Here is a 56,930-nt window from a genome sequence, read left to right as displayed (position 1 = left end):
TTCGGGGCACGGTCCGGATGCTTCCGCATCCTCCCTCTTCTCGCTCGCCGACCCACCTTCGCCCGCCCCGTTAAGCTCGACAGATTCTTTTATCCCCTCGACGGAGGCGGGCTCCGGTGGGTGCCCGGCGAGTCGAGACGGCCCCGAGAGGGAGCCCGGCGGCGGAAGGGAGGTAATCCCCGTCCCGCCCCTTCTCCTCGAAGGATCGCGCCGTCCGTCCGAAGAGGAGGCGGAGGGGATGGCGGGAGTCCGCGACGTTCCTTTTCTCCGCTCAACCGCGCGGGATGATGAGGGATGAAGAATGTGCAAAGTATGAACAGCCGAGGACTGAAATCGGGGGAGGGAGATGCCGATACGTAGAGTGGCTCTTTCCAGGGTGGATTCTCTCCATCCGGAGGGGCCGCTTTGTCTTCGCGCCGCATTCCCTTCCTATGTGCCGTCCTTTTCCTGGCCGCGGCGCCGGTGCGTTCCGGCGGGCCGATCTCCGAGCCGGCGGTCTGGAACGAGCGCGGTCTTCGTTCCTATCGGGACGGGAAATTCCATAACGCGATCCTCTGTTTCGAAACCGCCGCGGCGGCGTTGCCCGCGGACGAGACGATCCGTTTCAACCTCGCCTCTTCCCACGCGCGGGAGGCCCTCCGGATCGCCCAAGACGGCGCGTCCGTCGATGGATACGAAACCGCGGTTCGCGAAGCGAAGCAGGCGATCGCGATCGACGACGGGATTCCCTTTTTCTACAAGGTGCTCGGCTTCGTCCATCAGGAGAACGGTGTTTTCATGGAAGCGCATCGGGCCTATCGCGAGGCGGCGAGGCTCGATCCGGAGGACGCGGACGCCTGGGCGCTCTCGGGCGACACCGCTTACCGGCTCGATCTCCAGGAGGAAGCGATTCGATGCTGGGAGAGCGCGGTTCGTCTCGATCCCGAGCGAAGCGAATTGTGCCGGCGTATCGACAAGGCGGGGCGCGAGGGGGAACTGGAGGACGGTTATCGCGAGGCGCGGAGTCCTCACTTCCGAATCACCTACGACGCGGGTTATCCGGACGCGCGGGCCTTGGTCGGCGGGATGCTGGACGCGCTCGAGGAGGCGCGCCGCCGAGTCCATCGGGAGCTGGGGCGCTTCGGGGAGCAGACGGTGAGCGGCGTCGCCTATCCTCCGGGAGACTTCCGCCGGCTCATGGAGGGGCACGGCTGGACTCGGGGGCTCTATGACGGCAAGATTCGCGTGCCTTTCCCGGAGAGTGGGGAGGTGGACCGCGCCTTTCGCGAGACCGCCACGCACGAGTACACGCATGTGGTCGTCTTTGAATGGGTGGGCAATCGTTGCCCCGCCTGGTTGAACGAGGGACTGGCGCAGAACGTCGCCGGGGAGTGGACGGCGGCGCGGTCGCGCGCGGCGGGGCGGATCGCCGCCGTTTCCGGTTTCCTCCCTCTCGAAGGCCTCGAGGACAGTTTTCTCGATCTGCCCGAATCGCTCGTGGAGGTCGCTTACCTGGAATCCTACCTGGTGGTGGCGCACATCCGCACGGCCTACACGGGCCGGCATATGTCCCGGCTTCTGGACCGGATCGGCGACGGAACGCCACCGGAACAAGCGGTCCGGGAGGTGTTGCATCGGGATTACACGCAGCTTCTCGAACAGGCTCTCGCTCCTTACCAAGGGGCCGTGTCCGCTCGCTGATCCCTATACCTTTCCTCTTTACCGGAACGCGATGGTGCAAGAGCGGTGCGTCTCCTCCTTCTCTCTTTTTTCCCCGCCGACGGATTCACGCGGTCGAGTCGGGAACGACAGCATGAGAGAGGGTAACGGATCGCCTGACGGCGGCTCGAAACGGTTGAGAGGTCTCCCGATTGTTCGCCGACCATACCGTGGTCATGGGAACCACCGAAACGACAACGCCGTGGTCACTTCTTCTGAGACTCGGCCGGGGGACGAAAATCGCATTCCCTTTTCTTGCAATGCTTTGCGCTTCCGCCCGCCCCATCTTCGATTCCGGCACGTCTCGTGCTTCTCAATGGGAACGTCCGCGGTTTCCATGTGAGCCGCTGGCGAGAATATACGGAGGTGTTCACGAACGGGAAAGGAGGTGATGCGGGGGAGAGAGAAAACCAGGACGGGGAAAAAAACCACCGTGGGAAACAACCGTGGAGACTGCGGGGGGTGGTCCGAAAAGCTCTAGGATTCCCAGGCGGAGCGAGCCCTCCGCCCCCCGCATCTTTAATTTCCCGTCGGTTCCCGCCACTCTTGTCGATCCGTATCAGGTCGACCGCGACTCTTCGCGCACGGGTAGGCCGCGACTCCCCAATACCCGACTGAAGAGCATTCAACGCGTCCCCGGCCGATTCCCGCGCCTATTCAATTTGCGACGCTGATTCCGGTTCCCGCGAACTCATCCTAGGAACCCAAGTCCGGCGTCCAACCTCTCTCATGAACTCCGGATTCCCGGCTCCCGTCGATCCTTTGTAGTCGCCTCGGATAACGCTCCTCAATTGTATTGTCACTTGTGTGATTCGATAAAACCGGTACTTTTATAGTCGGGTGCCCGGTTCGAGGGAAGGATCGGCCTGAAACGGTCAGACGGCTTGCACGGCAACGTTTCCTGCAGCGGATCGATTCGGGGTCGGAGAGGAAAACGACGATGGAAGGGAAACCGATCTGGGGGGATCCCGAATCGGAAACGGCTCTCGAATACGATCCGCGGGCGGGGGAGTACGTTCCCGTCCGCCCGCGCCGGCCTTTTCCCAGAATTCAGGCGGTTCTCTTTACACTGACCCTCCTGTCCACGGCCTTGGTCGGCGGCGTCGCCTACTCGATCGCCTTGATCGCGATCCTTCTGACGCACGAGATGGGCCACTACCTGACGGCGCGGCGCCATCGCATCCCCGCCACGCTCCCCTTTTTTCTTCCCATGCCCTTTACCATCATCGGCACCTTCGGCGCGGTGATCAAAATGGACGGGAGGCGGGCGACGAGAAAACAGCTCTTCGACGTGGGGGTCGCCGGTCCACTGGCGGGCACCGTGGTCGCCATCCCGATCACGCTGATCGGCATCCGCCTCTCCAGGGTCGTGCCTGATAATTTCGGCGCCGGTGAAATTCTCTCACTCGGGGATTCGCTCCTTTTCCTGCTTCTCAGCCGGGTCGCGAACGGTCCGATTCCCGAAGGACAAACGCTTCTTCTCCATCCCATCGCCTTCGCCGGTTGGGTCGGCCTCTTTGTGACCGCCCTCAACCTGTTGCCGATCGGCCAGCTCGACGGGGGGCATGTCCTGTACGGTCTCCTCGGCAGGCGTGCGGCGCCGATCTCCCTCGCCGTGCTGGGCGCCTTCGCGCTGTTGGCGGTGGTCTACTCACCGGGTTGGCTTCTTTTGGTCTTCCTCCTCCTTTACTTCGGCTATCGCCATCCCCCCACGCTGGGGGAAGAGGTCGGCCTGGACACCCGGCGGAAATGGATCGGCGTCCTCACCCTGATCTTGTTCATCGCCGCGTTCACGCCCATCCCCATCTCGTTTTCCATCCCCTAAACGGTCCCCGGTTCGAATTTCATTCGCGCAAGTCCATGAATCGTTCTGCTCGGGAAAAGGCTCCCGGACGCTCGGGACGGGGAGGGCCGGCCGCAAAAAAAGGCCGCGGTGCGCCCGCGGCCCCGTCGTGTTTCTTTCGTCCGTAAAAGACCGATCAATACCTCCAGCCGATCGGTCCGCAGGAACAGCTCTTCCCATAGGGTGAGGAGGCGCCCAGACTGTACGATTGGGTGTCCGCGAACCCCGGGTCCGCCGTTTTGCGGTTCCCGTCCTCGGGAATGACGGCCCCTTTTTCGCCGGCGATCCATTGCCCTTTGATGTTCCAGAAGGCGTTGCAGTCGAGCGTGATCTCGTTCTTGTCCCCCTTCAGATAGATCGAGGAAAGCCCCTTGTTGCCGGTGAAGAGGTTGTTCTCGACCACGGCGGACGTGCCGTAGAGAGCAATGTCGTCCCCGCCGATCTCGGCGTTGTTCCCCACGAAGGTGTTGTTCCGGATCACCGGCCTGGAAAACTGCGCGTAAATACCGCCGCCGGCCGTCGTGGAAATGTTGTTTCGGAAAAGATTCCCCTCGATGGTCGGTTTCTTCTGTGGCGCAACGTAAACGCCGCCTCCCCACCCGGACTGGCACCCCTCGATGATGTTGTTCCGGATGATCGCGTCGCCGCCGCACCGGATGCCGCCGGAGAAGCGGGGGTCGTACCCGTTTCGGATGGTGAAGCCCTCAAGGACGGTCTTGTCCGTCACGTGGAGGAACCAGGCGACCATTAGGGCCTTGTCCCCGTCCAGAATCGTCTTCTCGGGGCCTTCCACGCTTCGAATCACCAGGTCCTTGCTCGCCGCGTAGATGTACGCGCCCACATAGGTGCCGGGATAAACCAGGATCGTGTCCCCGTCGGCCGAGCCATAAATGGTTTCGTTCAACTCGTAGCCCCGGGCGACGCCATCCTGTCCCACGTGATGCGTGACCGCCGAAGAGGGCGGGGCGGAGCAGAAGAGAGCGAGAACGATAAAGGGGAATATGCGTTTCATCGGCAAACCTCCTTTTGGACAGGACAAACCCGATTAGGAGTCCGGAAGCCCCGTCGGGAAACGCGGCTGTTTGAGTATCGGCCTTCACGCGCCCCGGCGCAAGAGAAGGAGGAACGTTGCGATGCGCTTCCACCGACGATGCAGCCCGCGTCGCTATGCGCGCCTCCGGTCGGAGCGGCGGAGTCGCCCGATTGACGAACTCATAACAACATAAAAAACAACATGATACGGCCTGTGCGTTTCTTGCGCATGCCGCCGTCCTGGCATCCGTGTTGCGTCTTCTCCGTACAGAACGGAGCGGGCCATGCATCTCGGATTCGCACAACGGGCGGCCCGCTGGATGGTGTCGGCAGCGGCGTTTCTGCTTCTACACCCCTCCGGCGTGTTCGGTTCGCCCTATCTGCTCGCGCGCCAGGGAAGCTCCGGCGATTGCGCCGGGGCGGAGCGTCTCGTGCGGTCGGCGGGCGGGGCGGTGCTTCACCGCTTCCCGCCCCGCCGCCTCATTATCGACCTTCCGTCCGGAAGGGAGGCGGCGCTTCGGGAGTCTCTCGGCCCGGAGTGGGATATGCGTTCCGGCGAGGCGGAGGAGACCGCGGGTCCGGCGGAACGGATCTGGAACCGGGTCCGCTCTTCGGATGGCGCGGCGGCGAAGGGGGAGAGCCCCCGGATGGGGAGACCGCTTGTCGGCGATGCTCTTCTTCCCCCCGCCCTCCCCGAGAAGGCCGTCGGCGCGCGCGGGGAATATGGTCCGGCGGGCGCGGGATTCTGGGACGGGAGCGAGTACATGCTCGGGCGGGTCGGCGTCGCCGTGATTTTTGTCGAGTCGGATGGATCCGTGGAGCCCTCCACGGAGGATTGGACCGAATCGGAGGTCGACCGGATCGTCGCCGAGATCGGCCGCGCCACCGACTGGTGGGCGCGATGGGCGCCGTCCGGCCTGCTTTCTTTCACGTATGAATTTCATACCGGTGTTTCCGTCCCCTACGAGCCGATCACCCATCCCCAAAGCGAGGAGGCGCTCTGGATCGGAGGCGCTCTCGAATCGCTCGGATGGGGTGGTGGGGATCGCTTCACGGGCACGCAGAAATTATTGAACGATATGAGAGGGCGTCTGGATCTCGATTGGGCTTTCGCGATTTATGTGATCGATTCCAGCGAAGACCCGGACGGGATGTTCGGCGACGGCGTCTATTTCGCCTACGCCTATCTCGGAGGTCCTTTCCTGGTGCTCACTTTGGACAACGACGGATGGGGACCGGAGAATTTCGCCGCCGTCTGCGCGCACGAGATGGGGCACATCTTCTACGCTCTCGACCAATACGCTTCGGCCAGGATTCCCTGCGACCGGACCTCGGGCTACCTGGAAAGAGAGACGGCCAACAGCGAGTACGGCTCCTGCCCGGAGGAGGAGCCGGAGTGCATCATGCGGAGCCGGCCTCTTTTTCGGGCGACGCTGAGCGCCACCGCGATCGGGCAGATCGGCTGGGCCGACAACGACGGCGACGGGATCCCGGACGTGATCGACACCGATCCGATCGTCACCGAGGCGTACACCGAGGGAGGATCGGGGGGGCGGGTTGCCGGAACCGTTTCGGTGAGCCCTCTTCCGAACCGGAACCCCTATGGCTACGCCCATGCGATCTCGATCAACACCATCGAAGTCGTGGAGGCGCGAATCGACGGCGGCGAATGGACCCCCGCCCTCCCCGAGGACGGCGAATGGGGAGAGGCGGAGGAGGCTTTTTCATTGATCCCGCCGGACCTCGCGGGAACGGGGAGGCACGGTGTGGAGATTCGCGCTCGGAACTCCGCCGGAAATTTCTCTTCCGCGACGGTCCTTTCTTGGGACGGGGACGGCGGCGGGACTACGCCCCAACCGCAATCGGAACCGCCGGCATCGCTTCGTGTTCTCTGTAACCGTCCCAATCCCTTTAATCCGACGACACGCGTCGTGTTCGAGGCGCCGGCCGCGGGGAGAGGGGAAGCGGCGGTTTATAACCTGCGAGGCGCCCTGGTCCGGGTCTTGTTGAACGGCGACGTGGGGCGCGGTGAGAACACTCTCGAGTGGGACGGACGGGACGAACGGGGAAGGGAGGTTCCGAGCGGCCTCTACTTCTGCCGCATCCTGACGGGAAGTGAGAGCGCGGTCCACCCGATGACTCTCCTCCGCTGAGAAGCCGTCGCATCTTTGAATGACCTGAACATCCTGAACACGCTGAACATCCTGAACGACCTGAATGATCTGAACGACCTGAATGATCTGAACGACCTGAATGATCTGAACGACCTGCCCCCCCTATTATGTAAACTCGGCAAGCGGAACCATCCTTTGCTTTTCCCTCCGTCGATGGGGGATGGGAGGGGTGGGCCGCAAACCGTAGCCGGTCGTGAGGCGGAGCGTATTTTCGCGTAAAAGGGGGCGTCCGTCGCCGTGCCGCCGCGTTCTCCCTCTCCCTCTCATTCGTTTGTCCCCCATGGTCTTCAGCCCTTGCGTTTCCCGCCAAACGGGGGGATGGTCGCCGGGTCGTCGCGGAGAACCTCTGCAAGAAGGGCTTGCGGCCTTCTATCGTGGTCCGCCGCGCCGGAACGGTTTTCCGTGGGCGCCGCAAGCGTCTCCAATGCCGTCGTAAAACGGCGCGGACAATCGGGTTGACACCCTTCTCGCGCGGGTGATAGGCTCGCAAGTCGACAATCTATCAACCAGTCACCTCGGGGGACTTAATCATGCGCCTGCGCGCGTACCTGTTGTGGGTTCCGCTGATCGCCCTTTCCCTGGCCTGCGGCCGGGGTGAGAATTATGTCGACGCCACCGCCAACGACGCCATGAGCGGCTCCGTGGAGAGCGCCACGGACACCTACCGAATCGTCGACCCGGACATAGCCGCCGTGAAAGGGAATTTCGCGCTTCTGCGTCAGGGTCGTTCGGTCCACCTGGTGACCGCCGACGACTTCGAGGATCTCTATCCCACTCTCGAAGGGAAGGATTTCAGTCTGCTCGTCCGCAAATGGCCTCGGGAGTATCCCCATTTTCGGCTGCACGGGGTCGAAGTGGGCGGCGAGACGATCGAGACGAACTGGGTGCTGGGCGAGTCGCGGATGCCCCTGCTGATCGACAAGCAACTCTACGACATCTCCCTCTTCGATCCGATCGACATCACACCCTGGGAGGAAACCGCGCCGTCGCTCAGCCTGGTGGACGAGAAGGTGTGGATTCCGGTGACCATCGAGTGGTCCGTGCGTGAGTTGACCGAAGAGGAGAAGATCGCGCGGAAGGAAGCCGAACTCGCGCTGAGCATTCCCGAGGAGACCGCCGAGGAGGGAGAGGAAGCCTTGGCCGACACTCTCGGCGAGCCCTTCTCCGACACACTGGCGGCCGGAGTGGAAGAAGAAGAGGGGAAGGAAAAATTCGACGCCCGTGGTCTTCTTTATCCGCGGGAGAGAAAAATCGAGGAGCCGACGGAGCGCGATGTTTTCGTGATCACGGCCGCCGGTCGCCGTTTCGAGTTGATCGATTTCGACGAGGACGGCGTGAAACTCCTTTTGATCGACATGATGAAACAGGGGAAAACTTTCCCGGTCGGCGGCTACATCGTCGACGTCTATCCGCGCAGGCAGCAGCAGGAAATCGGGATGACCGGCAAGTTCCAACTCGCCGTTTTCGAGTACGCCGGCAAGTACTGCATGATTCGTTAGAAAACCTTGCTCCCGTGTTCCGAGCGTTCGCTTTCGGGCCCGCCTTCCCGGCGGGCCCTTTTCCGTTCGTGTCCGTCGCGGTCTGTTCCGTCACCGCAAAGAGCCCGAAGGGCGCAAAGGCGAACCGCGCGCGTACTCGGAAGCCGAGGCTCCCGGTACGGGTACAAACGCGAAAAGCCCGGAGCGCTCGGCTCCGGGCTCGTGCGGTGTTCGATTCGCCCGACCTGCTAAGGAATCCAGTAGAGACGGAGACCGATGTGGTCCGCGAAGTCTCCCTCCCCCGGCGCGTGGGCGTATTCGATCATCCCCCCTACGTGCTCGTAGACCTCGTTCCCGACCCCGAAGCCGTAGGTCCAATCATCCGGGCGGTAGTCGTCGTCCCAACGATAGCCCGCGCGCACCGCGACCACGCCGTTCATCTTCGCCTCCACGCCGACGCCGCCTCCCCATCGGTCGAAGTCGCTGCCGCTTCCTATGTCCCGGTAGAGCACGTATAGGTCCGCCGCGCCGGTGACCTCCGTTCCCCGCTCCTTCTCCCAGCGTGCGCTGAAGCCGGTGCGGAGGTTGAGCGGCAGGTCCGCCTCTCCTTCGCCCAGGTCGAAGCGGGGGCCGGCGTTCGCCACGGCGAAGCCGCATCGGAGATCGATCGGCGTACGGCCCTTGTGCAGATACTCGGTTCGGTAGAGAACTCCCGCCGTGATGCCGAAGGCGGGATCCCCGTCGATGGCGTCTTTGTCCGCCCTGTGTTGGTACCCGATCGCGCTGAGCCCCACGCCGAGCGAGCCGGTCGCCTTTCTGCCGTAGGAGACCAGGAAGGCGGGTTCATTGATGTCGACCGGAAAGGATCCGCCGTCCTGCAGGAAGGTTTGATCCTTCTGTTGGCGGAGGATAAAGGCGGCGCCCACCGTTCCACCGGCGAACCCGGCGTAGCTCGCCATAAAGATCCGATCGCGGATCTCTTCATCGTAACCGGTCACCTCGTCGTGGGGCGCGGCGTAGAAGAGGATCCCCGTTTGATAGGCGAGTCCCCCGGGGTTCACCCAGAGGTTGGAAGGGTGCGCCGGCAGGGATGCGACGGCGCCCCCCATAGCGGTTCCCGAGGCGGTGTAGGAGGAGGAGGGATGAAGCCCCACCTCGGTGTAGGCGAATGCCGTGTTCAGGGACAGAGCGACGAGAAGCGGCAGAAACAGCGTTTTCTTCATCATAATGAGAAACTGTATCCATGGCGGGGAGGCCTGTCAACGGGGTATGCGGCGCGGCCCGCCCCTCCCGCGATCCGGGGCGTTCTCTCCCCCTGCGCTCTTTCGAGGGAGGTCCGGCGCGCCCTTGCCGATCCCCGGCATCGCGGGTATGCTGAGGAGGAACCCGACAACCCATCCCGGCGGGAGGCGTCCGATGCGGATCTCCTTCACGAAAGTACAGGCCTTAAGGAATGACTTTGTCCTCGTGGACGGACGGACGGCGCCGGTCGCCGATCCGCCCTCCCTCGCCCGGTTCCTCTGCGACCGGAAGGAGGGGGTGGGCGCCGACACGCTTCTCCTTCTCCACCATTCCGACGTGGCGGATCTCCTGGTGCGTATCTTCAACCCCGACGGGAGCGAAGGGGAGATGTCCGGCAACGGCACCCGCTGCGTCGCCGCCTACTCTCTCGCCCGCGAGGGGGAGGGGCAGAACGTGGCGACCGTGGAAACCGTCGCGGGCGTTTCCCGCCACGAGTTGGAGCGCAGGGAGCACGGCCGCTTCTTCATCCGGTCCTCGATCTTGGCGCCGCGCTTTCACCCCACCGAGATTCCCGTGCGCGTCGCGGGGGAGGACGCCCTCGATGTTCCGCTCGACCTCGCCGAAGGGCGGATCCGCGTGAGCGGCGTCTCCATCGGCAATCCGCAGGCGGTGGTGTTTCAGGGGTGGACCGACGAGAACTGGAAGATTCTCGGCCCGCAGATCGAAAATCACCCTCTCTTCCCGGAGAGGACCAATGTCGATTTCGCCCGCGTCGCCGCAGAGGATCGATTGGAAGTGAAACTCTGGGAGCGCGGCGTCGGACCCGTGGAGTCCTCCGGCACCGGCGCTTCGGGCGCTTTCGCCGCGGCGCGGCGCAAGGGGCTCATCGGCCCGCGGGCGGAGTTGGTGATGGAGGGGGGGACCCTCGTGATCGAAGAGGCGGAGGAGGGGCTCATCCTGCGGGGGTGGTGCGAGGAGTGTTTCGAGGGGACCATCGACACCGACAGAAGTCGCGAGGGAGAGGTCCGTTGACGGGCCGCCGAGTCGCGACGCTGTTGCTCGCCTGCGCGCTCTCCGCCGCCGTCCCCGCCGCCGCCGCCGCGGAGGAGGGGAGGGGAGCCCGCTCCGCGGACCTCGCCGAACGCTTCGACTTCTCCTTTCTCGGCGCCGATCCGGACGATCAAATGGGCGTGCAGGTCCGCCTGGGCGACCTGAACGGCGACGGGTTGGATGAACTCGTATTGGGCGCCTGGCTCGGCGACGGTCCGAGGAATAACCGGATCAACTGCGGTGAGATTTACGTTTTCTACGGGCGACCGGTGGGAGATCTGCCGGGTGAGTCATTCGACGTGTCGGTCCTTTACGGCGCGAACCCGGGCGATCGCATCGGTTCCTGCGTCGACACGGGCGATTTCAACGGGGATGCCCTCCCCGACCTGGCTGTGGGCGCGCGTTACTCCGGCGGCCATCCCGACTCGCTCCGCCCACGCTGCGGCGAAGCGTTTCTTCTCCTGGGCGGTTCTTCCGGCTCCCGGATGGAACATGTGGATGCGCGGCGCGACCCGGATCTGGTGATTTACGGCCGCGAGCCCGGGGACCGTCTCGGTCGCCGTATCCTGATCCACGACATGGACGGTGACGGGAAGAAAGACCTCTTGCTCGCCGCGGTCGGCTCTTCCGGACGCCGAGGCGACGAGACCGACGCGGGCGCCGTCTACTTCGTATACGGCGACCGCCGGGAGGACCTGGACGGGATCATCGATCTCGCAATCGACGAGGTCCCGGTGCTGCACGGAGAGGACCAGTCCGACGGGCTCGGCGGCGCGATGGCGGTCGGCGACTGGAACGGCGACGGCGCGCCCGACCTCGTCCTCGGCTGCGGGTTCGCGGACGGACCGGCGAACAGCCGGACCAACGCGGGGGAGACCTTCGTTCTTTTCGGCCGGCCGGGCGTGCGTTTCCGCGGCGAGAAGGTGGTCGAGGAGGGGAAGAACCTCACGATATACGGCGGCGACGCCTACGACGCCACCGGCGTTTCCGTGGCCATGGGGGACATGGACGGCGACGGCGTGGACGATCTCGCCATCGGCGCGAACCTGGCCGACGGCCCCGAGAACGAACGGGACAACTGCGGCGGCGTCTATGTTCTCTTCGGCCACCGCGCCCCCCCCGATTCTCCATCCATCGATCTCGCCGAGGGAGCGGATGTGACGGTTCACGGCGAGGCGCCGGGGGACCAGGCCGGTTCCTTGATCGATCTGTTCGATTGGAGCGGTGACGGCTTCGGCGACCTGATCGTCGTCTCCATGCTCCACGACGGGCCGGCGGCGGGGCGACTCGACGCCGGAATGGTTTACGCGATTCTCGGCGGACGGCAGTCCAATCTCCGGCCCCGATACGATTTCGCCGCCGACGAGGCCGACCTCCGCCTCCTCGGCCCGACGGTGAACGACCGGATCGCGAGCGCCCTCGGCCGAAGCCGCCTCGGAGGCCGGCCGCTCCTGATCCTCTCCACCATGCGCGGAGACGGACCGATGGACGAACGGCGCGACGCGGGCGAGGTGTTTTTCCTCCCCTGGGACCCGCCGCGGAGAACGACACCCCTTGACCCTTGAAGCGATCGACCTCGACGCCCCGGTGCACGCCCTTCCGGGGATCGGCCCGGCCCGCGCGAAAGACCTGGCGCAGCGGGGTGTGGAGAGCGTCGGCGACCTGCTTCGTTTCCCGCCGCGGGAGTACATCCTTCCCTCGGAGCGGCGCCCCGTCGCCGAGGCGGAACCGGACCACCCCGCGGTCTTTCACGTCCGTCTCGAGTCGATCCGTCTCCTCCGGCGGGGGTGGCGGCGCTCCACCGTGGAGGCGATCGTAGCGGATGACACCGGAAGCGCCCGCTCCCTCTGGTTCCGCGCTCCCTACCTCGCCCGATCTCTGAAGCCGGGCGTCCGGATGCTTCTCCGGGGGGCGCCCACCGGAGATCCGCCCGTTTTCCTCCACCCCCGATTCGAGGTCATCCGCGACGGCGAGGAAACCGATTTCGAGAGGATCCTTCCCCGCTATCCGAACGTGCCCGGCCTTCCGCCGCGCACCCTCCGGCGGGCGATCCGCCACGCCCTCGACCGCCTCCCCCCTCTCGACGATCCTCTCCCGACGGGACTCCGCCGGCGCCTCGGTCTTCCCGCTCTCTCCGAGGCGATCCGCTCGATCCATCGCCCCGAGACGCGGGAGGAAGCGGAGAGGGCGAAGCGACGATTCATCTTTGAAGAGTTATATCGTCTCCAGAGCATTTTCGCCCGTGCCCGGCGCGAACGCCTGGACGTCTCGACGCCTCGCCCGGAGCCGGGGGGGGAAGAGGTCCTTCGCCGTTTTCTGGGCGCGCTCCCCTTCCCTCTGACCGAGGACCAGGCGCGTGTGGTGGAGGAATTCCGCGCGGACCTCGCATCGGGCCGCCCCATGGAGCGTCTTCTTGTCGGCGACGTCGGCTGCGGGAAGACCGTCGTCGCCGCCGCGGCCGTCGCCTGGGTCGCCGGCGCGCGGGGGCAATCGGCGGTGTTGGCGCCGACGGAGGTGCTCGCCCGCCAGCACCGCGACACCCTGGCGGAGCGATTCGAGCCGCTCGGCCTTCGGGTGGAGCTGCTCACCGGCGACCTTTCCGCGGCGGAGAAGGAGCGCGTCCGCCGCGCCGCCCGCGACGGCGACGTGGCGATCTTGATCGGCACGCACGCCCTGCTCCAGGAACCGGTCCGCTTCCGGAACCTCGCCCTCGCCGTGGTCGACGAACAGCACCGCTTCGGCGTGCGGCAACGCGCCCTCCTCCCCGCCAAGGGGGAAGCGGTCCACCTTCTCCTTCTCTCGGCGACTCCGATTCCGCGCTCACTCGCCCTCACCCTTTACGGCGACCTGGACATTTCCTTCATCCGGACCATGCCGCCGGGAAGGCGCCCGCCGGAGACGCGCCACATGGAGGACCGCGGCCGCGCCGAGGCGTATCGTCTTCTTCGGGAGCGTCTGGACGCGGGGGAGCAGGGGTTCGTTCTCTTCGCGCTCGTCGAGGAGAGCGATACGGGCGATCGCCGGGCGGCGGTCACCGCGGCGAAACGGCTCGCCGAAGGTCCCTTCCGCGACTATCGCGTCGGCCTCCTCCACGGCCGGCTCCCGGCGGCGGAGAGGGTGGAGACACTGGACCGTTTCCGTGGCGGCGGGCTGGACCTGCTTGTCAGCACCACCGTGATCGAGGTCGGCGTCGACCTTCCCCGCGCGACGGTGATGATCGTCGAGGACGCGGACCGTTTCGGTCTCAGCCAACTCCACCAGATCCGGGGGAGGGTGGGCCGGAGCGATCTCGCGTCCTGGTGCTTTCTTCATACCCGGGGAGAACTCACACCGCAGGCGCGCGAACGCCTCGCCGTGATCGGGCGGGAGACCGATGGATTCCGAATCGCCGAGGCGGACCTCCGGCTGCGCGGGCCGGGCGATCTGCTCGGAGAACGCCAGAGCGGGCGCTTCGGTTTCGGTATCGCCGATCTTCTGCGGGACACGGACCTCTTGGAGGCGGCCCGCCGCGAAGCTTTCGCGCGGGTCGCCCTGGATTTCCCCGAGAACCTCCCCCGTCCCGTCCGTTCCGGCTGAATCCGCCCGGCATCCCTTTCCCCCCGCGCGCCTTGACAGGCGCCGTAAAGAGAGTTTACAATGTGAACTTCCGGGAGGGGGGAGAACCGATGGCGACGGAGAAGATCGTCCGCTGTCTGGTGTCGAGAGAAGACACCTCCCCGACGGAACCCACCACACGCTATGTGCCCCTCGACATCTTCGAACTCTGGAAGTTCCTCATGGAAAACCGTCATGGGTTCTCCGTGGATCGTCGTGTGACCTCTCTTTGGTTCGAGAGGGGCGCCGCCACCCGGTCGAGTTACGCCGGCATCGACTTCGAAGCGGTGACACAGGTGGAGCTCTTCTTCTTCTCCGAAGAGGACGGCATGCTCCACCAGCAGGTCCGTTATTTCCCCTCCGGCGACCCGGACGTCTATCGCCGCATTCGGGACGTCTTCGTTTCCCACTATCGACGGGCGGGCGGGCACGCCGAGGAGATGCCTAAGCTGAGCGAGACTCCCGGCGTCTGGGTGCGGCGGTGAGGGGGGATCGTCCGGGATTCCTACTGCGGATTCGGAGTCCCGAACGATCCCCCCTCACCGCCGCACCGAAGAAGAAGAAAGAAGAAGAAAAGAGAAGTAGGCGGGGAAAATGCAGACCGAAGAAGTGAGAGGATCGCGGGGGCCCGTTTCCGTCGCCGCTCCGCTCACCGTAGCGACGGCTACGCCTCGCGAAGCGGCTCGTCCAACAGACCCTCCGACCCCGCCCTCCGGCGGATCAAAAAATAAGCGGTTCAAGCAATCTCGTCCGGGGATCCGCGCGCGCGGGCGGGAAAGGTCCGCGGGGCGGGACCTAGCGGACGAGGATCAGCTTGGAAGTCTCGACGCGGTCGAGGGCGTGGAGGCGCGCGAAGTAGACGCCGGAGGCGGCGGGGGAGCCGCGGCCGTCGTCGCCGTTCCATGTCTCCTCGTAGCGTCCCGCGCCGACTTCCTCGTCCAGAAGGGTCCGGACCAGCCGGCCGGCGATGTCATAGACGGCGAGCTTCACGCGACCGCTCCGGGGCATGTCGAACCGGAGGTGTGTGGTCGGGTTGAAGGGATTCGGCCGGGCCGGGTGGAGACGGAGAGCCGCCGGCACGTCTCCGCCGAGAAGAACGGCGGTGCAGCCTCCCGTGGTGGACCGTTCCGTCGTCGAGGCCGGGGAGTAGTTCTTCGCCCGATCGTAGGAGAAGGCGGCGTAATAGTAGAGCGTTCCGGGGGCGAGTCCGGAGTCGACGGTGGCGCACGCGTCGCCCGTATCGACCACGATCGCGCCTCCGCCGAGGGACTGGCCGGGCGCGTACGCTTCTCCGTCGACGGGGGCCCACGCGATCGCCGTCGCGGAGCGGACCAGCAGCGCGCCCGCGTAGTCGAGCGCCGCCGGCCGCTCCCAGCCGATCCCGATGGAGCTGTCCTCCGCCGCGTCCGTCTCGAAGGAATCCGGTTCGGCGGGCGGAAGCGTGTCGATCCCGACGAGGGAGAACTTCTGATAGACGCCGACGGGAACATCCGTTCCGGTGATCCGCGCCGTCCAGACGCCCGCCACGGGCGCGCTCACCTCGACCTGTTCCACATTGTTCAGATGATCCTCGCCGGTGGAGGCGCCGAGGGCCGGGTTCGCCGGGTCGAGAACCCATGGGTAACAGGGCGGCCCGGAGGGGGGGATCAACACCAGATCGAGGTCGTTCACGAGGGCCGGGTCGGCGAGTGGGACCGCCGCCGGATCGTCCCAGACCAGTGTGACCCGAATATCCGGGAAGCCGGCCGGCACGGAGAAGCTCCAGTCGCTGGTGGAGCCGTCCGTCAAGCTGTCCTCGACGATCGTCCCGTCGCAGGTTCTCTCCACCGCGCGCATCACATTCATCCTGCCGAAACCGAACCGGTAGTCCGGCCCCGGGCTCCCGAGGTCATCGGCGGTGCCGATGAGGATCGCCTTCAGCGTCGATGGGAGGGGATCCGCGTCCGCGCCTGCGGCCGCCTTCCCCGGCTCCCACGCCTCGTGGGCTTCCAGACGGTCCCCCCGTCCGGTCCGCCAGCACTCGATGAGCAGACAGACGGCGCCGCTCACGGCGGGCGTCGCCATCGACGTGCCGCAATAGTAATTGGCGCCGTACGTGTCTCCCGGCCAGGTGGAGCGGATCGAATAGTCCCATGTGGACTGGCATCCCCCCGCCACGATATCCGGCTTGATCCGGCCGTCGTCCACCGGGCCGTATCCGGAGAAGGTGGTCATGGCGGAGTTGTTGGTGTGGATCGCGCCGACGGTGATCACGTTCTTCGCCGTCGCCGGCGGCGGGACGCAGGCGTACCCGCTGCGCGCGTCGATGGAACAGTCGCCGTCGTTTCGCTCGTTGCCGGCGGCGCAGACCACCGGGATCCTCTTGCCGAAGACACCGGTCACCACCTCGTCGAATTCCGGCGCGTAGGCGTCGTAGTCGCCGTAGAGGTAGCAGTTGTGATAGCCGGCCTCGTCCACGTCGAGCACCCAGGAGTTGCTCGTGAGGTCGATGTCGTACACCGCGATCGCCGACCCGTACTCGGAAGGGACGTCTCCGTAGAAATCGTAGGAGAAGAGGCTGCAGGCGGGGGCGACCCCCTTCCATTGCAGCGACGTCCCTCCCCGGACGGCGCTCATCGCGCCGGAGCCCCCGAGCGTTCCCGCGACGTGGGTGGCGTGATCCGAAACCGATGCGGCATCCACCACCGTCAGCCGGCCGGTGAAATCGGTGTGCGCGTCCACGCGCCCGCCGTCCCAGATTCCGGGGCGGGCGCCCGCGCCGGTGAGGGCGCAGGGGGCGGCGAGGGCCGAGTCCACGTTGCCGTTCACGCGGATGCCGTCGTTGGCGGGGACCGGCGGAGGGAGGGGGGCGCCGATCCAGAGCACCTCGTCCCGGCCCGCCAGTTCCTCCAGCGCGGCGGAGGGGACCTCGACATCGAAGCCGTGAAAAACGCTCCGCGCACCGCGCACCGATCCGCCGAGAAGACGGATGAGACGCGCCCCCTCGCCGAGTCCCACGTCGCCGTGCAGCTTCACGCGGACCTCCGCCACGCCGCCGGTCTTCCCCGCCCCTCTCTCGGCCACGGCCGGATCGATTTTCGTCTCGCCGTGGATCGCGCCGGCCCACAGGATCGCCCCTTCCACCGCCTCCCAGTCCGCGTTCTCATCCACGCGGGTGATCCATGCGCCGCCGGGGACGTATTGGGTTAAAAGAAAACCGGCGCGGTCCATCGCCGCGTGATCCGGCTTCCCTCTCCAGCGGATCAGGATCCTCGATCGTCCCCCCTCGACGAGCGCGCGCGCCTCACCGGCGGGAGAGAGGGCCACCTTCCCGGCGGAGGAATCACCGCCGAAGGCGTCCTCTCGGTCCGTAACGGTCGCGCCGCGGGGATCCGGGGCTCGGAGTCCTTCCCCTCCCACGGCCGCCCCGAGGAGTGCCAGGAAGACCAGGGAGAACCCCAGAAGTCGCGCAGAATGCACGGCCCGATCATGCGTTTCGCGAAGCGGGAAACGAGGCCGGCGGGGGGTTCCCAAACGCCTCGTGAATCCAGTTTGTAATCCGTTGCAGCGCATGGAGTTCGCTCTTTTCTTCTCGGGACCGCCGCCGCCGGTCCGTGGCATGGCTCTTGCCGATCCTGATAGGTACCTACACGAGCAAATCTCAAGCCGGGCCGGGCAAGGGGGCAAAACTCCATGGTCGTTTTCAATTACAGCGGCAAGGAAATCAACGCGAAGGTCGTTTACTACGGACCCGGTCTCTCCGGGAAGACCACCAACCTCGAGCAGATCTTCGGGCAGGTGCCCGAAACCCGCCGCGGCAAAATGGTCTCCATGAAAACCCGAAGCGACCGGACGCTCTTCTTCGATTTCCTGCCGGTGAACGCGGGACAGATCAAGGGATTCGACACCCGTTTCCTGCTTTACACCGTGCCGGGGCAGGTGCACTACAACGCCACGCGCAAACTGGTCCTCAAGGGGACCGACGCCATCATCTTCGTGGCCGATTCCGATCCGGCCCTCCGGCAGGCGAACCGGGAGAGCATGGCGAACCTGGAACAGAACCTGGCGGAATATCAGCTCTCCACGGCCAAGATCCCGGTCATCCTTCAGTTCAACAAAAGAGACCTGCCGAACGCGCTTTCGGTGGATCAATTGAACGCGGATCTGAATCCGCGGGGTTGGCCGTTCTTCGAGGCGGTCGCCGTGAAAGGAGACGGTGTGTGGGAGACGTTCCGCGCGGCGATCGACGCGCTTTTCAAGAGCCTCGAGAGGACGTTGAGCGGGGAAAACGGCGAGGCGGAGGGGGAGAAGTCCCAGGGCGGTAAAGAGACCGCCGGCGAGCTTCCCGATCCGCGCTTCGCGGGCGCCGCGGAAGCGGGAGGCCCGCGCGGACCGGGGGACGAGGTGGTCCGCGTCAGCGCTTCGATCGAGCAGTGGGCGAAAACGGGGGGAACGGCGGACGGCCGATCACGGCCCGCGGGGGAGAAGGACCATGAGAAACCGGTGCGGCGAGAGGGAGATTCCGCGGCTCTGGGGGAGGAAGGTCGGACCGGTGAACAATGTCCTGCTCCGGAGGGGCGTGTTACGCTGCATGGCCGGGTGGAGTCCTATGATGATCCGCTCTTACGGGAGGGCGCCGGCGCCGGTGCTTCTCCGGGACGATCGCCCCAGGGCGGAGTAGAAGAAAACCCCCTGGTCCGGCGGGAGCCGGGAACCGCCTTGCGGTCCGGCTCCGCGGAACGCCCCCCGGTCGCGCAAGAGACTCCCCGGGCGGAGGTCTCGACCGGATCGCCCGCCTCCGGCGTCCGCAAGGACGATGAGGAGCGCCGGGTCGTCCGCGTGCCGATCAGCCTCGACGCCGGGTCCGGAACCGTTCGGATCGAGATCGCCCTCGAGATCGCGATCCAAGATCGCCGGGAACGGGAACAGGTGAAAGAGACGGTCCTGGTTGACACGGGAGGAGAGTGGAAATAGGCTGAGAGCAGGGAGGGGTTTCCGATGATTCGTTGGAGCCTCGCGCTCTGGGTCTTGCTCCTACTCGCGATCGCGCCGGCCGCCGCCGATGAAACGGACCGGGTCTTCGCCGGCTCGTCGTCGGCGTCGCCGCCGAGCGTTTTTCGACTCCCCTCCCAATCGCTCAGCGGCATCCTCGACCCCACGAAACTCTCCCTTTCCAACAGCGTTTCCTTTGTTTACGCCTCCGGTTCCGGCCGTGCCGGGATGAGCGGCCTCTATCAAAACCGTCTCAGCTACCAGCTCGCCGATCCTCTCACGCTGACCGTTCTCCTCGGCTACGAGTACACATCTCCTCTGCGGCGCACCTTCGGCGAGCCGGACGAGGGAGGGCGCTTTCTCCCCGGTTTTACCCTCAGCTACCGCCCGAGCGACAAATTCCTCATGCGGGTCCAGTACCGGACCGTTCCCTCCCTCTATCAGGCCGGGAGTTGGGGCGAATCTCTCTGGCTGCGCGATCCCTTCGAGAACGAGTAGACCGCCGGAAACACACCTCTCCTGATCGGACCCGGGCAACGCCGGAAACCGGGGACGGGGGTCCCCCATTCCCGGAGGGCGCCGGAAGCCCTTCCACGCCGCCGGGAGGGCGGATTTCAGGGGTATGCCGGAGGCCTCGAAACTGGTATAAACAGGAGGATCCCACGAACCGGGAGGTGCCGATGGGCTTTCGCCTGTTCTCCAGAAAAGAGAGGGACAAAGAGGGCGGTCCTCTTCTTCGGAAACTCGAGCAGGAGCCCCGTAATCGGGAGCTGCTCGAGGAAGTCATTCTCTATTTCGAAGGGGAACGCCGTTACGAGAGGGCGCTCGAGTATCTGGACCGGCTGATCGATGTCGATCCGGATAATGTGTGGCTCCGCGTGCGCGCCGGCCGGCTTCTCCGCAAGGCGCGGCGTTTCGAGGAGGCGGTGGTCCGTCTCGAGGAGGCCGCGGCGGCGGCGGCGGACAACCTGGACGTGCAGCTCGGGCTGGTCAAGTCGCTGCTCGCCCTCGGCAGGATCGACGAGGCGGAACGCCTCACCCTCCACATGGTCAACGGGAACCCGGAGGTTCCCCTCTGCCACTACGCGCTCGGCATTCTCCGGGCGCGCCAGGAGAGGAACGACGACGCCATCGAGGCGTATCGTCGCGCCCTCGAGCTGGACCCCGAGTTCGCCCGCGCCCACGCGAACCTCGGCCTTCTCCACGACAGGAACGGCGACGTGGATCTTGCGCTCACCCACTTCCGGCGGGCGATCCGCGCCGAGCCGGAACGCGCGGAGTGGCACCTCAACCTCGGCGCCGTGTACGGAGAGAAGAAGATGATCCGGGAGGCGCTGGCCGAATTTCAGGAGGCGCTCCGGCTCGACCCGAAGAACGTGGAGGCCCACTTCAACATCGGCATGATCTATCACGACCAAGGCTCCTTCGAGGAGGCGATCCGCGAGTTTCGGATCGCGCTGGATGCGGAGCCGGACAACATCAAGGCGCACTATCTGCTCGGGCGCGCCTACATCCGGCGCGGTCTCTACGACCGGGCGCGGAAACAGATGAACAAAGTGCTCTCCCTCGATCCGGACAACGCCAAGGCGTTCTATTATCTGGGCGTGGCGGAGAACAAGCAGGAGAACGTGGAAGACGCGATCGCGGCGCTGGAGCACGCGATCGCGATCAACCCGGGCGACGAGCGCCCCTACTACGTGCTCGGCATCGCCTACGATAAAAAGGGGGCGGGGGATAAGGCGCGGCAGGCGTATCGAACCGCGGACAGGCTTCTGCAGGAGCGCACCCTTCCGGCGTCGGCGGTCTCCGACGGGGCGGCCTTCTCCGGGTCGAGACTCACTTTTCTCCCCGCCGAATTGGGGGGATCCGCCGGAGAGAAAGAGCCGGCGGAGTGACCCGGAACGGAATGTTTCTCTCTGAAAGAATCGGGAACGAAGGGAGCGCGATGCGCGCGGCGTGGATCATCGTTCGGCCGGGCAACCTGGCCCTTCTGGCCGCCGCCCTTCTCTTCGCCTGGTTTCTCGCCGGTGGGGGAGGGGAGGCGCGCGTCGTCGTCTTCGGGATCGCCGGCGCCGTGCTTTTGGCGGCCGGGTTCTACGTCTGGAACGACATGGACGATCGGGAGATCGACCGGGTGAACCGCCCGGAGAGACCTCTCGCGTCCGGAGCCCTCTCGATGCGGGCCGCCGGCGGGCTCCGAATCCTTCTGCTCGCTTGCGCGACCGCGGCGGGCGCCGTCGCCGGCCCGATCCCCCTCGCGGTGTTCCTTCTGTGGAGCGTTTTCCTCGTCGCGTACGAACGCGTGGGGAAGGGGCGCGGCCTTCCGGGGAATTTGATCGTGGCCGCTCTGGGCGGCTCGGCGCTTCTCTTCGGCGCCTGGCTCGGCGGAGACCCGCGGGCGGGCCTTTACCCGGCGCTCTTCGCCTTCTTCCTCCACCTGGGGCGGGAGATCGTGAAGGACGTCGCCGACCGCGAAGGGGACGGCTCCGGGCGGCGTGCCACACTGCCGCTCCGGCTCGGCGACCGCCGGGCGATCGGCGTTTCGGCCGCGCCTCTGGCGGGTCTCGTGATTCTCACGCCGATCCCCTTTCTCCTCGGCGATTACAACTGGGTTTATCTTTTCGTGTTCGCCGTCGGCGTGGATCTTCTCCTCGCGTGGGGGATGATCCGATGTTGGATCCGCCCCGATCGCGGAAACCTGGTTCGTCTCTCTCGCATCCTGAAGGGGCAGATGATCGTCGCCATGCTCGCGATTCTGCTCGGGAGTCCGTCCTGACATGGGATTCGCCGCCGCGCTCATTCTCGGATTGATTCAGGGATTAACCGAGTTTTTCCCCGTTTCCAGCTCGGGGCACCTGGTGCTGGGGCAGGCGGTGCTCGGCGTGCACGCCGAGGGCATCCTGATGGAGGTGCTCCTCCACGTCGGCACGGCGCTGGTGGTCCTCTTCTTTTACCGGGAGAAGGTGATCGACCTTCTGCGGCCGCGATTCGACCGCGCGCGAAATCGTTACCGAATCGCCATCGTCGCCGGCCTCGTCCCGACGGGATTCGCGGGCGTTTTCCTCAAGGACCGGATCGAGGAGCTTTTCGAGCGGCCCGGGCCGACGACGATCGCCTTGGCGGTGACCGGCGTGATCCTTCTGCTGACCCGCCTCGCGCCCAAACGGGAGAGGGAGCTCACCTACCGGATCGCTTTTCTGATCGGCGTCGCCCAGGCGATCGCCATCCTTCCCGGGATCTCCCGGTCCGGCGCGACCATCGCGACGGCCCTCTTTCTGGGGCTCCGGCGAAAGGAAGCGGCGGAGTTCTCCTTCCTGCTCTCGGTGCCGGCCATTCTGGGCGCCGCCCTCCTCACCGCGCGCGATCTGGGGGCCGAGGCGGCCGCCGGCGGCGTGCTTCTCCCCGCCCTCGCCGGAACGGCGGTGGCGATCCTCTCCGGATACCTGGCGCTCCGCTTTTTGGTGGGCATCGTGCTCGCGGGAAAGATCGACCGTTTCGGTTGGTACTGTCTCGCCGTCGCGGCCGCCGGCGCGGTCGCGCTCACGCTCTCCTGATCCGCCCGTGACGGAGTCCGCCGCCCGGACGCGGGGCGGCGCGCTCAGCGGATGGAAACCCATCAGAGGATTTTCTTATAGACTTCCATGGTTCGGCGTCCCGACTCCTCCCAGGAAAGCGGTCCCGACGCGGCGCGCGTCGCGGCCGCGGCCATGCGTTTCCGCTCCGATCCGTCGGAGGCGAGCCGGAGAATCTCTCGGGCGAAGGAGGCCGTGTCTCCCGCCGGCACGGCTACGCCGGCGCCCGTCTCGCGGACCGTCTCGCCGAGGGCTCCCGCGTCGCTCACCACGGCCGGGAGGCCGTGCGTGAAAGCGAGCGCGAGAACACCGCTCTGGTAGGCGCGTCTGTGAGTGAGCACGCAGAGGTCCGCCGCCCGGAGGAGGTCGCTCGCCTCATCGCCGGGGATGTAGCGGAAGTCCAGGGTCAAACGTCCGGCGCCGGCGTCGAGAGCGGCGCGGCGCGCCTCCAAGGCGGCGCCGTAGGCCGGGTCGATGGGAAGCCCCGCCACGACGATTCGAACCGGTGCGTTTCCCGCGGCGAGGAGCCCCGCCGCGTCGATGAGCGTCTCCAGCCCCTTGTAGGGTTTCACCTCACCGAAATTGACCGCTAATATTTCGTCGTCGCCGACCCCCCAGCGGCGGCGACCACGAGCGCGGGCCTCCGGGTTGGGATCGGGCGGCGGCTCGCATCCATGCGGCACGACCCAGACTTTTTCCGCCGCCTCCGGGTAGAGCCGGATGAAATCCTCGCGGTTGGCTGCGCCGTGCACGATCACCGCCGCCGCGCGCGTGTAGAGCCGGTCCATGCTTCGGCGCATCCACGACGAGTCGCCCCCCTCTTCACCGGCTCGCGACCCCAGGTCTTCCACGTTGTGGCAGGTGATGACGAGACGCGTTCCATCCGTTCCCATTCGGAGAAGGTGCCGCGCTTCCCACCAGAATAGAATCTCTTGCGTGTGAATCACCGAGGGGCGCTCGCGCCGCACCCACGCCGTCGCCCGCCTGTACGATCGGTCATACCGCAGGAAACGGGTGATTCTTTCCGCCGGCCGGAGAAGCCGTTCGCCGGGGGTCAGGGAACGATTGTCCCTCGCTCCCACGTCCCAGAGGTGGAAGAGGGGCTCCCATCGATAGGCGCGCGGAAGATCGCGGAGTTCGAAACGGCTCGACGTGAGCAGGGAACAACGATCGACCCGAGGCGCCACCGCGTTCGCCAGGTTGTGGGTGTAGCGGCCGATGCCGCGCATGCCGAGCGGATGAAGTAGAGCGACGTGCATCCTCCGCCTCCCCGGACTGTGTGGTCGGCGCGAGCCGCCGCCCACTTTCCCGGCCGCCATCCTAGCATTCAAGCCGGTGGGGCGCCTACCCTTTCCAGAGTCCTCCGGTTCCTTCGCGCCCAGCCCCCGCGTCCCCATCCCCACGCGATCCTCTCCCGTTCGGGCGAAGGGCACCGTTTCCCCCGATCCGGCGATCCGTCACCTTTTCCCGTCGCTTGATCGTCACGGCGCGGCCGCCGCGGAGAAAGGGAGCAAAGTCGAGCCGCCCCTTTGCGGTTGACAGAAACGGCGAGGACGGGTAGGCTTAACATGTTCTGGTTATTGGCGATAGGCACGGCTACCTCCCGGAACCGGCCGTGCTCCCGGCTTCGCCTCCCGCGGAGAGCGGGAACCGGCCGATCCCCAGGCCGGTGGAAAAGGAAACAGGGAAAGGAACGGTCGTCCCCATGGTTCGGACAGCACGAAACCTCGCCATCTGGATTCTTCTCGCGATTCCCGCCCTCGCGGCGGCGGTCGACTTCGACGCCATTGAAACGCTGACCAGTCCGGCCCAGAAGGTCGACGCCTATGAGGCGCTCCTCGGCGTGGACGCGGATTCCGCAGAGATCCTCTTTAAGCTGGGGAACGCGTACTACGACATGCAGCTGCACGACGAGGCGATTGAAAGGTACCGGCGCTCGCTCCGGGCCGCCGCCGATCTTCCGGTGCTCGTGAACCTGACCTACGTGCTGGCCGAACTCAATCGGCGGGAAGAGGCGGACAAGGCTTTCCGCGATTTCCTCGCCGCCCGGCCTCTCGATCCTCTCGCCCGCGCCTTCTACGCCGATTTCCTCGCGGAAAGCGGCGAGATCGCCGCGGAACCGGAGGAGAGGCAAAAGGAGACTCAGCGGGCCGCGGAGGAGTACAGGCGCGCCCTGGAGATCGATCCCCGCTGCGTGGAGGCGCGATTCGGCTTCGGCGTCCTCTTCGCCCGGGCCGGAATCTTCGAGGAGGCGATTCGCGAGTGGAAGCGGGCTTTGGAAACGGACCCGCGCCACCGCCTGGCGAGCCGGCTCCGCGTCAACATCTCCGACGCGGAACGGCGGCTCGGCCGTTGACGGACCGGGAAGGCGTCTGTACAGTTTTTCCGTACATCCCCATGGAATCCGATCGTGAACTGCGCTTCTTTCAGGGAGGGAAGACGAGAAATGAAAACCGGTAAGCGTCGAGCATTGCTCTTCGCCGTTCTCTTCGCCGCCGCGGCGCTCCTTTTCGCCGCCTGCCAGCAGGTGCACGAGGACGTGATGGAGTTCGAGAAGGACGGCACCGTGGACGAGGACACCAGGGTGACCCGCCTGATGAACAGCGGCAAGCACTACCTGGACAGCGAACTCTACTCCCAGGCGGAGGAGGCTTATCGCGAGGTGGTGCGGATCCAGCCGGACAACAAGGTGGCCTACACCAACCTCGCTTTCGCGGTGCGCGCCCAGGAGCGTTACGACGAGGCTTTTGAGCTTTATCAACGTTACACGGCTAAATTCCCCGACGACGCGGACGGATTCGCCCGTCTCGCCGCGGCGTACGCGGATCGCGAAGACTACGCCAACGCCGCCGTCCAGATCCAGCGGGCGATCCAGGTCGATCCGGAGGATACCCGGCTTCAGACCGACCTCGCCTTCTATTACGAGAAGGAGGAGCGCTGGGAAGAGGCGCAGGTCGCATACGAGAAGGCGCTCGAGGCGGAGCCGGACAACGAGGACATCCAGCAGAAGCTGTCGGCGATCTACAACAAGCTCGGCAAAACCGACGAGCTGCTCGCCTCTCAGGAAACCCTTTTGGCGAAGGACCCGGAAAACGCCCGACTCATGAAGAACGTCGCCCGGCTGCGCGTCGAGATGGAGGATTTCGGCGGCGCCGCGGAACTCTACGCCCGCCTCGCCGACCTGGAGCCGGACAACGCCAACTGGGTGCGGAGCCTCGCCGTCGCCAACCTGCACACCGGGGACACCCTCGCCGCGGCGGGCGCCTACGAGCGTCTGATTCAGCAGGACCCGTCCAGCTCGGAGGCTTTCATCCGGCTCGCCGATCTGCAGGCGAGCGACAAGATCAAGAACCTGAGCGGGGCGATTCAGAACGTGAGCCGCGGTCTCGAGCTGAACCCGAACAACGCCCGGGGTTGGTGCGTCTGGGGCGACATCCTGGAGAAACAGAAGAAGTACGAGCAGGCGATCGCCAAGTTCGAGAAGGCGGTCACTCTGAGCGATCCGATCTGGTCCCCTTACGCGGAACGCCAGATTCCGAGGCAGGAGCAGCTGATCGAGCGGGAAGACGCTCTCCGGCGGAAGGCGGAATACGAGAAGCTCGAGGAATACGGCGACTGATCCGACCGTTTCGGCGGAAGACTCCCGCCGCGGGTTGCATGCCCCGCCTCTTCGGGAGGCGGGGCTTTTCTTCGGACGCACCAGGAAATCGGAATGAGCGGTGAAAGCGAAAACCGGATGCCCGGAGCGGGGGAACGGGTCGCCGTCGCCCTGAGCGGGGGGGTGGACAGCTCCGCCGCCGCCTGGCTTCTCCGCGAGGCGGGATGCCGGACCGTCGCCTTCACCATCCGCCATCTCTGCGGCGCCGAAGGAGAGGGCGGACCGGAAGAGGACTCGCTCGGCGGCGCGGCGCGCGTCGCGGAGGCGCTCGGGATTCCGCACCACGTGCTGGACGCGCGCGAGATCTTCCGGGACGAAGTGATGGAGCCCTTCCGCCGGGAGTATCTCGCCGGACGCACACCGAACCCCTGCGTGGTTTGCAACCGGAGCATCAAGTTCGGGGTTCTTCTGCGCGAGGTTCTGGACGGGGGCTTCGACCGGCTCGCCACGGGGCACCACGCTCGCCTCGCCGGGCCGGAGGGCGGTCTCCGGATCCGGCGCGCGGCCGATCTCTCCAAAGACCAGTCCTACGTGCTCTGGGCGATCGGCGCCGCGGCGCTCCCGCGCCTCGCCTTTCCCGTCGGCGGGCTTGCGAAGGCGGAGGTGCGGAGGATCGCAGCCGCGGCCGGGCTCCCCGCCGTCGACCGTCCCGAGAGCCAGGACGTCTGCTTTCTCGGGACGGGCGATCTCCCCGGCTTCCTCGGCGAACCGCGGCCCGGTCCGATCATGGACGGGGCGGGGACGCGCATCGGCACGCACCGCGGGGCCGCGTGCTACACCATCGGCCAGAGAAAGGGTCTCGGCGTCGCCGCCGGCGAGCCTCTCTACGTGGTGGAGACGGACACCCGCCTGAACGTGATTCGTCTCGGACGGGAGGAGGAGCTTTTCGCCTCCGCCGCGATCCTCGGCGACGAGAACTTCCACGCCCCGGAGGAGGAAGCGCTTCGTGGCGAGGTGCTCGTGAAGATCCGTTACCGACACGAGCCCTCGGCCGCCCTCCTCCGCCGCGACGATCGGGGCCGCCTGCGGGTTCTCTTCCACAAGCCACAGAGGGCGGTCACCCCCGGCCAGTCCGCCGTCTTCTATCGCGGCGACACACTCCTCGGCGGCGCCGTGATCGACGCCGCGCTCCGTTCTTGACACCTCCCTTCCGCCGCTGCTACTGATCGGATTTTAGTGAAGCGACGGCCGGGCGCGGACGCCTGTTTCCTTCCCGGCGAGGAGGTGACCTTGAAACGGGACGATCTGCTGAAAAGGGTGAAGGAGGACGAGGTCGAGATCGTCGCCCTCCAGTTCACCGACATTCTCGGCACGACGAAGAGCGTCAGCATCCCCACCGGGCGTCTCCCGGAAGCGCTGGACCGGGGGATCTGGTTCGACGGTTCCTCCATCGAGGGGTTCGCCAGGATCTATGAATCCGACATGGTGCTCCGGCCGGACCGGCGCACCTACAGCGTGCTCCCCTGGACGCCTTCGGGGGCGCGCACGGCGCGGATCATCTGCGACATCCACCGGCCCGACGGCTCCCCCTTCCCGGGAGACCCTCGATACGTGCTCCGGCGGATGATGGAGCGGGCCGCATCGATGGGAGTCGTCTACAACGCCGGCCCCGAGCTGGAGTTTTTCCTCTTCAAGAAGAACGCCGACGACAAGCCGCGGCGGATGGATTTCCCTCTCCGGCCGGTGCCGCACGACGTGGGGGGGTACTTCGATTTTTCCCCTCTCGATCTCGCTTCGGCGGTGCAGGCGGAGATCATGCGTTACGCCTCCTCCCTCGGCATGCACGCGGAGAGCGCGCATCACGAGGTGGCGATGGCGCAGCACGAGATCGACATCGAGTACGCCGACGCCCTCACCTCGGCGGACAACGTGATCACCCTCCGTTACACGATCCGCGCCGTGGCGGCGGCGCACGGTCTCTACGCGACCTTCATGCCCAAGCCGATCCAGGGGGAGAACGGGTCGGGGATGCACGTCCACCAATCCCTCTTCGATCGGGAGGGGAAGAGCGCCTTCTTCGACGCCGATGACCGCTACCGCCTCTCGCCGGCGGCGTACCGTTTCATCGCCGGGCAGCTCGCCCACGCCCGCGCCTTCGCCGCGGTGGTCGCGCCTACGGTGAACTCCTACAAGCGGCTGACGCCGGGTTACGAAGCGCCGGTCTATGTCTGCTGGGGCCGCGTCAACCGGTCCGCGCTGATCCGCGTGCCGAGCTACTCGCCGGGACGGGAACAGTCGACGCGCGCCGAACTCCGCTGTCCGGACCCGAGCGCGAATCCCTATCTCGCCTTCGCGGTGATGCTCGCCGCCGGCCTGGACGGAATCGAAAAGGAGATGAACGCGCCGGAACCGGTGGAGGAGGACGTCTACGATCTGGACGACGCGGCCCTCTCCCGGAGCGGGATCCAATCCCTCCCGATGACCCTGGGCGGCGCGCTCCGCGCCCTCGCCGGGGACGATGTCATACGCGAGGCGCTCGGCGAGCACGTCTACGACGCCTTCACCCGCGCCAAAACCGCCGAGTGGGAGGAATACCGTAATTACGTCACCGGCTGGGAGCTGGAGCGTTATCTGGAGAAGCTGTAGGGCGGGCTCGATCGCGATAAAAAAAAGGCCGGACCGGCCGATTGGCTCCGGGGTTCGCTTGCCGGGGGGGCGGACGACCTTCGAACAGTTTCCCAACTGCCTGCATGGGAGGTAAGGAAGGTGTCGAGGACGTTCTCCTCGCCCCGGCGGCGTCCCGTCGCGTCGACCAGGTCCGGCGTCTTCCGGTCCATCGACAGGTTTCGTCGTCGCAATAACCAGTCTATCCCAAACAGCGCCTCCCGGCCAAGCCCCTCGTGGATTTTCTTGGAACATCACAGAGCCCGGCGCTCTAATTCTATTATTGACAGTTGGTTAGGTCTTGCCCGTCCCGTCGCTCCTTTCCCTTTTCATCCACTCCGCCGGCCCCTTTTCCTCCCCGTGCCGGGGACGCTGAAATGCCTTTTCCCGTTATCCTTTTTCTTGGCAAGAAGATAGGTGGGCGGGATTGGGGGCCCGTCCCCCGAAAACCTGGAAATTAAACGTAACTTGTTTCTAATGAATCGGTTATTCGCTTTCTTGATGCCGGAGGAAGGAAGGGAGGGGGGATCGTGCGCCGCCGTTTCTCTAGAGTTTCGCCAGAGAGACACGGAATGTCTCTCCTTGGTTCGTCCAGGGGACGCCACTCGTGGAGAGGACCGGGATGACCGCGAAGATCTGAATCTTCTCGGCAGGGCCCTTTCCGTGTCCGAAGTAGCACCCGTGAAGGAGCGCTTTCATCTCTTTCTCCGCAGCGTATTTCAGCACCGACGAATCGAAGGGGCGAAGCACCCTCCTCTGTTCCGCCCCCAAGGGGATCACGAGCGGAGAGAGCCAGCCGTCCTGTATGTCGTACACGACGGTGAAGAGGGAGTCGGACATCCACGTTTCGCCGTTCCACTCGACGAGTATCCGCGTGGAATCGGGAAAGCACCATTCCCTGCACTCCGCCTGGAAACGGAGGATCAGGCGGTCTTCCTCCGTCAGGGGATAGAGGACATAGCAGGCGACGGCGTAGTTGAACCGCCGGATCTGATTCCCGAGGATCCTGTCCGGCCCGGAGCGCACGATCCTCTCGAAGAGATCCGCGCGCGTGAAGACACCGTGGCAGCAGATGTCCACCGCCTCGATCTCCTCGACGACCGGAACGGTCTGCCCGGCCGCCCGGCCGGGATGGAATACGGCGAGAAAAAACAACGGCCCAAACAAGACGGGAATGGATCTTCGAGGAATCATCTTTCTTTCCCCCGGTGGCGATCCCCACTCGTTTTCATCCGGAGGCCGCCGGCGATCCCCGGACGCTTTCAACTTACACGGGGAAGGCGTTTTCGCCCAGCCGTCGGGAGCGTAAAGCTGAAGGGTGAGGCGTGGATGTTGTGGACGTACTTTCGCCTCCCATCATTTGTAGGGGGCTGGGCGAGGCCCTCCCTTGTGTTTATAGTAAAAGTATTCGAACGAGCGGCCCGGGATTCCGTAAAAACGGCGTGGACAGGGGAAAGAAAAATGGAAATAAAAGGAATCGGACGCGGGAACTTGGACGCTCCATATTCGCCGGAGAACGTAGCGCAAGAGGCGCCCGTCTCGAACCGGATGAACGCCTGCCTCGCCGTTCTCATTTTCCTGTGCTTTTTGTTGTCGACGAGCACTGGAGCGGAAGAATCGCGAGGTCGCGCGATTCTAGCCGGAGCCAAGAAGCAGATCGGCGTCGTCGCATGGGATAGAACAATGGGCTACTATCGTTCCCCCGGAGAGGGAGTGTGTACGGATGTCGTTTTGGATGCCTTCTTTTCCGCGGGGATCGATCTGCGGACTCTTCTCGCCGAGGACATCCGCGCGCACAGGGAAGAATACCCATTCGCGGAGGGGAACTCCATTGACGCCAGGAGGGCGCGCGTTCTCGTGGATTGGTTTCGGCGGCATTGGGAGCCCCTACCGTTGGATCGTGACTTCCTTCCGGGCGATGTCGTTTTCTACACCGGAACCTACCGCTCGGACGGCGTCGCCGATCATGTGGGGATCGTCTCCGACAAAAGCTCCTCCGAGGGCGTTCCCCTGATCATCGATAACTTCCCCGACCCGGGATATGTGAGCGAAACAGCGGACGTCTTCTGCGCCGAAATGATCGGACACTTCCGTGTTCGCTCCGAAGGGAATTCCGATACCGGGTCGCCCGAGTGATGCCGCATCCGCATGACCGGAAGAACACCGAATCAGACCACGGCGTTGCGGCGAAGGGCAGAAGGGCCCTTGACCTCCCAACCCATTGCGCTACAATACCCAGTGACCCCCGGAGGGATGGCCGAGTGGTTGAAGGCGGCGGTCTTGAAAACCGTTAACCGAAAGGTTCGTGGGTTCGAATCCTACTCCCTCCGCCAGAATCGGAATGAGGTTGATCCGGCAGAAGGCCCATCGCGCGGAGAGGTGCGTGAGTGGCTGAAACGAACCGCCTGCTAAGCGGTTGAGGGGCTTAACCCCCCTCCGAGGGTTCGAATCCCTCCCTCTCCGCCAGCTTATCGGGAGGGGCGTCCCGCCGGGGCGCCCCTTTCACTCGTGAGGTGCGGCGCTGGAAAACGTGCGGACCTTCTATCTCGCCATCGCCCTGCTGATCGGGGTGCTCGTCTTCGGCACCCTCGGCTATATGCTCATCGAGAGCCTCCCGGTGCTGGACGCCGTCTACATGACGGTGATCACCATCGCGACCGTCGGCTTCCAGGAGATCAAGGAGGGGGGGCTCTCCCCGGCCGGCCGGGTCTTCACCATTTTCGTGATCTTCCTGGCGATCGGCGTCGGGACGTACGGGATCGGGTCGATCTTCGCCTTCATCGTCGAGGGGCGGCTGCGCCACGCGATTCGGAGGAAGCGGATGCGGAAAGAGATCGAAAACCTGGCGGACCATTACGTGATCGCCGGGATCGGCAAAACGGGGTGGGAGGTGGTCGCCGAACTGGAGAGGATCGGCGAGCCCTACGTGGTGATCGACATCGACGATGCCAAGATCGGAAGGCTCAACGCCGCCTTTCCGAAGGCGCTCGCCATCGTCGGCAACGCCACGGAGGAGAGCGCGCTGGAGGAGGCGGGGATCCGCAACGCACGGGCGATGATCTGCGCGCTTCCCGATGACGCGGAGAACATCGTGGCGGTGCTGACGGCGCGGGGACTCAAGCTGGACCTTCTGGTCATCAGCCGCGGTGTGGACGAGGAATCGATCCGCAAGCTGCGGCGCGCCGGCGCGGACCAGGTGATCCTGCCGGCGCAGATCGCCGGCATCCGGATGGCGAGCTTCGCCGTTCGCCCCCACATCTGCGATTTCCTCGATTTCGTGACCCGCGGGAAGGACGTGACCCTACGAATGGAGGAGGTCGTTCTCGCGCGGGACGCGGTTTTGGCGGGGAAGGCGCTCCGGGACTCGAGGATCCGCGAGGAATCGGGGGCGATCGTGATCGGCGTCCGCCACAAGGAGAACATGATCATCAATCCCCCGGTGGACCTCGTTCTCGGCGCCGGCGACACGTTGATCCTTCTCGGCACGGAGGACCAGCTCGCGAATCTCTACCGTTATATGAAGGTGGAGCGGTAGAGGAGAGGCGCCTTCGCGCGGAGCGCGGTTCTCTTCTTCCCGCAAATAAAAACCGCCCGCTCATGCCGAGCGGGCGGTTTCACGTCTACGCCCAGGAGGACTCGAACCCCCAACCTTCTGGTCCGTAGCCAGACGCTCTGTCCAGTTGAGCTATGGGCGCGAAGATTCGCGTGTCGCGAAGGGTCAGGATAGTCCAATCCGCGGGAATCGACAAGAATAAATAGGGACAGCCACCGATTATCCACTCGCTATCATAGGTGACCGCCCCTATTTAGAAAGCGGTTTATTCGTTGTGGGGGAAGGGGTAAGGTCGGGTCGGAGCGGGACGTGTCCGACGGGAAATCGGGCTCGGTCCGACGGGAGACCCGATGAAAGAGAGGGACGGCAGCAAGGGGAAGGGAGGGGGGCGCGCGTGGCTTTTCCTCCCCGCCTGGGTCGCGGGAGCGCTCTTCGCCTGGCGTTTCCGCTTCGTCTGCGACGACGCGTACATCTCTTTCCGCTACGCCCGCAACCTGGCGTGCGGCCACGGCCTCCGCTATAGCCCGGGCGAGAATCCTCCCGTCGAGGGTTACAGCAACTTCCTCTGGGTGCTGATCTGCGCGCTCTTCGAGAGGGCCGGCGCGGCGATCACCCTCTGGCCGCCGCTCCTCTCCGCCGCATGCGCCTCGGCGCTCCTCTTTCTCCTCTTCGACCGCCTCCGCCGGCGCCTGGGCGCGGGGGATTTCCCCTCCTTCGCCGCGACCCTCGCCCTCGCCCTCTTCCCCCCCTTCGCGGTCTGGTCGACGGGGGGGCTCGCGACGATGCCCTTCGCCCTCCTCCTCTTCCTTCTCTTCGACAGGCTCTTCCTCGCGGAGAGGCCGGACGGGGTCGGCGCCGGCGCCACCGGCGTTCTCCTCGCGCTTGTGCGCGTCGAGGGAGGAGGATGGGCGGCGATCCTTTTCGTGCTCGCCCTGCTCGTTCGCGGACGGAAGGGGGGCTCCCGTCCGATCCTCGTCGCGGCGGCGGCGACGGCCGTGACCATCGCGGCGCACCTCGCCTGGCGCTTCTCCTACTACGGATCGATCACGCCCAACACGCTGGTCGCCAAGGGGGCGCTCGACGCGGTCCGTCTCGGCCGCGGCTTCGACTACGTCGCCACCTTTCTGCTCACCTTCCTGACGCCCATCGCGCTCCTCTTCGCCCTCCCCGCGGCGCTCCGCCGGGAGAGGCGCGGGATCGGCTTTCCGGCGGCGGCGCTCGCCTTCGCCTTCCCGGTCTACGCGGTTCTCGCCACGGGAGACTTCATGAGCATGGGGCGATTCCTCGTCCCCGGCCTCCCCTTCGGCGCGCTCCTTTTCGCTCTCGCGCTCGCCGATCTGCGGCGTTCCCCCCGCCGAAACGCGCGGATCGCGGCGCCGGTCTTGGCGGGGGCGGTGATCGTCGTCGGCGCGCTCCCCGCCTGGAACGTCCATCTCGTTCCCCACGAAGCGCGCGCCCGGTTCCAGTTCCGGCGCGCCCAGGAGAGCGAATTCGAGCATTGGGAGCTGACGAAGAGAAAGGCGGCGATTTGGTCCGAGGAGGGACGGGCGCTCCGGCGTTACCTGGAGGAGAGGCCCCACGCGGACCCGCGGCCCTCCTTCGTCTGCGGGACCATCGGCGCCCGAGGGTATTATTCGGACGTGTATATTTATGACACGCACGGATTGGTGACGCCCGAGGTGGCCCGCCGGCCCGTGGCGCCGGACGAGCCCCTCCAGCCGCCCGGCCACGACAAGCGTGTGCCGGAAACTTACTTTCTCAAGGACCGGCCGACGGTGTTCGACATGCGGATCGTCCGGGCGCTGAAGCCGCGCGCCCTCCTGCGGGAGTGCCTCGCCTATCGGGAGGAACTCCGGGCCGCCGGCCTGGAGCTTCCCTACCTGGTCGACTTCGCCCCTCTGGGGGAGACGGACACGGAGGGGCGCCGGGATTACGTATTGGTTTGGGTGCGCGCCCCGGAGGGGGCCGACCCGGACGCGGCGTGGGAGGATCTTCGGGACCGCGCGTTGAAGAGGAAGTGAGCAGGGGAGGGATTCGGTTTTTCGCTACCGGATACCTCCTCACTTCGTTCGGAGAGAATCTGGTAACGAAAGGGACGGATCCCCTTCCGCCGCCCGCCCGCCTACTCCAGAACCCAGATGTCGAATGTGCCGTCGCGGTCGCTGGCGAAGGCGATGCGCGTTCCGTCCGGCGACCAGGCCGGCTCGAGGTCGGAGGCGAAGTGGTTGGTGACGATCTTTTTGTCGCCCGTCGCCGGGTCGAGCGCCCAGAGGTCCCAGTTGCCGTTCCTATAGTAAGCGTAAACGAGGAGACGTCCGCCGGGCGCGTACTCCGGGTCGACCTCGCGCGCCGCCGGGTCGTTGCCTCCGGGGACCGCCACGAGCGTCAGGGAAGGAGGCGTCACGGACCAGAGATCCAAGCCGCCGTTCTGATTTCCCGTGAAGACGAGTGACGATCCATTCGGCGTCCAGACCGCCGAGGACTCGGCCGAGGCGGCGGAGGTCCTCTGCTCGGCGACGCCCGCCGCCGAGCCGCCGCTCATCGGCATCGTGTAGATGTTCCAGTTGCCGTCGCGGATGGAGTGGAAGGCGATCGACGTCCCGCTCGACGACCAGGCCGGGCCGCGGTCGTGGCTCCCGTTCGTGGTCACCTGCGTGGCGGCGCCTCCCGACGTTCCCACTGTCCAGATGTCCCAGTTCCCGCTCCGGTCCGACGCGAAGGCGATCACGCTCCCGAAAGGAGCCCAGTCGGGTGAGCGGTCCTCGTTCGGCGAGTCGGTGATCCGCGCCGCCGCGCCGGCCGATACGGCCGTCGTCCAGATGTCCCGGTTGCCGCCGTCCCCCTCGGAGACGAAGGCGATCGATGCGCCGTCCGGCGACCAGGACGGCTCCCTTTCGGTGTCCGCCTGATCGCCCGCGGAGGCGAGCTTGGAGAAGCGGATCGCCCGCAGGAAGACGGTCACTTTCTTCGTCCCCGTCACGCCGCCCCCATCCTCGGCGCGCACGGTGACCTCCATTTCCGCGCCGTCCTCGAAGAGAAGGGAGGGGACATAGACGTTGAAGGGGGATTGGGAGGCGGCGCCCATCTCCACGCCGTCCAATTCGACGCGGATCGAGGCGATCCCCTCCGGATCGGCGGCGCTCCCGATCACCCGGAAGCCGACAGGCGAGAGGGTGTCCCCCTCGGCGGGGGAGGAGATCACGATCGACGGCGCCCCGTCCGGTTCGGCCGGGTTTTCGTGGTGACCGCAAAAAAGAACGAAAAGAGTGAAAAGAGGCCAAAGCCGGGCGATCGGGACGATTCCTCGCGTGCGCGCGAACGGGCGTTCCTGTTTCATGATTGAATCAACCTCCCTCGGGTTGACTTCCCTCGGCTCTCGTTGCACCATTCCGCCGGAAGGCCGCGCCGGGCGGCGGAAGGGGACCTGTGGTGACCTCCAGGCGGATTCTGCCATTCCTCCTGCTTATCGGCATCTTGCTGCGTGTGGCTTACCTCGCCGGCCACAGCCGGGCCCCCGAGTTCCGCGAGCCGACTCTGGACGCCCGATGGTACCACGACCGGGCGGTCGCGTGGGCCGACGGCTCCCCGGGGACCGAATGGGACCTCTTTCGCGCCCCCTTCTATCCTCTCGTCCTGGGGCAGATCTACCGCGTCTTCGGGGTGAATCCGTGGGTCCCCCGCCTGTTCCACTCCCTCCTCGGTCTCGGCGCGATCCTCTTTATCTACGGCATCGGCGCCCGAGCGTTCGGGCGAACCGCCGGGCTCCTCGCCGCGGCGATCGCCCTCTTCTACGCCCCCTTCCTCTATTTCGAGGGGGAACTTCTCGTCACGACGCTTTACCTCTTTCTGATCCTGCTCGCGGCGTGGCTGGCGATCCGCGCCGCCGAAAAGGGGGGCGTCCTCTGGGCGGCGGCCGGTCTCGCCCTCGGCCTCGCCGTCGTTACCCGGCCGACGGCGCTCGTGATCGTCCCCTTCCTGATCCTCTGGCAGATCTTCCGCCTCCGCCGCCGCGCCGCCCTGCCGGTTCTTCTTTTCGCCGCGGGGATCGCCGCCTTCCCGCTGGTCGCGGCCGCCCGCAACCGGGCGCTCTACGGCGAGTTCACACTCGCCTCGCAGGGAGGCGTCAATCTTTATATCGGAAATAACCTGATCTCCGACGGGAAGACCGCCACGGTCCCCGGCTGGCTCGACGTCTCCTATGAGACGAAGGAGTACGAGGACAACGTCTCCCTGGCGGCCACGCGGATCGCCGAGAGGGAGGAGGGGCGCCCACTCGGTCCCGCCGCCGTCTCCCGGCACTGGACGGCGAAGTCGCTCCGCTGGATGATGAACGATCCGGGCGCGTCGCTCGCCCTCTTCGGCCGGAAGCTCTACTATCTGATGAACGGCTACGAGATCCCCAACAACCGTTTCGTGTTCGAGCATTTCCGGGAGTACGCGCCCAACCTGCTCCGCTTCTCGATCTGCGCGGCGTGCCTGATCGCCCTCGGAACCGCCGGAATGTTTCTGCCGGTTAGGCGCCCCGCCGCGCGCGAGATCCTGGCGATCTTCCTCGCCGCGCAGGCGCTCGGCGTGGTCCTCTTTTTCGTCTGCGCCCGCTTCCGGATTCCCATCCTGCCGTTCTGGATTCTTTTCGCCGCGCACTTCCTCGCGCGGGCGGTCCGGGAACGCCGCCGCTTTCTCCGGCGCGCCGCTTTCCCGGTCGCGATCTTGCTGCTGGTGATCGGGCACACACGCTTTTTCGGCGTGGACACGGTCGGCGACAGGCACGTCGTGCATTTCAACCGCGCCTGGGCTTTCGCGCGGACCGGCGATCTCGAGAGGGCGGAGAGGGAGTACGCGCTCTCCATCGAACAGGGTCCTCCGAATCCGCGGGCGCTCATCAACTACGGCGCGGTATTGGCGGAACGCGGCAAGCTGGACGAGGCGGAGAGGGCCTTCGTCGGGGCGCTACGGATCGCCCCCGAATACGGCGGTTTCGTCTGGAACAACCTCGCCATGACGCGGATGCTCGGCGGCGATTGGGAGGGGGCGCGGCGCGATTTCGAGCGCGCACTCGAGGCGGACCCGCGGGACCCGGAGGTGTACATCAATCTGGGGAACGTGCTTCTCGCGCTGGAGCGGCCGGAGGAGGCGATCGCCCGTTTCGACGAGGCGATCCGGCGCGGGACGGCGCGCGCGGTGCTGGCGCGGCTCGGCCGGGCGATGGCGCTCGCCGACATGGGCCGCCTGGACGAGGCGGCGGACGAGGCGGAGGAGGCGGCGCGGTCGATGCCGGAGTCGCGGGCCGGTTGGGTGGTGCTGCACGAAATCGCGCGCCGCGCCGGCCGGGACGAGACGGCCTCCGAGGCGCTCCGGCGTTTCCACGCCGTCACCGGGCGCCTACCCGTGCGGGAGGATCTGCCGGAGTGGTGGAGGGATTGAGTTGTTGATCGCCGGCGAAGCGCACGAACGCTGGATGGACGCCGCCATCCGAGAGGCGGAGAAGGCGTCGGAGGAGGACGAGGTCCCGGTCGGCGCGGTGATCGTGCATGAGGGGCGGCTCATCGGTCGCGGCCACAACCGGACCGAGGCGACCCGCGACCCGACCGCCCACGCCGAGATCCTCGCCATCGGCGCCGCCGCGGAGGCGCTCGGCTCACGCCGTCTCGAGGGGGCGACCCTCTACGTCACCCTGGAGCCCTGCTTCATGTGCGCCGGCGCGATCGTGCTGGCGCGGATCGAGAACCTCGTCTTCGGCGCACTCGACCCCAAGGCGGGCGCCTGCGTCAGCCTCGCCTCGGTCCCGACCGACCCCCGCCTCAACCACCGCGTCCACGTCCTCCACGGCGTCCGCGAGGCGGAGTGCGCCGCCCTCCTGGAGCGGTTTTTCCGGAAGATGCGGAAGAAGGAGGAATAGTCCCCCCTGGATCGCCGATTCCTTAGAATCTTCGGGCGAGGGAGAGGCGGATCCGTCCGCCGTCCGTCCAGGACTCCTCGTCTTTCGATGCCCCCGTTTCCGCCGGCCCCTCCTCTTCTCCTCCCTCGTCCCCTCCGGTATTCTTGTCGCTTTTATAAGTATGGGCATAAACGAACTGCTGCAGGTCGATTCGAGCCGTAAACGCACCCAAGACAAGATCCGCGCCCAGGGAGATCGCGGCGAGCTGGAGGCGATCCAGGTTTAAAGCGTCCGATTGGTAATCGCTTTTACCGAACACCAGAAATGTGGGGCGCCAGGACTCGACGAAGAAGTCCGTATAGATGTCGTACCATGTCGCGCCCGTTCTGTAGCGGAGCATCCCGCCGGGAGGACTCTCGAAACCGGCGTGAACGCGGTACCACTCTACCTCGCCGGCGGCCTTGCAGGTCCTTCTGATGCCGAGGAGATCGATCAACGTTTCGGTGAAGGGCCAGAATTCCACCTTCGCCCGAGCCTTGCCGCTCGCCCTCACCCGTTCGGTGTCGAAAAGCCATCGATAGCGATCCCCGCGCGACTCGAACGCGAGGAGATACGACTCGAGATCGATGTCCGCGTAGGTGAGCGTGCCGAAACGCTCGTACGACCAATACGCCTCTCCGCCGAGGTCCGCCTCGTATTTCGTCCAGCGGAGAAGGAACCCCGCCCCTCTTTTCCCGCTCCACCCGCATTCCGCCTGGTACAGGTCGGCGCTCCCGATCGGCATCAGCTGGTATTGGGGAATCGTGCGGACGGGTTCGATCGAGTCATAGCCGGCGTCGGTCAAACCGGCGGCGACATGAAGGCCGGAGGGGAGATCGATCCGGCTCATCAGCTTGAAGTCATCGGACCACGTGTTCAAAGAGGCGCTTCCCGGCTCGCCCTCCAGATCGAACGAAAAGACCTGCAGTTTCGCGCTTCGCCCCGTTTCCACTTGAAAGACGACCCCGGAAACGGGCCGGTATCGGAGTCCGACACGGCCCGCCGGCGCCGGCAGGTCGTCGTCCTGCCGCCAGAGAGGAACGGTTGCCTGGAAGGCGACGCGGCGATCGAGAGCGGAGATTCGCACGCCTCCTTCCGCGCGCGCGGTCCGGTCCTCGAGCCGGAGTTCTCCCGAGGAGCCGTCCCACGCTCCGGTCGATCGAGGGCGGACGATCCGGCCGGCGAATCGCACGCGGAGCGCGTCGAGAGTCGTCTCGTCCGCCCAATGAGTCGCGTACTCCTCGTGGGATAGAGCCCCCCAATTTCCCGTCAGATCATCGGTGATCGGTTTCCCGAAGGCGGCGTCGAATGAGACGGCCGTTCCGGGGAGAGAGACGAAGTCTCCCCACCAACCGGTCCCGTCGCTCACCGGAGACAGAAACGGATCGCCGCCCAAACCGATCGCGGATCGACTCCCCGGCTGAAGAAGGTCGAGGACGAGGCCGTCCGTGTCCGCGTGCGCCGCTCCGTCCATGAGAAAAAGGGCGACTCCGATCAAGGCCGTGGCGCGTGCCTTCGCCCATTTAACGGGAATAGGCATCGCCCGCCTATTGCTCCCAACCAGCCGGAGGTGTCGGGCCGCTGCTGCCTGCGCCTCCATTGTCGAGCCACTCTTCCAGATCCCAGTCCCAATTCCCCTCGGTCCAGTCCAGATCCCACCGGCGTTCCCACCGGCTCTCGGTGATGCCGAAGATGTCCCAGAGATCTTCGGTGGAAGTCATATCGGGAAGAAGACCGTTCATCGTCGGGTCGGGCCACGACCATTCGTCGAAGGTCTCGGCCTCCCAGGTGATAACCGGAATGTAGACCCACGAATCGGCGTAATCGTAATAGATGTTCATGCTGACTTGGATAGGCCGGGATCCCGCGGCGAGGTCACCGTAGTAACTCGCGTACCCATAGAAATAGCCCGCCCAGCTCGGCTCGGCCTGGACCTGGGTCAGTTCATCCGCGAGGATGTCCTGCAAAGCTTGAGCAATAAACGAAGTACCGTAGCCATCGATTTCGTATTCCGCGTCGCCCCGATGGATGGCCAGGTTGACATAGGCGCCGTAGTTTCCGGACGAGGGGACGATTACCGTGGTCGTGGTGTTTTCGTTGTAATCGGTATCATGCGTTTCCCAGGGCCAGCGCACGATCGTTCCCGTGTAGGCCGGTAGAAGCGCCTTCCAGTCCTGCACGGGGCTGGTGAAGATCGGCTCGAAGTGGAGCGTCAGCGGCTCATCCGCGGTGGCGCTGTCGCTATCCCAGTCATCCGTGCGAACGTACCCGTTTCGCATGGCGTTCCGGAAGTTCTCCAGATTGTAGCGAATCGAGTCGACGTCGGACCTTTCGATCTCGATGTCCTCGCGGTAACTGTAATTATCCGGACCGATCTTGATGATATCGTCCCTCTGATCGTCCTCTTCCGCGAGCAGGGATACGATCGCGGAATCGAGATCGTCCACCGAGTCGAAGAGGCGGTCGTACGCGTCCTGCATCTTGGCGGCGCCGCCGTTTTTCAGAGTGAGCCAACCGCTTCCCGGTTGGATCGCCTGGTGGAGAGTGAGGCTGTCGTAGGCGTCTAATTCGAGGTTGTAGGCGGCGGCCACCCGAATCGCCGCCGCGAGAAGATGGCAACCGGAACGGAGCGCGAGCACATCCGTTCTGTCGATCTCGGCGTTCTCTTCCTCCTGGTCTCCTTGCATTTTGCCGGACACGATGAACTGAAAATCCCGTTCGGAGGCCACCTCGTCCAGGTAACCGATGGCATCCTCCACCTGCGGGAGAACCGTCGTCTCGAGGAGATCCTGCACGTCCGCGATGCCGGGAACGCTGTCTTCCATCGCCTTCATCGTCCGCCGGGCGATCGCGAGAGAGGTCAGGGGCACCACGTCGAAGGGGAGGGAGAGGGCGTCGCGTCCCGAGGAGAGGGTGATCGGAATGCCGAGGGGGCGCTTCCCGGTGCTCTCCACGCTGAAGGGGATGTTCTCGTCCAGGTAGTCCTGCCATTCGTCGAAGGCGTCACCGACCGCGGCGTCGGTGCTCAGGAGGAGAAGGCTCGTCACGGCCGCGCCGAAATTGGCCGTCGGGCAGTCCGGTGCCGCGACCAACGCGTCCATGTATAGATCGTAGGCGTTGGTGAAATCGACTTCCGAGGGGTGTTCGATCTCGCCCGCGCGGTTGAACTGTTCGTAGAGCACGCTCTCCAACTCGGCGTTCGCCAAGACGAGTATCGAATCGGCTTCGGGCGTGCATCCGTAATCGTGATCGTCGTTCTCTTCGGGATCCGTGCCCCCTCCGCATCCGAAGAGGAACAGGGCAAGAGGCAGAACGAACAGGATGGTCCATGCGTGGCGATACTTCCGGGTGAGCATGTCACTTCCTCCTCGGGGTTGATGGAACACGCCATTACGTAATATTTATAGGCTCACTGTGCGGGAGTGCTGAGATGATGTCGCCTGAAGCCTACTGCAAGTAAGATCCCCTCTTACGCCGTTGGAATTCCGTGAGCTCTGTAGAACACGCGCCAATCGATTACTTCCTGCAACATCTCTTCCGCCGCTTCCCGCGCCCATTGCAGCAAATCCGCATAAGAGGGAGCCTCGTCCCCCTCGCCCGGCGGGGGAAAGCCGTTCAGCAGTTCCTCGAGGCGGTACTCCATCGATTCGGAACGGCCGGTAAGACGTTCCAGTTCTCCCTGGCTTTCGATGCCGTGAAACGCCGCGGCCCACGCGGGAAGACTCGCCGCGAGAATCGTGAGCAGCGGAAGAAGAAACCGATATAGCTCGACGTGAAGCGCGCGGGAGACGGGATGGGCGATCAGATGAAAGACACAGGCGACCAGAGTGACGAGGAAAAGGGCCGCTCCTCCCCGTTCGAGGCAGGCGCGCAATCGCTCGTGGTTTTTCCGTATGCTCGAGTGGTAGAGCTTCTGCGGTTCGAGCCACTCCCGATAGAGCATTTCCCGACAGGCCCGGCGGTAGTCGCTCGTGAGGGAAACGGATACCATGCCGGCCTCTCGAAGCACCGACCGGAAATGCCAGTTCATCCAAGTCCCCGTGAGATCGCCCTGTATTCTCGCGTGCGCGGGGAGCCGTGTAAACGGAATGCTGGTGGCGAGGGGACCAAGGTAGCGCATCTGCCTGAAAAGCTCCGCGAGAATGCGGTAGTCCACCGCCTTCAGATGCCAACGCCGGCGACGCCCCACGCGCTGAACGAGCAAAATCGTCGCGATGCAGACGAGTTCGAGAAGAAGAAAGAGAACCTCGTGGGAGTGAATGAAGTTGGCCAGAAGCACCAGAGTCACCGCCGCGGCGCCGAGAAGATAGTTCATGAGAAAGGAACTTCGATAAAGATCGGCGTAGTGGATGGCGAGACGGCTCGCCCATGAGTAGTGGCCGGCGAGAAACGCCCGGTAACGATCGATGTCGCCCCTCTTGTTCTGGGGCTGGTCGGGAAGAACGGCCGGTTCCGGTTCCCGCCAGACCCCTTCGCGGAAAGGAGCCGTGAAACGCCCCCAAGCGGCTCCCCAGGCGCGTCCGATGATTAAACGCCGTCCCCAGCGCTTCCCGATCTCTTTCTCGGCGCAGAAAGAGGCGTATTCCTTCTGTTGCTTCCTGTAATGCTCCTCGGGATACGCGCTGCTCGATCCCCCGTCCCGTGCGGGAAAGAGGATGTCGAGAAGCCGCTCCTCCAATTCTCCCGGCGGGCATTCGGTCACCTCGTTCGCGCGAGTGGAGATTCGGAGATGAAATACGCCGGGATCGTCGGGACTGACCACGATGACCGGGATTCGTGCCGCGAGCGCTTCTCGAACGATCTGCCCGGTTCCGCCCACTCCCTCCGGATCGCCGCCGTCCCAAACCGCGAGAAGGATGTCCGCGTGTTCCAACACGACTCGTCCCACCGCTTCGTAGGCGGCGCCTGCGTTCTCGCGCGTTCCGCAAAGTTCGAGAACGGCCGTCGCGCGCGCGATGAGAGACCGGAACCGGGCGAGCGCCTCGGGACTCGCGTCGAAGTCCTTCCGGTACTCGTCCGCCGGAAAAGGCAAAGGCGATTGGAGTTCGTATCCCAAATCGAGAGCGATCTCCGCCACGATCTGGTCGGCCCCATCGGCAAGGGGAGAGACAACCGTAGCCAGGATCTCCTTTTCGAAAAGCTCCGGGCACCCGGGAAGGGGGTCGCACCCTTCGACGGCCTTCCGGATTCTGCGCAGGATTTCAAAGGTACGGACTTTGATCTCTGCTCTGTCCGTGGAGGAGAGTCCCCTGTGTCCGGTCACGCCGACGCGAACGGTCTTGCGGACCCGGCGGGGAAGAGCGGGGGGAGTATGGTTCATTCTCGTTCCATTCACTTCGCTTCGAGAAGATAGTCCCCAAGTGATGACCATCGGGCGGATCATAGCAGCCGAACCACGGGGACAGCAACCTCGGGCTGAAGGCCCGCATCTCTTCCGGCCATTCTTCTTTTTCTGTGGCATTCCCCGTGGTTGGATCGTGTACTATAAAAGAGCATACAAACCAGAGCGATTCTCGAAGTGCGCGTGAACGCTTCCTTTCGGGGAAAAACCGGCACGGTTGAAAAGCACTTATGAAGATCTCCCGGCACAGATCCCTTCCGCGCCACCGCGGCATTTCTTGTCTTCGACGATTTCCCTCCGGCCACCTTCGAACCTCTCCGAGGCCTTCCGGTCCTGCTTTTCGCGGGAGATCGGAGACAATCCTATGAAGCACATGGTGTTCCTCAGTCACGCCAAGGAGGACGCCGCGACGGCGAACGCCATCTGCCGTGGTCTCGAGGCGAAGGGAATCGGCTGTTGGGTCGCTCCGCGGGACGTGACTCCCGGCACGGATTGGGGCGAGGCGATCGAGGGCGCTCTCCGGGAATGCAAAGTCATGGTCGTGGTTTTCTCCCCCCTTTCGAACGCATCGGACGATGTCTACCGGGAGATCGCGGGAGCGGCGGACGGGAACATGAAAATCGTCCTGTTCCAGATCGAGAAAACGACGCTCGCTCCGCGCCTGAAGTACTTCCTCCGGACAAGCCAGTGGTTGGACGGGGATCCCAAGCCGTCGGGCATGGAGATCGATTATCTCGCCGACACGATCCGGGGCCTGATCTCCGGTTCGGGCGTTCTGGAGGATTCCCGGCACAGACTCCTGAGCGCGCGCCGTAGAAAACAGCGGCGGAAGGCTCTTCTGTTCACGCTGCCGGTCGCGGCCGCCCTCGCCGCCCTCGTTTTTCTCTGGATTCAGTATCGTGAGAGTCAAGCGGCGGACGGCCGGAGCGGGGGCGCGGCTCCACGAACCGGCGTGTTTTCGCTCCACTCCATTCCCTCCGGAGCGGCGGTGTTCCTGAACGGAGACTCCGCCGGGGTCACCCCGCTCGTCCGTCTCGACTGCGAGCCCGGACTCTATACATTGGAGTTCCGCAAAGAGGGATATACGTCACAGGACACGGTCGTTTCGATCGGTGCGGGAGAGCGGGTCGTTCTCTCTCTCCCTCTGGGGGAAGACGCGCCGGTCCCCCGCGAGACCGCCGAGAATCAAGCGGTCGATTTCGGCACTCTGTCGGTACTATCGACTCCTCCGGACGCGGCGATTTGGATCGGCGGGAGCCGGATCGGTACGACTCCTTTGCGCAACCACAGGCTCCCCGCCGGAAGCTACCGTGTCGTCGTGAAAGCCGAGGGCTTCGAGGAGTTCCCCAAGGACGTCGAGATCCGCGGAGAGCGCAATTCCTCTTTCAACGCGCGGTTGCTGAAGATCACCGGACAGCTCCGCGCCACCTCCGAGCCCTCCGGCGCCGAGGTGTGGATCGCCGGCCGCCGAGCGGGAGTGACGCCGGTGACGATCGACAGCCTTCCTCCAGGCGAGCATTCCATCATCTTTCGAAAAGCGGGTTATATCGAAGACCGGCGGACCGCGTCCGTGGAGGCGCGCGCCGAGGGCCGGGTCCGCGGAATCCTGAATGAAGCGTTCTGCGACCTCACGGTGCAAGTGATCCCCTCCGGAGAGATCTGGGTGGACGGCGAGCGGAAGGCGGAGGACGGAAACCGGCCCTGCAGCGCCGACCTTCCTTTCGGGTCCCACACGATCACGGCGGCGCACCCCACTTTCGGTCGTTGGACCAAGGAGGTTCGACTCGGCGCGGCGGACACGACCATTGTTTTCGACTTCACACCCAAGTTTCAAATCAAGGTCCTGTCGGAGCCGCTCTACGCGGAGATCTGGATAGACGGAGAGTTCTCCGGGATCTACACGCCGAGCGATCTTCATCTCCGCCCGGGAGAGCACACGATCCTGGTGAAGAAGGAGGGGTACACGACGGTCGACGATCCCGTGAGCCTTACGCTGGAAGAGGATCGTCCCCAGCCGTTTCATTTTACGTTGCATGCGGCGCCCTGATGCGGAGCGCCGCTCGTTCCCTCAAAGGAGGTTTCCCCCCATGTGTTTTGTGCGGAACGGTGAAGGCGGAGCGCGCGGTTCTCGATCGTTCCTCGCGCTGCTCGCTCTCCTGGTCGCGGCGTCGGTCCTCTATGCGCAAACGGAACTGGCCGTGCCGGAGCTGCGGCGCGCGGACAAGGTCTACTCGGAAGGCAACTTCGACGAGGCGATCCTGATCCTCAAGGATTATCTCGAAAAGCCGGATCTCGCCCAGTCGGAACAGGAGGCGGCGCTTCGCCTTCTGGGGTTGAGCTATCTCGGCAAGACCTACCGGGACGAGGCGCGCGAGGCGGTGGCCAACCTCCTTCGTCTGGTCCCGGACTACCAGCCGGATCTGGAAAACGACCCGCCCACCTATGTCCGATTGGTCGAGGAGACGAGGGAGATCATCGCGAAAGAAGAGAAGGGCCCGGGGGAGGGCGGCTCCCGCAAGTGGATGTACGCCGCGGGCGGAGCGGTGATCGCCGGCATCGCCATCGGTATCGCGTCCGGGGGAGGGGGAGGAGGGGAGGAAAACCCGACCACTCTCGATCCCATTTCCCGCCCCCCGGGACTCCCCGAGTAGAGAGGAAGGAGAGGAACCATGAGAAAGAACACGCTTTCCATCGGAACGTTTCTCATCGCTCTCGCCTTCCTGAACGCGGGTGGGGCTTGGAGCGATACGATCGTGCCGGGCGGCACGATCAACAATGAAACATGGACGAAAGCGGGATCGCCCTATTTGGTGCAAGGCAACGTTTCCGTCGGGACGCTGACGATCCAGTCGGGCGTGCGCGTCGTTTTCGACGGCGATTACGAATTCACCGTCACCCATATGCTGACGGCGATCGGGGCGGACACCGACTCAATCTATTTCCAGGCCGTTCATCCCGATTCCGTGTGGGGGGGAATCCACCTGGAGAGCGTCGATCCCTCCACGCGGATGAGCTACTGCCTGATCCAACACTCCTCCGGCAGCGGTCTGCGGATCACCAACAGCCCCATCTTCATTGATCACTGCGGGATCTCCGACAACACGGCGGACGAGGGGGGAGGTCTCTCCGTGACGATGGACGCGGAGGAGGGCGAACTCCGTTTCGAGAACTGCGTGATCGCGAGCAACCGGTCGACGGGAAACGCCGGAGGGATACGGGCGAATATGGAGACCGGCTCCCTCTTTATGCAGGACTGCGTGATTACCGGGAATACCGCGAGTGATTCCACGACGATGAACAGTTCCAATGGAGGGGGTCTTCACGTTTCGGGGTCGGGTGGAGTGTTTTTGAAGAGATGCCAGGTCTCCAACAACCGCGCCAATGGAAATTGTAATACAGGTGGATGCTCCGCATACGGTCGGGGAGGTGGTATCTACGCAGGCGGCATACTGACTTTGGAGAATTGCGAGATCAAGGGAAACAAAGCGTGGGCGAGAGAATCAGAATTCCACGATGCATGGTATGAACATGTTGAATACGCTTATGGCTATGGAGGGGGCATCCATGTTTACAACGGAACATTGCTGGCGGTTGCCTGCGTAATCTCCAATAATGCGACCACCGTGGCATCCGCAAACAATCCCTACGAACGAGGCTCCGGCGTCTATCTGGAATCCGGGAGCGCCGAACTCGTCAACTGCACAATCGCCTACAACGATGACGAGGGTCTCCGAAGAGCGGATGGTCCGTTGAAGGTCACCAACTCGATCGTTTACAACCACGACGAATACGAGATCGTCGGCACGGCCACGGTCACCTATAGCCTCGTGGAGGGGGACCACTCCGGAGAGGGGAACATCGACTCCCTCCCCGACTTCACGAGCTTGACCGACCTCCGGATCAAGGAATCCTCCCCCTGCGTGGACGCCGGGAACCCCCATCCCGACTACGACGATCTTTGCTTCCCTCCTTCCTATGGAACGGAACGCAATGATATGGGCGCTTATGGAGGTCCGGAAGCGTGTGGGTGGATCATCTGTCCGCCCGAAGGTCCTCCCGCCGCGCCTACCGGGATCTCGGCAACGGGAGATTCGGACTTCGTGACTCTCTCCTGGCATGAGAACTGCGAACCGGACCTCGACGAGTACCGGATCTTTCGGGGGACGGGCGCGAACCCGACGACGCAGATCGCCTCCGTCGCGGCCGGAACGACGGAGTATGTCGACGAGGCGGTCACGGTGGGGACCAAGTATTACTACCGCCTGAAAGCGCACGACTCGGAAGATCTGCTGAGCGGTTACTCGGCGCAGGTTTTCGCCACGCCGGGGCCCCGGCCCTCCTCTCCGGAGGGTCTCACGGCGGAGGGTGGGGACGAGAGGGTCACTCTGACCTGGGATGCGAACCCGGCCGGGGAGACCGTCGCTTCCTACCGCGTCTATCGGGGCGTCGTTTCCAATCCCACCACGGAGATCGCATCGGTGAGCGCCGGATCCGACACCACACTGACCTACACGGACACCGGCTTGGAGAACGGCACCACCTACCATTACCGCGTCACCGCCGTGAACGACGCCGGCATCGAGGGGGATTTTTCCGAGGACGTGCCCGCGACTCCCGGCGACTACGCGCCGCCGTCCTCCCCGACCGACCTCTCGGCGGCGGCCGGGAACGCGCGGGTCACGCTCACCTGGGATTCCAACAACGAATCCGATCTGGCCGGCTATCTTCTCTATCGAGGATCGACACCGAGCCCGACGGCGGTGATCGACACGATCGCCCCTTCGGAGGAGGCGACCGTCACCTACGAGGACACGACCGTCGTCAACGGGAACACCTATTACTATCGTCTGAAGGCGTTCGACACGCAGGCAAACCTGAGCGGCTACTCCTTCCAGGTGAGCGCCACGCCGCAGGGGATCGCCGATCTTTCGGTGGTGAAAATCGTGGACGACGCGAGCCCCGACGTGGGTGGTCTGGTCACCTACACCGTGACCGTGACCAACCACGGCCCGGAGCACGCCACCGGCGTGCAGGTTCGGGACGAACTCCCCGACGGACTCACTCCGACCGGTTCGTGGCCTCCCGGCGGAACCACTTACACCGGCGGGGTCTGGAACGTCGGCGCCCTCTCCAACGGCGTGAGCCTCGCCCTCACGATCCAGGCTTCCGTCGACCGTTCCGGCACGATCGTCAACCGCGCCGAGGTGATCGCGTCGAACCAGACGGACGAGGATGCGTCGAACGACGCGGACAGCGTCTCGGTATCCGGGCTCCTGGCGGACCTGGCCGTGTCGAAGACGGTGGACCGCGAGAGTCCTGCGGTGGGGGACACGGTGGTCTACACGGTGGCGCTCGAAAACGAGGGGCCGAGCGGCGCGACCGGCGTTACCGTGGCGGACGGCCCGCCGGCGGGGATCACCTTCTTGTCCCACACGGCGACCGCCGGAACGTATGACGGATCGGTCTGGACCGTCGGTTCCGTGGCGGAGGGGGCGCGCGACACGCTTCTCGTCCGCGCTCTTGTCCAATCCTCCGGCTCGCACATCAACACCGCGTCGATCGCCTCCTCGGACCGACACGATCCCAACGTGGGGAACGACGTGTCGAGCGTCACCGTCTCCGACTCCCTGGCCGACCTGGCGCTCCTGTTGCAGGTGGACGAAGACCGGCCGAACGTGCGGGATACGATCACCCTCACTCTGCGGATCGACAACAACGGTCCCTGGCAGGCGACGGGAATCGAGGTCCTCTGCGGGAAACCTTCGGGGCTCACCTTCCTCGACGCGGAACCGAGCATAGGAACGTACGGGAGCGGCATCTGGTATCTATCGGGACTCTCCTCCGGCGCCGGCGCCACCTTGACCATCCAAGCGACCGTCGACGTCCGCTCGTCGATCGTGCAGACCGCGACCATCACGCGGAGCGGGCTGGCCGACGCGGTGACCTCGAACAATCAATCGAGCGTCACGGTGAGCGTCAACGCGTCGCCGTCGATCGCGCTCAGCCCCCCCACCGCACCGAACGCCGGAGACCCCATGGTCGTCGTGGCCATGATCACCGACGACGGCGGGATCCAATCGGCCTGCATCCGCTACCGGCTCGGCGGCTGCACAGAGTGGTCGGAGGCGGTTATGAGTCCGGTTTCCGGTTCGCAGTATCAGGGGACCGTTCCGGCCGACTCGGTTACCGCCCGGGGTTTGGCGTTTTACATTCGGGCGGAAGACGGGGACGGAGCGATACGGGAATCCGGCGTCCACCATATGAAAGTCAACGTGACCGATCTTCGGAATCCGAAGGTTCAGGCGAGCGGGCCGGATGCGGAGGATTACCGCCTCGTTTCCGTGCCCATCGATTTGGTGGACCCCGATCCGGGCGCCGTATTAATAGACGATTTCGGGGAGGCCGACACGACGCGCTGGCGTCTGTTCGGTCTCACCGTCGGCCAGGAGTACGTGGAATATCCGAACACGGAGGACTTCGAGCCGGGTCGCGCGTTTTGGTTCGCCACGAACCTGACGAACAGGCATCTCACGACCGGCAGCGGTACTTCTCTTCGCCTCGACGAAGAGTCTTCCATCAACCTCGTGCCGGGATGGAACTTCGTCGGGAGCCCCTTCGACTTCCCGATCCCCGCCGATCGAGCGCGGCTCGAGTCGGGGGGCGCTTTGGAGTTCGAAGAATTCGAAACGGAATGGGGCGCATTCGACGACACGCTTCGCCCCTTCGAGGGATACGCGGTGTACGCCGGCGCGGACGATCGATTGATCATCTGCCCCGATTGCCGGCCCGGCATGGACGTCGGGAAGATCGAAACGGCGGCAGCGGATTTCGCGATCCGGATCCTCGCGAGTTCGGGGTCGCGCCGGGACCGGGACAACGCGGCCGTGGTGATCGGGGGCTCCAAAGCGGATTGGGATTCCCACGACCGGGCGGAGCAGCCGGTGATCGGTAAATACATCACCGTGTTCTTTCCCCATCGCGATTGGGACGGGCCGGCGAAGCGCTTCCGCGTGGACGCGCGTCCCCGGATCGGCCGGGGGGAGACCTGGCCGTTTGAGGTGCGCGCCAACACGGGCGAATCGGTGGAGATCCGCTTCGAGGGGATCGAGACGGTGCCGGAAGAATACGATGTCTGGCTCGTGGATCAGGCCCTCGAAGTCTCACAGGATCTCAGGCGCTCGGCGAGACACGTGATTTCCAAAGCATCGGAGGAGAATCCCGGCCGATTGCTCTTGATTGTCGGCACGAAGAGCTATGTCGATGAGGAACACGAGAGCCGGGGGCTCCTGCCGGAGCGCTACGTGCTCGAATCGAACTTCCCGAATCCCTTCAACCCGACCACGACGATCCGATTCGGCATTCCACGGCGGGAAAGGGTGACGCTCCGGGTCTACAGCGTGCAGGGACGCCGGGTGGCCTCTCTACTCGAGGGGGAACCGATGGAGGCGGGCTATCATGCCGTGACATGGCAGGGCCGAAGCGACGGGGGGCGCGCCGTGGCGAGCGGTGTCTACCTCTACCAACTCACGGCCGGCTCGTTCCGGGAAACGCGGAAAATGGTGCTGATTCGGTGAGGATGGCGGCGGCCGTCGTACTTCTTCGACGTCCCGTATAAGAAAAGAGAGCGGCCGCCCGGTCGATCGATCGGGCGGCCGGTCGTTTTAGGGGCGAATCGTTCCGCGTTACCGGATCAGCACGATCCTTTCCGAGTCGACGGTCGCGCCGGCGGCGAGGCGGACCAGGTAGACGCCGGAGGGGGCGGGGCGTCCCGCGCCGTCTCGTCCGTTCCATCGCGCGGCGTGGCTCCCCGCGGGGAATGTCCCGCCGGCGAGAAGGGCGACACGCCGTCCGGCGACGTCGAACACCTCGAGGCGGGTCTCTCCGGCGCTGTCCAACGTGAATCGGACCTCCACGCTCGGATTGAAGGGATTGGGGGCGGCGCCGTCGATTCGGGCGCGGGGGGCGGGCGCGCCGGAAGGGGCGGCCGTCGTGGTCTGATTCTCGTACCAAACCACCCGGTCCGCGGCTCGGCCCGCGGCGAGAACGTCCAGATCGCCGTCGCCGTCCATGTCCACCCCGGTGAGGGGCCACGCCTCGGCGAGTTCGCCGTCGATCACCTGCTTGGTCCAGGTGAGGGGATCGCCCCCCTCGTTGCTCCACCAGGCGATATCCTGTTTGGTGTGCGCCGCTCCCAGAATGTCCATGTCGCCGTCGGCGTCCAGGTCGGCGCTCGCGATGGAGCTGGCGCCGGTGAAGCTGGGGGCGACGATCTGCTTCACCCAGCCGGAGGGATCGCCGCCGTCGTTTCGCCACCACGCGAGATCGGACAGGGAGAAGGCGGCGGCGAGCACGTCGGTGAGGCCGTCGCCGTCCAGATCGGCGGAGCGCACCTCGTGGGCGCCGCCGAAGGCGCCGTCGATGAGTAGGCTGGTCCATGTCGTCGACGAGTCGCCGTCGTTCCTGTGCCAATGGACGCGACCGTTGTCGTAGGAAGCGCTCAGCACGTCGATGTCGCCGTCGTCGTCGAGGTCGACCGGCCAGGCGGAGACGACGCCGTCCGCCGATGTGGTGATCGTCCGCCTGGTCCAAACCGGCGGGTCGCCCCCGTCGTTCCGGTACCAGGAGACGTCGTCAATCAGGTAGGCGCAGGCGACCAGGTCGAGGTCTTGGTCGCCGTCCATGTCCACCGGATAGACCTGTTGGGCGCCGTTGTAGGCGTTGTCGATGGAGATGCGGGTCCAAAGAATCGGATCGCCGCCGTCGTTTCTCCACCAGGCGAGTTCCCCGGCGAGTTGGGCCGCCCCGACGATATCGAGGTCCCCGTCATCGTCCAGGTCGCCGGTGTTGACGTAATGGGCGCCGTCGAAAGCGCCGTCGATCACCGTCGCCGGCCAGCCGTCGGGGCCGGTCCCGGGGTTGAGCCAGAGGGTCAACTCGTCTCCATAGAAGGCGCAGCCGAGCACGTCGATGTCGCCGTCCTTGTCCAGGTCGACCGGGTGGATGGAAGAGGCGCCGTCGAAATTGTAGGCGATCACGTGATCGTCGAAGGTGATCGCGGCCGTCGCCCCCGCGGGAAAACCGAGAAGCACGGGGAGGACGGCGAGAATGGCGGCGATGACGGTCGTTCCCGCGGGGAGGCGGGCGCCGAGGCGGGCGGCTTCTTTTCCGTTCATGAATGGAGACCTCCTTTCCCTGTCGTACCATTATGGAGAATGCGCCGCCGTGCCGCCTGGAGAGGGCGTTTGGATAGACGGAGGATTGCGTGAGCGGCGGGCGATGAGCCGAAACGGGGAGGTTCGCCGATCCCCTCGCGCACGATCCCGTCCCGGAGAGGTCCGTTCGCTTCGAACGGGGCGAGGGGAGCGTTACCACGGAGTCGCCGGATCTCGCGCGGCGGGCGGTCCGCCGCCGTGGCGGCCGAACCCCGTAAAACCCTTTGACAATTAGCCTTCCAGCTGTTATACTGCCGAAGCGGGTTGGTGGTACCTGTGCCTCACCTCGCTCCGCGCACCTATCTTCAGCAGGTATTACCCCCGTATTGCCTCACTTCGGCCTTGCTATGCCTTGAAACGACCGGGCTCGCGGGGATCGCCGCGCGTTCGATCGGTTGAAGGTCCCCCCGGCCGGACGGCGATCCTCGCGGGGGGGACCCTTGAACGGAAAAGAAATGGTCGCACGGCGCCGCGGGGTTGTGCGGGAGGGCGGGCTCTCCTCCGCGAACCGCTCGGCGCGGGGCCGGTCCGGCGAAGCGGTTCTCCGGCCGGCCAAGGGGTATCCGAACCGAGAGAGGTGACTGATCATGAGAAGACTCTTACCGTTCCTCGTCGTGGCCGTCTGGATCCTTCTTGCCGTTCCGGCCGGCGCCGACTGGGATCCCGGCCAGCCGGCCAAATGGGTTCAGTTGCCGGATCTCTCGCCGATGGGGATCGACGTGAACGCCACCGAGCCGTACATCCTGGCCGACGATTTCCTTTGCATGGAAACGGGTCCGATCACGGACATTCATGTGTGGGGATCGTGGTACATGGACATGGTCGATCCGGCGCCGACCTTCATCCTGAGCATTCACGCCGACATTCCGGCGTCCGAGAGCCCGACCGGTTACAGCATGCCCGGCCAGGTGCTCTGGTACAGGGTGTTCCAGCCCGGCGAATACGTCGCCCGCGTCTACGCCGAGAACATCGACGAGGGATGGATGGATCCGCCCGATTACTACATCTTCCCCGGGGATCATGTTTGCTGGCAGTACAACTTCTTCATCGATCCCGCGGACGCCTTCTATCAGGAAGGGAATGCGGCGGAACCGATGGTGTACTGGCTCGACGTCCAGGCGATCGTCAGCGGGCCGGGCGCGTATCTCTTCGGATGGAAGACCACCCTGGACCACTGGAACGACGACGCGGTCTGGGGGCAGGGCATGGAACCCTTCCTCGGTCCCTGGTATGAACTCATCTACCCGCCGATGCACGAGATGGCCGGCCAGTCGATCGACCTCGCCTTCGCCATCACCACGACGACCGAGGAGGAACTCGATTGGGGCGACGCCCCCGATCCGAATTACCCGACCTACGCGGCAAGCAACGGCGCGAATCACGTGATCGTCCCCGGCGTGTTCCTGGGCGCCGGCGTCGATCCGGAGACGGACGGACAGCCGGACGCGACCGCCACCGGCGACGACCTGGACGGCAACGACGACGAGGACGGCGTCTTCTGGAACGCGCTGCTCATGCCGGGGCTGCCCTCTTCCTTCGATGTGGTCACGTCCGCCCCGGGCTTCATCGACGCCTGGATCGACTTCGGGAACGACGGAAGCTGGGCGCAGCCGATCGATCAGATCGCCGCCGGTGTCTGGGTTCCCGCCGGCACCACGACGATCCCATTCCTCGTGCCGCCCATGGCGATCGTCGGGCCGACCTTCGCGCGGGTCCGCTTCAACACGGCGGGACCGCTCCCCTTCACCGGCGCCGCTTCGGACGGCGAGGTGGAGGACTACAAGGTCTGGATCGAGGAACCGGTGGACTACAAGTGGATCCAGATGCCCGATCTGGACACCACGGGCATCGACGTGAACGCCACCGAGCCCTACGTCCTGGCGGACGACTTCCTCTGCCAGATGCCGGCGTGGATCACGGAGATCACCATCTGGGGTTCCTGGCTGGACGACTATCTCCCCTTCGGCGTGGATCCGATGGCGGTCGATTTCACGCTCAGCTTCCATTCCGACATCCCCGATTCGGTGAGCCCCAACGGGTACAGCATGCCGGGCGAGCCCCTCTGGTTCATGGTCTTCCCGGCGGGAAGCTTCATCGCTGAACCGTATCAGGAGGGGATCGAGGAAGGTTGGCTCGATCCGCCGACTCAGTACTCCTTCCCCGCCGACTGGACCTGCTGGAGGTACCGCTTCTTCGTTCCGATCGGGGAGGCGTTCCATCAGATGGGCCGGCCGGACAGCAACGTCGTCTACTGGCTCGACGTGCAGGCGCGCCCGCTCGACCAGGAGGCGAGATTCGGCTGGAAGACCTCCATCGAGCACTGGAACGACGACGCGGTCTGGGGGCAGGGGATCGAACCCTACTTCGGACCGTGGAACGAACTGCGCTACCCCTTCGGTCATCCCTACCATCCGGAGTCGATCGATCTCGCATTCGCGCTCCGTCACGAGATCGACACCGGGGTCGGAACCGATGAGGCGCCGGCGACCTTCCGTCTCGGAAGGAACGTGCCGAACCCCTTCAACCCGATCACGACGATTCACTATGACGTCCCGGCCGGCGGCGGCGCGGCGACCATCGAGGTCTTCGACGTCTCCGGGCGGCTGGTCCGGACGCTGGTCGACGGCCAGTCCGCGGCGGGGAGCCACCAGGTCGTCTGGGACGGCCGGAACGCCCGGGGGAGAAGCGTCCCCTCCGGCGTTTACTTCTACCGTCTGACCGCGCCCGGCGTGGAGATGACCCGCAAGATGGTTCTTCTCCGTTAACGGACGAACAGACAGGCGAAACACGAGCGGGCCCGGGGATCTCCCCGGGCCCGTCCTATAATCCGGAAACAGTCGATTCCGAGTCCGTCCTCTCCACTCTCCCCCTGTTTGCCGGGGGAGAGAGAGCAAATAAGTATCCGGGTTTCATCGCCCACTCTCCCTTGTCCCGCAAGGAGTTCGGGGCGTGGCGGCGGCCCCGGCCCCGGGGAAAAGGGCCTTGCGGGGAGAGGTCGGAACGGGTATTCTCTCCCAAGGTTTCCGGTTCCCGCCGGCGGGGGAATCCCAACGTAGGGACCGGGGCCCGCCGGAGAGATGCCGGAGTGGTTGAACGGGGCGGTCTCGAAAACCGTTGAGGGTGCAAGCCCTCCGAGGGTTCGAATCCCTCTCTCTCCGCCAGATGCGTTATAATCGCGACGGCCGTCTCGGACATCGATCGGAGAGATGCGAGAGTGGCTGAATCGGCGTGATTGGAAATCACGTGTAGGGGTAACTCTACCGAGGGTTCGAATCCCTCTCTCTCCGCCATTTTTTTTATAAGCCGCGCGTAGGGCGATCGGAACGGTGGGGATGTAGCTCAGTTGGGAGAGCGCTGCCTTCGCAAGGCAGAGGTCGGCGGTTCGATCCCGCTCATCTCCACCACCTCCATTTCACCCGAAACGAACCGCGCCCGGACGCCATCGAAAGGTCGTGCTAGACGGGGAGGTAGCGGTGCCCTGAACCCGCAATCCGCTATAGCGGGGTTGAATTCCTTTCCGAGGCTCGGCTCGGCGGAGGCAGGGAGCGAGAAGCGGCGTTGACGGTCGGGTCCCGCGCGATGGCGGCGCGTGAACCCCGTCAGGACCGGAAGGTAGCAGCGGTAAGCGGGCTCAGCCATGCGCCGCGGGTGAGCTTGGCCTGAGTCGTCTTCTCGTTTTACGCTCCGTTGGTGAGGGTCGAAGAAAGGTGCACGGCCTCATTTGATCCGGCCGGCGCTCGGTCTTTCTGCTGCGGCTTCGGATCGCCGGCTGCGAGGCCTCGTTTCCGTCGCCGGTTTCCTCAATGTAGCTAAGGCTACATCTCCGGAAACCGGCTCGTCCAACTCGGCCTCTCGCCTACCGATCCGAAGCCTCGCGACGAAAGACCTCGCGCCGGACGGATCAGATCCGGCGCCGGAAAGGGAAAGAAACCGGAGAGGATCGAAAGACCTCGCGCCGGACGGATCGGATCCGGCGCCGGAAAGGGAAAGA

Annotated in this window: 36 protein-coding genes, 6 tRNA genes, 1 other RNA gene and 1 pseudogene; 33 read left to right on the top strand and 11 right to left on the bottom strand. The window is 65.2% G+C overall.

Annotated features, from left to right (window positions below):
* The first annotated feature begins 405 nt into the window (after window positions 1-405).
* Both JW958_14815 and JW958_14810 read left to right on the top strand, forming a co-directional pair.
* A complete protein-coding gene (locus JW958_14815; GenBank protein MBN1827517.1) occupies window positions 406-1,680 on the top strand; it encodes a hypothetical protein in 1,275 nt (424 codons plus the stop codon).
* Between the two features lie 958 nt (window positions 1,681-2,638).
* The gene (locus JW958_14810) at window positions 2,639-3,523 is read left to right on the top strand and encodes a site-2 protease family protein (protein ID MBN1827516.1); all 885 of its coding nucleotides are present in this window, start codon (window positions 2,639-2,641) and stop codon (window positions 3,521-3,523) included.
* Window positions 3,524-3,677: 154 nt separating this feature from the next.
* Here JW958_14810 and JW958_14805 read toward each other — a convergent pair whose 3' ends face one another.
* Window positions 3,678-4,553 (bottom strand): right-handed parallel beta-helix repeat-containing protein, encoded by an 876-nt coding sequence (locus JW958_14805; GenBank protein ID MBN1827515.1) that lies wholly within the window; start codon window positions 4,551-4,553, stop codon window positions 3,678-3,680.
* 304 nt (window positions 4,554-4,857) lie between these two features.
* On the opposite strand from JW958_14805, the gene JW958_14800 reads away from it, so the two are divergent.
* The 3 genes from JW958_14800 to JW958_14790 all read left to right on the top strand — a co-directional run bounded on the left by JW958_14800 (window position 4,858) and on the right by JW958_14790 (window position 8,246).
* On the top strand, window positions 4,858-6,726 hold the full coding sequence (locus tag JW958_14800) for a hypothetical protein (protein MBN1827514.1): 1,869 nt from the start codon (window positions 4,858-4,860) through the stop codon (window positions 6,724-6,726).
* 15 nt (window positions 6,727-6,741) lie between these two features.
* Window positions 6,742-6,966, top strand: a complete 225-nt coding sequence (locus JW958_14795; protein ID MBN1827513.1) for a hypothetical protein — start codon at window positions 6,742-6,744, stop codon at window positions 6,964-6,966.
* Between the two features lie 311 nt (window positions 6,967-7,277).
* Window positions 7,278-8,246 carry a hypothetical protein gene (locus JW958_14790; protein ID MBN1827512.1) on the top strand — a complete coding sequence of 323 codons (969 nt, stop codon included), beginning with the start codon at window positions 7,278-7,280 and terminating at the stop codon, window positions 8,244-8,246.
* 227 nt (window positions 8,247-8,473) lie between these two features.
* On the opposite strand, the gene JW958_14785 is transcribed toward JW958_14790, so the two are convergent.
* Complete coding sequence (locus JW958_14785; protein MBN1827511.1) at window positions 8,474-9,451, bottom strand: hypothetical protein; 978 nt, start codon at window positions 9,449-9,451, stop codon at window positions 8,474-8,476.
* A 190-nt stretch (window positions 9,452-9,641) separates the two neighbouring features.
* Between JW958_14785 and dapF the strand changes: the two genes are divergently transcribed.
* The 4 genes from dapF (at window position 9,642) to JW958_14765 (ending at window position 14,596) form a co-directional block, all read left to right on the top strand.
* Complete coding sequence (gene dapF / locus JW958_14780; protein ID MBN1827510.1) at window positions 9,642-10,499, top strand: diaminopimelate epimerase; 858 nt, start codon at window positions 9,642-9,644, stop codon at window positions 10,497-10,499.
* A complete protein-coding gene (locus JW958_14775; GenBank protein ID MBN1827509.1) occupies window positions 10,496-12,082 on the top strand; it encodes an FG-GAP repeat protein in 1,587 nt (528 codons plus the stop codon). The genes dapF and JW958_14775 overlap by 4 nt, the downstream gene beginning before the upstream one ends.
* Window positions 12,072-14,093, top strand: coding sequence for an ATP-dependent DNA helicase RecG (gene recG, locus JW958_14770; GenBank protein MBN1827508.1), 2,022 nt, complete (start codon window positions 12,072-12,074; stop codon window positions 14,091-14,093). Before JW958_14775 ends, recG begins: the two co-directional genes overlap by 11 nt.
* A gap of 89 nt (window positions 14,094-14,182) precedes the next feature.
* Window positions 14,183-14,596, top strand: coding sequence for a hypothetical protein (locus tag JW958_14765; GenBank protein MBN1827507.1), 414 nt, complete (start codon window positions 14,183-14,185; stop codon window positions 14,594-14,596).
* A gap of 310 nt (window positions 14,597-14,906) precedes the next feature.
* Here JW958_14765 and JW958_14760 read toward each other — a convergent pair whose 3' ends face one another.
* A complete protein-coding gene (locus tag JW958_14760) occupies window positions 14,907-17,570 on the bottom strand; it encodes a S8 family serine peptidase (GenBank protein ID MBN1827506.1) in 2,664 nt (887 codons plus the stop codon).
* 213 nt (window positions 17,571-17,783) lie between these two features.
* On the opposite strand from JW958_14760, the pseudogene JW958_14755 reads away from it, so the two are divergent.
* The 5 genes and pseudogenes from JW958_14755 to JW958_14735 all read left to right on the top strand — a co-directional run bounded on the left by JW958_14755 (window position 17,784) and on the right by JW958_14735 (window position 22,636).
* Window positions 17,784-18,326 (top strand): annotated as a pseudogene (locus tag JW958_14755) (GTPase domain-containing protein).
* A 762-nt stretch (window positions 18,327-19,088) separates the two neighbouring features.
* Entirely contained in the window at window positions 19,089-19,580 is a 492-nt protein-coding gene (locus tag JW958_14750; GenBank protein MBN1827505.1) for a hypothetical protein, read from the top strand.
* Between the two features lie 182 nt (window positions 19,581-19,762).
* Window positions 19,763-20,977, top strand: a complete 1,215-nt coding sequence (locus tag JW958_14745; GenBank protein ID MBN1827504.1) for a tetratricopeptide repeat protein — start codon at window positions 19,763-19,765, stop codon at window positions 20,975-20,977.
* Between the two features lie 50 nt (window positions 20,978-21,027).
* On the top strand, window positions 21,028-21,858 hold the full coding sequence (locus JW958_14740; GenBank protein MBN1827503.1) for a geranylgeranylglycerol-phosphate geranylgeranyltransferase: 831 nt from the start codon (window positions 21,028-21,030) through the stop codon (window positions 21,856-21,858).
* A gap of 1 nt (window position 21,859) precedes the next feature.
* Window positions 21,860-22,636 carry an undecaprenyl-diphosphate phosphatase gene (locus JW958_14735; protein MBN1827502.1) on the top strand — a complete coding sequence of 259 codons (777 nt, stop codon included), beginning with the start codon at window positions 21,860-21,862 and terminating at the stop codon, window positions 22,634-22,636.
* Window positions 22,637-22,698: 62 nt separating this feature from the next.
* On the opposite strand, the gene JW958_14730 is transcribed toward JW958_14735, so the two are convergent.
* On the bottom strand, window positions 22,699-23,913 hold the full coding sequence (locus JW958_14730) for a glycosyltransferase family 4 protein (protein ID MBN1827501.1): 1,215 nt from the start codon (window positions 23,911-23,913) through the stop codon (window positions 22,699-22,701).
* A 446-nt stretch (window positions 23,914-24,359) separates the two neighbouring features.
* Between JW958_14730 and JW958_14725 the strand changes: the two genes are divergently transcribed.
* From JW958_14725 to glnA, 4 genes are all read left to right on the top strand, one after another.
* Entirely contained in the window at window positions 24,360-25,010 is a 651-nt protein-coding gene (locus tag JW958_14725) for a tetratricopeptide repeat protein (GenBank protein ID MBN1827500.1), read from the top strand.
* Between the two features lie 90 nt (window positions 25,011-25,100).
* Window positions 25,101-26,273 carry a tetratricopeptide repeat protein gene (locus JW958_14720; GenBank protein ID MBN1827499.1) on the top strand — a complete coding sequence of 391 codons (1,173 nt, stop codon included), beginning with the start codon at window positions 25,101-25,103 and terminating at the stop codon, window positions 26,271-26,273.
* A gap of 93 nt (window positions 26,274-26,366) precedes the next feature.
* On the top strand, window positions 26,367-27,452 hold the full coding sequence (gene mnmA, locus JW958_14715; protein MBN1827498.1) for a tRNA 2-thiouridine(34) synthase MnmA: 1,086 nt from the start codon (window positions 26,367-26,369) through the stop codon (window positions 27,450-27,452).
* A gap of 90 nt (window positions 27,453-27,542) precedes the next feature.
* Window positions 27,543-28,898, top strand: a complete 1,356-nt coding sequence (glnA, locus tag JW958_14710) for a type I glutamate--ammonia ligase (GenBank protein ID MBN1827497.1) — start codon at window positions 27,543-27,545, stop codon at window positions 28,896-28,898.
* 564 nt (window positions 28,899-29,462) lie between these two features.
* Here the strand turns inward: glnA and JW958_14705 are convergent.
* Window positions 29,463-30,110, bottom strand: a complete 648-nt coding sequence (locus JW958_14705; protein ID MBN1827496.1) for a hypothetical protein — start codon at window positions 30,108-30,110, stop codon at window positions 29,463-29,465.
* A 489-nt stretch (window positions 30,111-30,599) separates the two neighbouring features.
* Here JW958_14705 and JW958_14700 point away from each other — a divergent pair, with 489 nt between their 5' ends.
* The 4 genes from JW958_14700 (at window position 30,600) to JW958_14685 (ending at window position 32,451) form a co-directional block, all read left to right on the top strand.
* Complete coding sequence (locus tag JW958_14700; protein MBN1827495.1) at window positions 30,600-31,052, top strand: DUF1287 domain-containing protein; 453 nt, start codon at window positions 30,600-30,602, stop codon at window positions 31,050-31,052.
* Window positions 31,053-31,163: 111 nt separating this feature from the next.
* Window positions 31,164-31,249, top strand: a tRNA-Ser gene (locus tag JW958_14695).
* 40 nt (window positions 31,250-31,289) lie between these two features.
* Window positions 31,290-31,382 (top strand) — tRNA-Ser (locus JW958_14690).
* A gap of 64 nt (window positions 31,383-31,446) precedes the next feature.
* Window positions 31,447-32,451 (top strand): potassium channel protein, encoded by a 1,005-nt coding sequence (locus tag JW958_14685; protein MBN1827494.1) that lies wholly within the window; start codon window positions 31,447-31,449, stop codon window positions 32,449-32,451.
* A gap of 86 nt (window positions 32,452-32,537) precedes the next feature.
* Here JW958_14685 and JW958_14680 read toward each other — a convergent pair.
* Window positions 32,538-32,611 (bottom strand) — tRNA-Arg (locus tag JW958_14680).
* 208 nt (window positions 32,612-32,819) lie between these two features.
* Between JW958_14680 and JW958_14675 the strand changes: the two genes are divergently transcribed.
* Window positions 32,820-34,490, top strand: coding sequence for a hypothetical protein (locus JW958_14675; protein ID MBN1827493.1), 1,671 nt, complete (start codon window positions 32,820-32,822; stop codon window positions 34,488-34,490).
* Between the two features lie 101 nt (window positions 34,491-34,591).
* Here the strand turns inward: JW958_14675 and JW958_14670 are convergent, their stop codons facing one another.
* A complete protein-coding gene (locus JW958_14670; protein MBN1827492.1) occupies window positions 34,592-35,806 on the bottom strand; it encodes a PD40 domain-containing protein in 1,215 nt (404 codons plus the stop codon).
* A 92-nt stretch (window positions 35,807-35,898) separates the two neighbouring features.
* Here JW958_14670 and JW958_14665 point away from each other — a divergent pair, with 92 nt between their 5' ends.
* Both JW958_14665 and JW958_14660 read left to right on the top strand, forming a co-directional pair.
* Window positions 35,899-37,893 carry a tetratricopeptide repeat protein gene (locus JW958_14665; protein MBN1827491.1) on the top strand — a complete coding sequence of 665 codons (1,995 nt, stop codon included), beginning with the start codon at window positions 35,899-35,901 and terminating at the stop codon, window positions 37,891-37,893.
* A 34-nt stretch (window positions 37,894-37,927) separates the two neighbouring features.
* Entirely contained in the window at window positions 37,928-38,368 is a 441-nt protein-coding gene (locus tag JW958_14660; protein ID MBN1827490.1) for a nucleoside deaminase, read from the top strand.
* A 22-nt stretch (window positions 38,369-38,390) separates the two neighbouring features.
* On the opposite strand, the gene JW958_14655 is transcribed toward JW958_14660, so the two are convergent.
* The 3 genes from JW958_14655 to JW958_14645 form a co-directional block, all read right to left on the bottom strand.
* Complete coding sequence (locus JW958_14655; GenBank protein MBN1827489.1) at window positions 38,391-39,926, bottom strand: hypothetical protein; 1,536 nt, start codon at window positions 39,924-39,926, stop codon at window positions 38,391-38,393.
* 7 nt (window positions 39,927-39,933) lie between these two features.
* A complete protein-coding gene (locus JW958_14650; protein MBN1827488.1) occupies window positions 39,934-41,742 on the bottom strand; it encodes a hypothetical protein in 1,809 nt (602 codons plus the stop codon).
* A gap of 113 nt (window positions 41,743-41,855) precedes the next feature.
* On the bottom strand, window positions 41,856-43,706 hold the full coding sequence (locus JW958_14645; protein ID MBN1827487.1) for a hypothetical protein: 1,851 nt from the start codon (window positions 43,704-43,706) through the stop codon (window positions 41,856-41,858).
* 385 nt (window positions 43,707-44,091) lie between these two features.
* Between JW958_14645 and JW958_14640 the strand changes: the two genes are divergently transcribed.
* Genes JW958_14640 through JW958_14630 form a run of 3 tightly spaced genes read left to right on the top strand, consistent with a single transcriptional unit; the run spans window position 44,092 to window position 51,301 of the window.
* Window positions 44,092-45,774: a PEGA domain-containing protein gene (locus tag JW958_14640; GenBank protein MBN1827486.1), complete on the top strand. Its 1,683-nt coding sequence runs from the start codon at window positions 44,092-44,094 to the stop codon at window positions 45,772-45,774.
* A gap of 40 nt (window positions 45,775-45,814) precedes the next feature.
* Window positions 45,815-46,378, top strand: coding sequence for a hypothetical protein (locus tag JW958_14635; GenBank protein ID MBN1827485.1), 564 nt, complete (start codon window positions 45,815-45,817; stop codon window positions 46,376-46,378).
* An 18-nt stretch (window positions 46,379-46,396) separates the two neighbouring features.
* Complete coding sequence (locus JW958_14630; protein MBN1827484.1) at window positions 46,397-51,301, top strand: DUF11 domain-containing protein; 4,905 nt, start codon at window positions 46,397-46,399, stop codon at window positions 51,299-51,301.
* A 108-nt stretch (window positions 51,302-51,409) separates the two neighbouring features.
* On the opposite strand, the gene JW958_14625 is transcribed toward JW958_14630, so the two are convergent.
* Window positions 51,410-52,900, bottom strand: a complete 1,491-nt coding sequence (locus tag JW958_14625) for a VCBS repeat-containing protein (protein ID MBN1827483.1) — start codon at window positions 52,898-52,900, stop codon at window positions 51,410-51,412.
* A 626-nt stretch (window positions 52,901-53,526) separates the two neighbouring features.
* On the opposite strand from JW958_14625, the gene JW958_14620 reads away from it, so the two are divergent.
* The 5 genes from JW958_14620 (at window position 53,527) to ffs (ending at window position 56,654) form a co-directional block, all read left to right on the top strand.
* Window positions 53,527-55,704 (top strand): T9SS type A sorting domain-containing protein, encoded by a 2,178-nt coding sequence (locus JW958_14620; GenBank protein MBN1827482.1) that lies wholly within the window; start codon window positions 53,527-53,529, stop codon window positions 55,702-55,704.
* A 306-nt stretch (window positions 55,705-56,010) separates the two neighbouring features.
* A tRNA-Ser gene (locus JW958_14615) sits at window positions 56,011-56,100 on the top strand.
* 39 nt (window positions 56,101-56,139) lie between these two features.
* Window positions 56,140-56,229: transfer RNA gene (locus JW958_14610), tRNA-Ser, on the top strand.
* A gap of 38 nt (window positions 56,230-56,267) precedes the next feature.
* Window positions 56,268-56,343, top strand: a tRNA-Ala gene (locus JW958_14605).
* Window positions 56,344-56,389: 46 nt separating this feature from the next.
* An RNA gene (gene ffs / locus JW958_14600) (signal recognition particle sRNA large type) lies at window positions 56,390-56,654 on the top strand.
* Window positions 56,655-56,930 lie beyond the last annotated feature (276 nt).

Source organism: Candidatus Eisenbacteria bacterium (assembly GCA_016930695.1).
Classification (GTDB): Bacteria; Orphanbacterota; Orphanbacteria; order Orphanbacterales; family Orphanbacteraceae; genus JAFGGD01.
This window is presented reverse-complemented; position numbering and strand designations above follow the sequence as displayed.

Coding starts and splice junctions, on each gene's coding strand:
- JW958_14810 (MBN1827516.1), top strand. CDS start 2,639: ATGGAAGGGAAACCGATCTGGGGGGATCCCGAATCGGAAACGGCTCTC.
- JW958_14805 (MBN1827515.1), bottom strand. CDS start 4,553: ATGAAACGCATATTCCCCTTTATCGTTCTCGCTCTCTTCTGCTCCGCC.
- JW958_14800 (MBN1827514.1), top strand. CDS start 4,858: ATGCATCTCGGATTCGCACAACGGGCGGCCCGCTGGATGGTGTCGGCA.
- JW958_14790 (MBN1827512.1), top strand. CDS start 7,278: ATGCGCCTGCGCGCGTACCTGTTGTGGGTTCCGCTGATCGCCCTTTCC.
- JW958_14785 (MBN1827511.1), bottom strand. CDS start 9,451: ATGATGAAGAAAACGCTGTTTCTGCCGCTTCTCGTCGCTCTGTCCCTG.
- dapF (MBN1827510.1), top strand. CDS start 9,642: ATGCGGATCTCCTTCACGAAAGTACAGGCCTTAAGGAATGACTTTGTC.
- JW958_14765 (MBN1827507.1), top strand. CDS start 14,183: ATGGCGACGGAGAAGATCGTCCGCTGTCTGGTGTCGAGAGAAGACACC.
- JW958_14750 (MBN1827505.1), top strand. CDS start 19,089: ATGATTCGTTGGAGCCTCGCGCTCTGGGTCTTGCTCCTACTCGCGATC.
- JW958_14745 (MBN1827504.1), top strand. CDS start 19,763: ATGGGCTTTCGCCTGTTCTCCAGAAAAGAGAGGGACAAAGAGGGCGGT.
- JW958_14740 (MBN1827503.1), top strand. CDS start 21,028: ATGCGCGCGGCGTGGATCATCGTTCGGCCGGGCAACCTGGCCCTTCTG.
- JW958_14735 (MBN1827502.1), top strand. CDS start 21,860: ATGGGATTCGCCGCCGCGCTCATTCTCGGATTGATTCAGGGATTAACC.
- JW958_14730 (MBN1827501.1), bottom strand. CDS start 23,913: ATGCACGTCGCTCTACTTCATCCGCTCGGCATGCGCGGCATCGGCCGC.
- JW958_14725 (MBN1827500.1), top strand. CDS start 24,360: ATGGTTCGGACAGCACGAAACCTCGCCATCTGGATTCTTCTCGCGATT.
- JW958_14720 (MBN1827499.1), top strand. CDS start 25,101: ATGAAAACCGGTAAGCGTCGAGCATTGCTCTTCGCCGTTCTCTTCGCC.
- mnmA (MBN1827498.1), top strand. CDS start 26,367: ATGAGCGGTGAAAGCGAAAACCGGATGCCCGGAGCGGGGGAACGGGTC.
- JW958_14705 (MBN1827496.1), bottom strand. CDS start 30,110: ATGATTCCTCGAAGATCCATTCCCGTCTTGTTTGGGCCGTTGTTTTTT.
- JW958_14700 (MBN1827495.1), top strand. CDS start 30,600: ATGGGCTACTATCGTTCCCCCGGAGAGGGAGTGTGTACGGATGTCGTT.
- JW958_14675 (MBN1827493.1), top strand. CDS start 32,820: ATGAAAGAGAGGGACGGCAGCAAGGGGAAGGGAGGGGGGCGCGCGTGG.
- JW958_14670 (MBN1827492.1), bottom strand. CDS start 35,806: ATGAAACAGGAACGCCCGTTCGCGCGCACGCGAGGAATCGTCCCGATC.
- JW958_14660 (MBN1827490.1), top strand. CDS start 37,928: ATGGACGCCGCCATCCGAGAGGCGGAGAAGGCGTCGGAGGAGGACGAG.
- JW958_14655 (MBN1827489.1), bottom strand. CDS start 39,926: ATGCCTATTCCCGTTAAATGGGCGAAGGCACGCGCCACGGCCTTGATC.
- JW958_14650 (MBN1827488.1), bottom strand. CDS start 41,742: ATGCTCACCCGGAAGTATCGCCACGCATGGACCATCCTGTTCGTTCTG.
- JW958_14645 (MBN1827487.1), bottom strand. CDS start 43,706: ATGAACCATACTCCCCCCGCTCTTCCCCGCCGGGTCCGCAAGACCGTT.
- JW958_14640 (MBN1827486.1), top strand. CDS start 44,092: ATGAAGCACATGGTGTTCCTCAGTCACGCCAAGGAGGACGCCGCGACG.
- JW958_14635 (MBN1827485.1), top strand. CDS start 45,815: ATGTGTTTTGTGCGGAACGGTGAAGGCGGAGCGCGCGGTTCTCGATCG.
- JW958_14630 (MBN1827484.1), top strand. CDS start 46,397: ATGAGAAAGAACACGCTTTCCATCGGAACGTTTCTCATCGCTCTCGCC.
- JW958_14625 (MBN1827483.1), bottom strand. CDS start 52,900: ATGAACGGAAAAGAAGCCGCCCGCCTCGGCGCCCGCCTCCCCGCGGGA.
- JW958_14620 (MBN1827482.1), top strand. CDS start 53,527: ATGAGAAGACTCTTACCGTTCCTCGTCGTGGCCGTCTGGATCCTTCTT.